Here is a 51,453-nt window from a genome sequence, read left to right as displayed (position 1 = left end):
CATGTCGGTTGCTTGCATGAATCCGAGTTGAGGGTGGTGCAGAAAATTTCAAGTGCGCAAGGGCCGGATCAATAGCGAGATGGCATAGAGGTCATCCCGCTCCATTCCGATCAGAAGTACCTTGTTCGTGTAGATCCAATCGGACGGAGCGAGCATGCCAACCGGGTACTTTGTGTTCTTTGAGTAGCCGATGAAATTTCCGCGCTGCCGTATGCGCCGCATCAGGTCGGCGCGGTGGTTCCAGAACTGCCACCAACGGTCGATCAAACCTTTGTAACTCTTGAGAGCGGCGACCGTGCGAGTCGGTTGCACTTCTTCGACGATGAAGCGATGGGCGATCGGCCATCGTCTGGCGATCTCGTCCAAACTGCGATCACCGATATCCAGCGCCCATCGACCGATGCGATTGAGCGCCGAGCTCGTGATGTCGTCACCTGTGATGTAAGGACGGAGCAGGCTGTCCGGTTCATTCTGGAGTCGCTCAAACCAGGGGCTGTCCGGCGTGATGACGAATGCCAGACCTTTGCTGTTGTTTACACCTTCGAAAGCAAAGAGTGCATCCGGCAGGGTTTGTGGGGCCCAGACATCCGAGGCTTCTGGCTCCAGCCTCGGTCCGATGCGAGCACACTTCCGGCCATCGGCATCGCATTCGGCCGGCCATTCGCCCTTGATGAAACCAACGATGGCAACCACCACGGCTGCCGTGCCGGGCCAAGGCATGCCTTTCTTGGCGAAATAGATCATGCCGTTCTGAACCACTACACCGAGGCCGACATCGATGGCACTACCCTCGGCGATGTTGCTGGTCGCGAGCAGCCCATAACAGCCATCGGTTCGCAGCAGGTCGACGGCGCGACGATGGAAGACCACGCACAAGTCGATCTTGCCCGGAGATGCACCCAAGACCATCTGGCACTGCCATTGCAGCTTGTCACCCATTGCGCTTTTCCAGAGGCGGTTGCCCAGGAACGGCGGGTTGCCGACGAGAGCATCGAATCCGGAGAGCGATCTCGCAAAGACCTCTGGAAATTCCAGTGGCCAATGGAACGGCAAACGTCTTGTCTTTTCAGGAGGGAGATCGGCGCTCAATGCGTTGTGCGCTCGCCGAATCATGGTTTCTATCGCGTCGCGCTTACCATCGACGGCCTGCCCGGCGTGAATCGCGAGCGTGCCGACGGTACTGGACAGGACGTTGGCATTCCCTCCCGAAGAAAGCACTTCGGCGATGAACGCATCGGCGATGCGCTCCGGCACGTCGAGCTTCTGGCGTGCATCGGCATCCAGTCGCGCCATAGCCTCGACGTCACGGATGTCCCGGATGGGCATCTGGCGCAGCGCTTGCCGCAATTCGATCGCCTCGCGCACGGCTTGTTCGATGTTCTGCCCGAACAGGCGTTGCTGACCTTTCCCGGTCGGCGTCATGGTGAGTTCGGTGAGCTGATCCAGCCGATGAATACCGAGCAGGCTGTCGCCACAACGTAGGTTGTGGTCCAGAAAGCCGAACGGCCTCCCCTTGGCCAGCGTCACCAACCAGATGGAGAGTTTGGCGAGTTCAACGGCCAAGGGGTTCAGGTCCACACCGTAGAGGCAGCGCTCGGCGATGAGACGGCGAGCGATCACGGTGCGTGCCTCGGTGTCGCGGGGCAGAGGCTCCTTGGTGTGCGGCACATCCAGGACTTCGCCATCCACGCTCACCGGATTTCCACTGCATTCAGCCAGCGACCAAGCCTCGACCAAGCGGTCCGCCAGCCAGCGGCAGGCCTGCACCAGGAACGCGCCTGAGCCCATGGCCGGGTCGCAGATCTTCAGGTCCAGCAGTTCGGCGGGGGATTTGAGCTGCCACTGCTCACGCGGGGTGCCTTCGGCTGGCCCCACATAGGCGATCGGCGTCAGGGTCTCGGTGACGATGGCCTCGGTGAGCGATTTCGGCGTGTAGTGAGTGCCAGTCTCGCGACGGTCGGAGCCGGTAGTGACGATGAAGGCACCGGCGGGGTAGACCAGCGGATAGCCCCAGGGGTCGGTGCGCACCAGGTGGGCAAACGGCTTGATGCGATTACGGAGATTGGTGTCCCCATGGCAGGCGGCGAGCAGACGATCGGCAAGGGTATCGTCGACCGGCTTGGCCAGATCGTTGCGCACACGGCTGGCGGAACTGCCGGAGCGCTCCTGGAGCAATTCGGCAAGACGTTCAGCGCCGTCGAGGCGGGCAGATTCCAATTCGGCCAACTTGACCCAGGGCGCCTTGGCGCTCTTGGTGCCATTCAGTTCCAGCGTGACCTCGGCGGTTCGCTTGACGGTACGCTCCAGCAAGCCCTCATAGACATAGCCGATCTGTTCGACGTCCAGTGCGCGGTAGGACAGTGTTCGGCCCTGGAACTGCTGGATGGCCTCGAGCAACAGCAGCACGGTGCGGTTGTCGATCGGCAGCGGCTTGGCGATGTCAGTGCGCCAGTCGGAGCCCTTGGCGCGGCCCTCGAGGAAAGGAAAGCGATCCGGGTCGAACAGCGAGCCACCCAGTGCGGGCAGACGCAGATTCTCATGCTCGATACCACCAAATACGGCGCGGAAGATGGCCAGCAGGCGCGACCAGGCATCCCAGCGGCGTTCGAGGATCTCCTCGGATTCCTTGCGCAATTGCATGCGCAAGGTCGAGAGTGCGTAGTTAGCCTCGTAGCGTTCATCGCCGAGCAACAGCAAGCCACGCTCCTCGGCGGAGAGCAGGAACACCAGCCGCATCATCACCGTCAGCGCGGCCTCGTAGAGCACGGGCTCCTTCACGTCGCGCAGCAACTCGCGATCGCGGTCCTGGTCGGCCTTGTCGAGCGCCTGGATCAGCACTTCCACGGCGCGCCGCACCTGCTCGCCGAGGGCGTCGGTGACTTCATCCTGATACTTCAGTGAGCGGTCGAACAGTGCCGGCAGTTGCTCGGCTTCATCGACGAAGAAGCGACGAATGCCCAGCAGGTGCACGAAGGCTTGCAGGGTGATGGGCTCCTGACTCCAGATGCGGGCGTACCAGCTGGCGAAGGTGGTGACGGCGCCTACTGGGGCGTCGACCAGCATCCAGCGCTCGCCATTGGTCACTAGCCCGAGGCGGCAGCCTGTGGCGCGGCACAACTGAACCATGCGGTCAGCTGGAGTGGCGGCCCATCCGTCCAACTTCAGGGTGGCGTCGAGGTCGACATCCTGGCCGTAGGTGTGGATGTGCATCAGCGGCTTATTGCCACGCTGCTCATCGATCACAGCGAGATCCGGAGCCAGCATGACGCCATGCTCTGGCAGGGCGGCACTCAGGTTGGCCGCACACCAGTCGGCGCGCTTCAGGACGTCGGCTTTGCCATCCTCATCGAGTTCCAGGCCACGCGCCAATACCTCATCGATCCAGGCGGCGTGCAGCTCGGGAAATTGTGGATCATCCGTCTCGAGCGCCTCACGCCATTCCTCGTAGGCCTGTCGCAGCCGTTTGCGCTTGATTCCGTCGAGCTCTTCCAGGCCTTGGGGAAAGGCCTCCTTGAGAACGGGAACGGCGAGGAACGGACCGGAGATCTCGATCAGCGCCAGCCAGTCGTGGTGCAGGTCGTGATTGCTCATACCGCACCCCCTTTCATGGCTGATTCTGGAACCAGGAAAACGACTGCAACCGGGAAGGTGCGATCATCGAGCTTGGCATATCGGGTCTCGATGGCCTGGACCTCCTGGATGCGCTCGGCCGGAATGCGCGCGAGGCGCGCCTCCAGCGCGGCGGTATCGCGCCTGAGCTGGGTGCGCTCGTCCTCGGTGAACAGCGACATCTGCTCGGGCTGCTGGTCCTTTTTCAGTTCACTCTGGATCGCCTTCTCGAGCTCGTCCAGCACGGCACCGATGTCGTCCAACTCTCGTTGCTTGCGGGTCTGCAGTGTGTTGGCCAGGAACTTGAGTCGATCCTTCGAGCGGGCGTCGACTGCCTGCAGGATGGCGGGTCGAGTGCGATCGAAGCGCACCCGAAGGGCATCGAACAGCGAATCGTTCGCTGTGATGGGCTGCGCCTCGTCCAGCCACTGCTGGACACGCGTGACGCCCTCTTCGCGGCGGAACGACTGATCGCGCAGATAGCCGCCCGAGACGGTCAGTTCCTCGTGAAGGCGATGGTGGTTGCCACCGGTGATGACCAGCCGCGAGATGACGACCACAGCCGGACCATCGATGCTGCCATCCGGCAATGTGCGCACGGTGACGCGATGGAGTTTCTTCACGTCATCCTGCGCCCAGACCTCGGCGCGCAACAGGCGCAGACACATCTGCACCAGGCGATGGTTCAGGTGGACCAGCACGACGTCGTCTCGCCCCTTGGCCACGGCGTGGTCGAAGGTGATGGGGCGTATCTGCTGGGTATGCGGGTGACGCAGGCCCTCCAGACAGCGCGCCCATGATCCCGAGAGGGGTGGCATCCTGAATGCGCTGCCTTGGGGTGCATCTGCGAGGGCGACGGGTTCCAATGGGGGGCGGCCCGCTAGCGCGAGACCAGTCTTCACCGCCATCTGGATGTGATCGGGCGTGAGGTGAAAATCCTGCTGGGTGGCGAGTAGTCGTTCATGGAGCTTGGCGACGCGCTCTTTCAGCTCGCGTTCGGCGCGCACGAAGCGCCTGGCCTTGGCAATCTTGGCCTCCGCGAGGCGGGTGTCCAGATCCTTCAGCGAGCCTTCGATGAGCCCGGACATCTGGGGCGCGATGACCGGATTGACGCTGCCCATGTCGGCGCGCATCGACTCCAGTTTGCGCAAGGCACGCAGGATGTCTTCGCCGTGGCCACCGACCGATGCATGGCCTTTGTCCCCGCCGTCGACCGGGTGCCAGATCAGCACCTCTTTCTCGCGTTGTCCGTGACGGTCGATACGCCCGTTGCGCTGCTCCATCACGTTGGGGTTGTAGGGGATCTCCAGGTGGATGAGGCAATTGCAGTGGTTCTGCAGGTCGATACCTTCGGAGGCCGCATCCGTGGCGAGCAGGATGCGGACGGGGGAATCCTTGGGAGATGCCTGGAAGGCTGCCTTGATGGGCTCACGCTCATCCTGAGTGAGTCCTCCGTGGAGCAGACCGAGTCGTTCGCCACCGAAACCATGGCTGGCGAGGATCTCGTGCATCCACTGGTGGGTGGTGCGGTATTCGGTAAACAGGATCACCCGGCGATCGTTCCACTGACCTCCCGGTTTCAGATTGGCTGAGAGCCAATCGAGGATGGCTCTGGCCTTGGAATCGGTCTGGTTCTTGGCGCGCTGCGCCCATTGCCTCAAGTCGGCCAGCATCCGTTGTTGCTCTTGCGTCAGCGGTTGGGAGCGGCGGGATGCCTCCTCGACGGCCTCCGATTGAGCATTCTCGACTTCCTGGTCGTTGGCGTAATCCTCGTCTGCTTTCAGGATGGCTTTGCGCAGGATGCGCTCGGCCATGGCATCTCGAGCTTTGGGCTTGGCGCCATTCGACAGCGAGGCGACGTGCTTCTCGAGCGTGGAAGCGAACGCGGCGGGCGACGAGAAGATGCGCTTTTTGAGCAGTTGATTGACGAACGAAGTGCCGAATGTGCTGCCGGTCTTCTCCGCGTCTTTTTCGCGGCTGGCACAGTAATCGTTCAGCTTCTGGTGGATCTCCCGTTCCTCATCCGTGTATGGGACCGCCAGCGCCTGGAGCTTGCGCTGGGCATACAGGGGTTTGCCGTCAGCATCGACGAGATCGCTTTTCAGGCGACGGATCATCACCTGACTCAACTGCTTCTCGTCAGGGAGGATGTTCCGGGCGAAGCGCTGGTCGTCCAGCAATTCCAACAGTGAGGTGAACGACTCGGTGTAGCCGTTGTGCGGTGTCGCGGTCAGGAACAGCCGATGTTGGAAGTGTGGACTGATCGCGCGGATGAAGCGCGTGCGCTGGCTCTCCAACGCGTAATGTGCACCTGCGGCGGGTGCGATGTTGTGCGCTTCGTCGACGACCAGTAGATCGAACTTGCGCGGATGGCCGGCATGCGGCGGAAGAACATCGCGCATGGCGCGCAGCCCCTCGCTGCTCTTGACCCAGTCCATCGAGGCAATCAAGCGGGGGTGAGATGTCCACGGGTTGGCGTGGATGCCGCGTTCGCGCCGCAATTGCTTGATGTAGGCGGTGTCGACCACGCGGAATTCGAGGCCGAACTTTTCGAGCATCTCGACACGCCATTTCTCCTGGAGCGAGGCGGGGCAGATGATCAAGACGGTACGAGCGCGATGCCGTAGCAGCATCTCCTGGATGACCAGACCGGCTTCGATGGTCTTGCCCAGACCGACGTCGTCGGCGATGAGCAGATTGACGCGGGCCATGTCGATGGCCCGCACCAGTGGATCGAGCTGGAAGTCCTCGATGCTGACGCCGCTACGGAACGGTGCCTGCAGAAATCCTCGATCGGCATTGGTGGCGGCCCCCCAACGAACGGCGTCGAGGAAGGCTTCGAGGGTGTCCGAGTCGTCCTGCCCGGTGATGGATGGAAGTCCCGCACGCTCGATGACTTGTGCGCCGGGTTCGATCTCCCAGATGACTTCCAGCTCCTCGCCGAGACCGTCCTCGTCGATAGAGGACAGCGTCACGCAATTCTGCGAGGTTGAACCCGATTCCAGTTTCGAAGAGGCGACATCTGCCACGACCCATTGACGCCGACGAACCTCGACCAACTGGCCGGGTTCCGGGCGGGCACGATAGGTCTGGGGTTTCCGTTCATTCGAGATTTCCATGCGGTCTGCCATCTTCCTGTTCAGTTCTTCTCGTTTGCGCCAGAGGATGTACAGCGCCTTGCTTTCGCCATGGTGACCGCCTTTGCCACCCTGTCGCTGGCTTCGATCGGGGATTCGTGTTCCCAGAACCGCAGTACCGTCCAACCGATTCTCTGGAGCCTCGAATTCGTGTCTGCATCCCGGAGCCGATTCGTTTCGATCTTCTGCCGCCAGAATTCCGCATTCCGTTTCGGCCAGGTGGCATGCTCGGGGCACCCGTGCCAGAAACATCCATCGACGAATACGGCGATCTTCAACCCTGGGAATGCCACGTCGGCCACGCGACGAGGCTTCTTCAGGACCTCGTAACCGACTCGGTAGCGCAGGCCTCTGCGGTAGAGCTCACTTCGTAGGGCGATCTCGGCATCAGTCCCTTGCTGCCGAACCTTCGCCATGCGGCGACTGGTCTCGGGGGACGAGGGGTGTATGCGCGACATCGGAAGCCCTCGTCAGCTCGTCATCGGGCCGTGACCGATGCGATATGCGTCTTGATGCTGCGCGCGATGGCACGACCGAGATCGACGGGAACCGCGTTGCCGATGAGCCGCCCGAGAACCTTGAAGCTCACTTCGCCGTCATCCGGCACGAACGCGTAGTCGCGTGGAAAGCTCTGGAGGATCGCTGCCTCCCTCAACGAGATGGCTCGGTCCTGTTCCGGGTGCCCGAAACGGCCATTACCGAACCCGTAGCATTGCGTGGTCATGGTCGGGGCGGGTTTGTCCCACTCCATGCGCCCATAGACGCCCGGGTATGTGCGTCCACTCTCGGCGCGGTGACAGTCGGCAACGAGGTCGTCCGGCCAATCGCGCCAAGTTCCACCGGGCTTCGAGACTTTGATCCGCCGAAGATTCTTTTCGGAAAGCGTCGAGGTGACGTGCAATTTGTCCCTCGGGGCCGCCTCGCCCGCGCTCAATGGGCGCAAGCGGCCGATGGCTTGACGAACCGTCTTTGGTTTCTCGTGGGTCGGTTCGATCATCTTGATGTCGCCATGCTTCGATGCCAGTAGCACCATGCGCCGCCGCATCTGTGGCACGCCATAGTGGGAGCTGTCGACGACATCGAACCAGACGTTGTAGCCGAGCCGCTTCAGCGTATCGACGAAGTCATGAAATACCTCGTGTTTCGCGACGGTGGGGACGTTCTCCATCGTGATGACATCGGGTTTGGCACCTTTGGCGAGACGCGCGAACTCATACAGCAAGCCCCACTTGCCATCCTTCCCGTCCAGTTCGTAGCGCTGTGCGTAAGTCGAGAAGGGTTGGCACGGGGCGCAGCCCGCGAGAATCGTCAGGTCGGCGTCGCCGAATAACTCTTTCAGTTCAGTCGTTGTGACTGTGCTGATATCCCGCTCTACAAATCGGGCTTGATTGTTTGCCTCGTAAGGGAAACGGCATGCAGGGTCCAGATCGATACCGGCGACCACGGGCAGCCCCTCCAAGACGAAACCGTGCGTCAGCCCACCCGCGCCGCAGAACAAATCTACGCAAGAAATCGTTGTCACATCACATCTCCTGCTTCCACTTCGATACTTGAACGAAGTAGGCGAAACCTATGGCAAACCAGTACCTCATCCCTTGCCCTTACTCTCGGCATCCGCGGCCCCTCCAGAACGGACCCATTCATCCACTTCTTCGGTCTTGAATTTCCACAGCCGGCCGATACGGTGGGCCGGCATGTTCCGCTTGCTGATCCATGCGTAGACGGTGTCCTTACTGACGCCGAGATACTCTGCGATCTCCTCGACCGACAACCAGCGATCCGACATGACATGAGCTTCCATCACAGAGTGGGGCGGAGTACGGGCAAGATTGAGATATTACATCAACCAGCCCACTTGAAAAGCCGAATTGGCCTGATTGAACCTGGTTTGAGCGGATTGCATCGGACTTGACGGCATCATCTCACCTGGGCGCAGCATGTGGACGCTGCCAGTCATGACGTGAAGCTTCAGGGCTGACATATGGGGTGAGACCGGGAATCCGGTACGGCCCCGATTCTGATTCTTTGCAGCATGAACATCCGCTCTTCCACACCATCACGCCATTGCCTTAGCAGGAAGGAATGGCACGATGGGACCCAGCAACCGCCGCGTATCCGCATGGTCTTGGCTGGCCATGCTGCTGGTCGTGTCGCTTTCGGCCCCGCAACCCGCCAGTGCCGACGACACCCCGGAGCGTGAGCAACTCGCTGTAATTGCGCGCCAGCTCGACCTGATCGACCGCCTCGCCGAGCACGCCGCCCATACCGCTCCGCAGCAGCGCGCCCGCTACCACTTCGACCATGCCCGCCTGCGCGAGGACCTCCAGCGCGTTCGGACGGGCATCCAGGACTACCTGACGCCGCCGCGAGCCCAGCCGCGCGATCCGGTCGAGCTGTCCGGTGACTATCGCCAGTCCAGCCCGCCCTCCGACCAGGAGGCACCCCAATGAACGCCGCCCAGGTCAGCGCCTTCCAGGCCAATGGCGGCTTCGCCCCCGCCGCTGTGGCCACGGTGGTGCTCGGCCTGGTGTTCGCCGTCCTGCTCCTGTGGGGCGTGTGGGCCATGCGTACCGCGTACACCGGGTGGGCCGAGCAGCGCCTGTCCCAGCGCCAGTTCCTGGGTGTCGTCGTGCGCTTCGTTTCGATGTACCTGGTGCTGACCTATTTCCTCCTGTCCTGACCACCACGAAAGGCCCTGCCGCCATGAAGACCCATCCGATTCCCCATCGCGTTGCCACCACCATCCTCGCGCCATTGATGCTGATGGGCCTGCCGTTGGCGGCCCGGGCGCAGGGCCTGCCGACCATCGAGGACCCCTCGCGCGGGCAGGGCAGCGGCATCATGCAGACGCTGCAGAACTACGGCTACGACATCGTGCTGCTGATCGCGCTCCTCGTGGTCGCCTCGATGTTCGTCGGTGTGTGCTACCACGCCTATACGCGCTACTCGGAAATCCATACCGGTCGCGCCACCTGGGGCCAGTTCGGACTCACCGTGGCCGTGGGTGCGATCCTGCTGGTGGTCGGCATCTGGCTGCTGACCAAGGCCACCGGCGTGCTCTGAGCGGCGATGACGGCCTTGAACGATATCGCGCGTGACGGGCTGGTGACCTTCCTGCCGCACAGGCTGAACCGCCAGCCCGTGGTGGTGAGGGGCCTGACCGCCGACGAACTCTGGATCTGCGCCGGTCTGTCCGCGGTGGCGGGGTTCATCGCCGGCGTGCCGCTGGCCTGGGCCACGCACAGCGTCGCCATGGTGCCGACCCTGATCGTGGCCGGCGTGGCGGCTGGCGTGTTCGGTGGTGGCGGCTTCCTGCGCCGGCAGAAGCGCGGCCGCCCGGACACCTGGCTGTACCGGCAACTGCAGTGGCGCCTGGCGCTGCGCCATCCGCTGGCAGCGTCCTGGCTCGGTGGGCTCCGTATCATCACGCGGTCGGGTTACTGGACCACCCGGCGCTCACGCGGAGCAGCCGCCTCATGAGCCGTTTCAGGAACGAAGTCCATCACCTGCAGGCCCATGTGCGCACGCTGCGCCTGGGCGCTGGTGCGTTGTTCGTGGTGGCGCTGCTGCTCGGTTTCGGCTGGTGGAGTGCGCCGAGGCAACTGACGATCCATGTGCCCCCCGATCTGCGCTCGGGCAGCACCCGCGCCTGGTGGGACGTGCCGCCCGAGAATGTCTATGCATTCGCTTTCTACGTCTGGCAGCAGGTCCAGCGCTGGCCGACGGATGGTGAGCAGGACTACCCGCGCAACCTCCACGCGCTGTCGGCGTATTTCACACCGGCCTGCCAGGCCTTCCTGCGCCAGGACTACGAGCACCGGCGCAGCAGCGGCGAACTGCGGCAGCGGGTGCGCGGCATCTACGAGATTCCGGGGCGCGGCTTTGGCGACAACCCCACGATGCGGGTAAAGACGGTTTCCAGCCGCGACTGGATCGTCACGCTCGATGTCAGCGCGGACGAGTACTACGGCGCCGAGCAGGTCAAGCGGGCCCTGGTGCGCTATCCGCTGAAAGTGGTGCGGCTGGACGTCGATCCCCAGCACAACCCCTTCGGCCTTGCGCTGGACTGCTATGACGGCGCGCCGCAGCGCATCAAGGCACCGTCGCCGGCAGTGCCTCCGTCCGGCACGCCCGGCGGCGGCCTTTCGCAGGGAGGCAACCCATGAAACACCACGTCTTCACCATCGTGGCGAGCCTGACCCTCGGCTTCGGCCTGGTGCCGGACAGCCATGCCATCGAGATCCTGCGCTGGCAGCGGCTGCCGCTGGCCGTCCCGCTGGTCGTCGGCCAGGAGCGCGTGATGTTCATCGACCGCAACGTGCGTGTCGGCCTGCCCCCGAGCCTGGGCGAGCGGCTGCGCGTGCAGAGCGCGGGTGGAGCCATCTACCTCCGCGCCAGCGAGGCCATCGCGCCGACGCGGCTGCAACTGCAGGACGTGGAATCCGGCGCCATCGTGCTGGTCGACATCACAGCCACGGACGCCCGGGAAGGCGAGCAGCCGCTGGAGCCTGTACGCATCGTCCTGCAGGACGCCGCCGAGGATGCCGGCGGTGACACTGCCGCCGGTCCAACCCAGGCAGCGCAACCCGCGAGGCATCGGCAAACGCCGGTAGCCGTTGTCCTGACGCGCTACGCGGCGCAGAACCTCTACGCACCGCTGCGCACCGTCGAGCCCGTGGCCGGCATCGGGCGCGTGCCGCTGCGGCGCCCGCTCGCGCTGGACACACTGCTGCCGACGCTGCCGCTCAAGGCGCGGGCGCTGGCGGCCTGGCGACTCGAAGACCAGTGGGTCACCGCCGTGCGCCTGACCAACACCTCGCCTCACCGTATCGATCTCGATCCAAGGGTGCTGCAAGGCGACTTCGTGGCCGCGACCTTCCAGCATCCCGACCTGGGGCCGGCGGGCGCTTCGACCGACACCACGGTGGTCTACCTGGTCACGCGCGGCCGTGGCCTGGCCGAGTCGCTGATGCCGGTGCTCGGCCCCATTGATGCCGGCACGAACTTGCCGCCGGCCGCCGCTGCGGGGAGGACGTCCGATGAGGAGTAATCCCCTGTTGAAGTGGCTGCTGATTCCGATGGCATTGTTGCTGGTGTTCATCGGTGCCAGGTTGTTCTCAGGCAGTGACGCTGCACCTGGAAAGCAGGATGTCCCGGGGCAGCTCACTCCCGAGGAAATGAAGGCGCTCGGCATCGCGGGAGACACCCCGCGCGACACCGTCGCTACCCTGGTCGCGCAGGTCAAGCAGCTTCGCACCGAATTGCAGACCGCGCTGAGCGACAACCGCCAGCACAAGGCGGAGAACGAGCGCCTGCGTACCCGCGAGGGTGCGATCGACCAGCGCATCCAGAACGCCCTCGACAGCGAACGCCGCCGCCTGGAACAGGAGCGCACCCAGGCCGCCAGCGACCAGCAGCAGACGCAAGGGCTGATGCAGGACTTGCAGCGCCGCCTAGACGGACTGTCCGGCAAGGGCGATGCCGCCGACCTACCGATCGGCCTTGGACTGGACGGGCATGACGGCGGACCGCTCACGGATGGCGGCATGCGCTGGATCGAACCGGCTGACGCCCGGCTCGATCCCAAGGGCGGTTCGAGCAGCCTGCGCTTGCCCGCCTTTCCCTCCAGCTTCGGCCCGGCCTCGCCGGAACTGTCGGCCTCGGCGGAGGCCGTCAGCGACAGCACGGCGCAGGCTGTTGGCGGCACCACCCAGGCGGTCTATACGGTGCCCACCAATGCCACGCTGATGGGCTCGGTCGCCATGACTGCACTGATCGGTCGCATTCCCATCGACGGCGCCGTCAACGACCCGTTTCCCTTCAAGGTGCTGATCGGGGCCGACAACCTGGCGGCCAACGGCATCGAGATTCCCGACGTGGCCGGTGCGGTGGTCAGCGGCACGGCCTCGGGCGACTGGACGCTCTCGTGCGTGCGTGGGCAGGTCCGCTCCATCACCTTCGTGTTCAGCGACGGCACCATCCGCACGGTGCCGGAGGACGACGGCAAGCGCAGTCGAAGCCAGAACAGCACCAGCCTGCTGGATGGCCTGGGCTGGATCAGCGATCCCTACGGCATCCCGTGCATCTCGGGCGAGCGGCGCAGCAATGCCCAGCAGTACCTGGGATCGCAGGCGTTGATCACCGCGGCCGGCGCGGGCGCCGCCTCGCTCATCAAGTCCGACAACGGCAGCGTGGCCGTGGTCGCCAACAACAGCGGTTCGCTGGGCACGGTCGGCATTTCGGGCAACGAGGCCATGGGCCGCATCCTGGCCGGTGGCGTGCGCGACATGGCCAACTGGGTCAACAAGCTCTACGGCCAGGCCTTCGCTGCGGTCTACGTGCAGCCCGGCGCCAGGGTGGCCGTGCACCTGGAGCAGCCGATCGCCATCGACCACGACGCCAAGGGGCGCCGGGTGAATCACCTCATGGGAGAAGCACATGCGTCGGACCTGGATTGACCGCCCCCTTGTTCTGCTCGCCGCCGCCGTTCTCGCGGGTTGTGCCACCAGTTCGGAAAAGCTGCTGCCCCGCGGCGAGCACACCATGCAGGACATCTGGCAGCACGAGACTGGCGGCCATAGCGGCGGCCAGGCCGGCCGCCTGCTGCTCGACGCACGCCAGGACCTGCGTCGTCCGCTGACCGACGCTGACACCCTCACGGCGCCCGCCCGGAACGCGGCCTACACCCGCACGGCAGCGAACGAGATCCAGCGACAGTTCCATCGACTGCCGAACCCCGATCTGGTGATGTATGTCTTTCCGCACCTGGCCGGCACCGACCCGGTACCGGTGCCCGGCTACAGCACCGTCTTCCCGCTCTACCAGCGCGTGCAGTACGCGATGCCCGGCGAGCGGCTGGAGGACTACTGATGGGCTGGCGACTGCCGTGGCCGCGTCGTCCGGCCCCCAGGCCAGTCCAGGCCGACATCGAGCCGGACGCCTGGACGCGGCATGTCGCCCGCCTTGCCGCGCACGGCATCGACGCACCTGGCGCCGCCCTTGGGTCGAATCATCGGCGACCCGCGACGAGGGCCGACCACGCGGCGCTCTACGACGTGGCGCCGTCTTTCGCCGACCTGCTGCCCTGGGTCGAGTACCTGCCGGCCACGAAGAGCATGCTGCTCGAAGATGGCCAATCGGTGGCGGCGTTCTTCGAGTTGCAGCCGATCGGTACCGAAGGGCGCGAGACCGCCTGGCTGTGGCAGGCCCGTGATGCCTTGGAGAATGCGCTGCAGGACTCCTTCGACGAACTGGACGAGAACCCGTGGGTGGTGCAGCTCTACGCGCAGGACGAAGCCGATTGGGACCACTACCTGCGCACGCTGGGGGCATACCTGCATCCACGCGCGCAGGGCAGCGCGTTCAGCGAGTTCTATCTGCGCTTCTTCGGGCACCACCTGCGCGCGATCGCGAAGCCGGGCGGCCTGTTCGAGGACACCACGGTCACGCGCCTGCCGTGGCGCGGCCAGACCCGGCGCGTGCGCATGGTGGTTTATCGGCGCACCCCGGACGCCGCATCGGCCCGGCGGGGGCAATCGCCCGAGCAGGCCCTGGCGACGATTTGCGACCGCCTGGTCGGCGGCCTGGCGAATGCCGGCGTCAAGGCCCGGCGCCTTGGCGCGGCGGACATTCACGACTGGCTGCTGCGCTGGTTCAACCCGAATCCCGGCGCGCTGGGCAGCACGGCCGAAGACCGGCAACGCTTCTACGCGCTCGCCCGCTACCCGGAGGAACGGGAAGAAGGTGAGATCGAACTGGCCAGCGGCGACTTCGCACAACGTCTGTTCTTCGGTCAGCCGCGCTCGGATGTCGCCCGCGGCCTGTGGTTCTTCGACGGCATGCCGCACCGGGCTATCGTCATGGACCGCCTGCGCTCGCCGCCCGCGACCGGACACATGACCGGCGAGACGCGCAAGGGCGGCGATGCGATGAACGCGCTGTTCGACCAGATGCCTGAGGACACGGTGATGTGCCTGACCCTGGTCGCCACGCCGCAGGATGTGCTGGAGGCGCACCTCAACCACCTGGCCCGCAAGGCGGTCGGCGAGACGCTCGCCAGCGAACAGGCGCGCCAGGACGTGCAGCAGGCCCGCGGCCTCATCGGCAGCGCGCACAAGCTGTACCGGGGCACGCTGGCGTTCTACCTGCGCGGCCGCGACATGGCGCAGCTCGACGCCCGCGGCCTGCAACTGGTCAATGTCATGCTCAATGCGGGCTTGCAGCCGGTGCGCGAAGAGGATGAGGTGGCTCCGCTCAACACCTACCTGCGCTGGCTGCCCTGTCTGTTCGACCCGGCGGCGGACAAGCGGCAGTGGTACACGCAACTGATGTTTGCGCAGCACGCGGCCAATCTGGCGCCGGTGTGGGGGCGCAGTCAGGGCACCGGCCATCCGGGCATCACCTTCTTCAACCGGGGCGGCGGCACGATCACCTTCGATCCACTGAACCGGCTCGACCGGCAGATGAACGCCCACCTGTTCCTCTTCGGCCCGACCGGCTCCGGCAAGAGCGCCACGCTGAACAACATCCTCAACCAGGTCACGGCGATCTACCGGCCCAGGTTGTTCATCGTCGAGGCCGGCAACAGCTTTGGCCTTTTCGGTGACTTCGCCGCTCGGCTGGGCCTGAGCGTGCATCGCGTGAAGCTGGCACCCGGCGCGGGCGTGAGCCTGGCGCCATTCGCCGATGCCTGGCGCCTGGTCGATACACCGGGCCAGGTGCAGACGCTGGATGCCGACGCCCTGGACGAGGACGGCGACACCCATCCGGCCGACGACGGGGATGACCAGCGCGACGTGCTCGGCGAACTCGAAATCACCGCCCGGCTGATGATCACCGGCGGCGAGGACAAGGAGGAAGCGCGCATGACGCGCGCCGACCGCAGCCTGATTCGCCAGTGCATCCTGGACGCCGCCCAGCGCTGCGTGGCACAGGCGCGCGCGGTGCTGACCCGCGACGTGCGCGACGCGCTGCGCGAACGCGCCCGCGACGCCAACCTGCCGGATGCCCGGCGCGCGCGGCTGCTGGAGATGGCCGATGCGATGGACATGCTCTGCCAGGGCGCAGACGGCGAGATGTTCGACCGTCCGGGCACGCCCTGGCCCGAGGCGGACATCACCATCGTGGATCTGGCCACCTTCGCGCGCGAGGGCTACAACGCGCAGCTCTCCATTGCCTACATCTCGCTGATCAACACGGTGAACAACATCGCCGAGCGCGACCAGTTCCTGGGCCGGCCGATCATCAACGTCACCGACGAAGGCCACATCATCACCAAGAACCCGCTGCTCGCGCCCTACGTGGTCAAGATCACCAAGATGTGGCGCAAGCTCGGTGCGTGGTACTGGCTGGCGACGCAGAACATCGACGACCTGCCCAAGGCCGCCGAGCCCATGCTCAACATGATCGAGTGGTGGATCTGCCTGTCGATGCCGCCCGACGAGGTGGAGAAGATCGCCCGGTTCCGCGAGCTGTCGCCCGCGCAGAAGGCGCTGATGCTGTCCGCGCGCAAGGAGGCGGGCAAGTTCAGCGAGGGCGTCATCCTGTCCAAGTCGATGGAAGTGCTGTTCCGCGCCGTGCCGCCCAGCCTCTATCTGGCCCTTGCGCAGACCGAACCGGAAGAGAAGGCCGAGCGCTACCAACTCATGCGCCAGTACGGCATCGGCGAACTGGATGCCGCCTTCAAGGTGGCCGAAAAGATCGACCAGGCGCGTGGCATCGCATCGCCGCCGCTGTCCCTGCCGAAATGACCGGAGCGCGTCATGTCCTCGAAGCAAACCACCTTGCCGAGCCGATCCCAGGCCATTCGCAAGCGCGCTGGGCGCCTGCCACGGCTGCCCTGGGTGGTCGCCTGCATCCTTGTAGCCGGCCTGCTGGGCTGGCTCCTGTACCGCACGCCCGGTGCGCCGACACCGCGCACGGGGGCTGAGGTCGGGCAGGCGCATCCGGTCGGCCCACCCTGGCGTCACGGCCCAGCCGATGCGCGCTTCACGCTGACGCTGTACGCCGACCTGGAATGTCCGTTCTGCAAGGCCTACTACCCGACCCTGATGGCCTGGATCGATGCCCATCCCGAAGCCAGCCTGCGGTGGCATCACCTGCCGCTGGCGATGCACGATCCCGAGGCGAGTCGGCTGGCCCGCGTGGCTGAGTGCGCAGGTGAGGCGCAAGGCCACGAGGCCTTCTTCGATGCCATCGCATGGCTCTACCAAAGCACCCGGGGCGATGGCCAGGGGTTGCCGGTTGACCTGACCTGGCCAGGCCTGACGACCGCCATCCAGGCATGCCTGGACAGTGATCGTTCCGCAGCCATCGTTCGCGTGCAGGCCGACGAGGCCCTGCGCAGCGGCATCAACGCCACGCCCACCGTACGGCTGGAAGACAGCCTGACGGGAAGATCACTGCTGCTGCATGGGCCGGTCGACGGTGATGCGCTGCTGTCGGCACTCGATCTGGTCGCCAGCGATGCGTCGCGCGCTCCAGGGCCCACCCAGGCCGCCGACGCGGCACTCAGCGAAGACACCCGCACTCCGCGATGACGACCATCCGGTGATGTCGTCACCCGCACCCGAGTTCGCGGCCTGTCCGGGCCTTGCCATGGGTCCACGCGAGAAGGTCGCTTGGCGAGGGTGTGGCCGATCGCCAACAGCCGATTCGCGCTGCTGACACCTCACTTGACCTCAAGTTAATCTGAGGTTTAACCCTGACGCTGGCAGATCGAGACCTCACAACCGTTGCGGGAGACGGCCGCCCCCAGATCGGCCATCCGGCTTCTGGAAGGCTGCCGCCTTCCAGTGAGGCAATCCCAAGACGTGCCATCATGGCCATCGGGGCCATCGCCACCTACGCACCCGCCGACGGCGGCACGCTGGCGGTGATCGCCAGCGGTCCTCTACGCCGTTGTCAATGCTCCCAGCGTCGCCGTCTGGGCCGCCTTCGGCACGACGCCGCGCCGCTGGCTCACGGACCGACACCACCTGCGCATCTTCAACATCGCAATGGCCGTGCTGCTCGTGATGTCCCTGTATCCGCTGCGGGCGGTACATTCACAGGCTTGGTCAGCGCACCCATCATGGCCTCTATCCATGCTCCGCATTGGGGTTGCCACAACATGAAGACAAACGAACAAGCTTGCCGTCTTGTCCGGGCCCTCGTCCTACTCCCTCGCACCTACCTACGCCTTTTCGGAATCAGGCATCGTGGTTTCTCGCAATCGTTCGACGAAGCTCCGCAACTGCACCGAGTCTTCGGCATCCCGGCGCAACAGGTAGGTCGTCAACGGGGGGACTTCACCGGCCAACGGACGCGAGACGACATCCGGGTGCCGCCACAGGGACAGATGCGTGCGGGTGGTGATCCCGAGGCCGTAGCCTGCCGCCACCAGCGCCATCAGCAGGTCATGGGACGCCACCCTTTCGGCAATCCTGACCTCGCATTCCGCGGCACGCAACAGCCTGTCGAGTTGCCGGCTGCATCCTGCGCACGCGTTCGGGTCACACAGCACCAGTGGATGGGAAAGCAGCTCCATCAGGGAAAGCTCGGGATGGATCAAGGCGGGATGCCGCGCCGGCACCGCGACGACCAGAGGCTCGCTCCACGCCGGCGTGGCCAGCAATCCTTCCCCCGGATGCTCCGCCTTCGCGAACCCCGCGTCGTAGTCCCCCTCTCTCAGGCCTTTCAACTGCTGTGCGAGTGTCACTTCGAAGAGGCTAATCTCGACCTCGGGCGACTCTTCGCGGCAGCGAGCCAGCAGGTTGCTCAAGTGCGATGGCGAGATGCCGTCGGACAGCGCGATTCTCAGGAGCCCGCGGTATCCGGTCGCGGCGGCCCTTGCGCCGGCACGGGCCTGCTCGACCGCTGCCAGCACGCGCCGTGCCTCCTCGAGGAAGACTTGTCCAGCCCAGGTGAGCCGGGTGCCATGGCTGTTACGCTCGAAGAGCCGGACGCCCAGATCATCCTCCAATTGGCGGATGGATCGCGACAGAGGCGACTGTTCGATGTGAAGTCGCTCCGCAGCACGGGTAAAGTTGAGTTCCTCCGCCACGGCGATGAAATACCGGATATGGCGCATCAGCATCGTTGCGCTCCGGAATCTCGCCCCGCGTCCTGCTGGCCCGTGCCGGCAGACAGGTTCGCCACGTCCGGGGACATGAAGGACTCTCCGCTATCGTGCTAGACCGGCTTCACAAATGCCAACACAGCTATGGTTAGCATCGCAATCACGATGCCGAGGTCAGCACCGGGAATTCTTCTTATAGCTGCTCCAGTTCGGATGCAATGACGTATTCGCCCGGAACGGAACCCATGCAAAGCCGAGAGCGCGACGACGAAAACCAGCTTGACCAGCAACCATCGTGATGACAGCCATCCTGCGCTGAGCGCCAGTGATAACCCGAAGATCCAGGTCAACAACAATGCAGGCGTGGTGACAAGGAGATCAAAGCGCTGCAATGCAGCCAGCATCCCAGCTTGTTCTTCCGGTGGGGACTGCGAAATGGCATTTACTATCCTTTCTTGCGCAAGCAAGCCGCCTACCAGAAACACCACCGCTGTCACGTGCGTCGCCACCAAATAGGGATAGAGCGCCGCAATCATCATCAGGCCTGTCCGATATCGTTGAATATTCTCGCCCGTTCACGTAGCCACCGGATATTGAGATAGCCGCCGAATGGCAGGAACGCAACTGCGAACAATCGAAGCATTTCACGTTTATGCCAGCCGCCGCCGGCTACAGTTTGTAAGGCAGTCCATAGGTACGCTAAGAATGCGATCCCATGTATTGGTCCAAGTAGCTTCGAGCCATACGGCCAATCCCCGAAATGCCGGAGAGGTGCCGCAACGAACACTAGCAGGATCAGAGTTGTCGCCTCGACGATCGACGCCTTCTCCAGGCGCCTCAGTTGTTTGGATTCAATACTTCTGATTTGATCGAGTGAGTTCTTTTCTGCCTGTGCGCTTGTGGTCATGACTCATCCGCTGGGTGGCTCAATATGTCAGGGCAATCCAGGCGCCTGATGGATGCAGGCATGCCTCGACCTTGCTCAATGGTTATGTCTTCAGCGACTTTCCTCTCGCCGGAAGCACAAGTATGTCGACATGTCGGAAGTTCGCCAATTGGCTAGAATGCCATCTATCGAAGGATTCTTGCCAATCAAGGGAGCGAGTTCTGTGAAGCAAAGTACAGCACACAGGGTAGCCATCCTGGCGTTTGATGGCGTTGTGCCGTTTGACCTGACGATGGCCTGCGAGATGTTCGGGCGCGTGCCCCTCGCGCCGGGGAAGATCCCATACGAGGTTCTCGTATGCGCCCAGTCGAATCGTATTCGAACAAAGTTGTTCGACATGCGTATCCGCTGGGGCTTGAGCCATGCCGTGAATGCCCAGACTGTCATCATTCCGGGGCTCGACGATGTCCTTTCCCCTATCCCCAACACCCTGCTGGAAGCCATCCGAGCAGCGGAAAAGAATGGTGCGAGGATCGCATCGTTGTGCAGTGGCGCCTTCATCCTGGCACGCACGAGGCTGCTAGATGGCTTGCGTGCCACCACCCACTGGCGTGGTGTACAACTTCTGGCAGATCTCTTCCCACAGGTCACAGTCGACCCCAATGTTCTTTTCGTGGACAACGGTCGGATACTCACCTCGGCAGGCGCGTGCGCCGGAATGGATCTGTGCCTACACATGATTCGACAAGACTGCGGCAATGCCGTTGCAGCAGACACAGCTCGATGTGCCGTCATGCCTCTTGCACGAGATGGCGGGCAGGCGCAGTTCATCGCCTACGATCCCCCTGGCGCACCTTCCAATCTCAGCCCATTGCTGCAATGGATCGAAGAACGGCTAGATCAGGAACTAACCCTGAAAGACATGGCTGGGCAGGCTGCGATGAGCAGCCGCACCTTGAGTCGACGGTTTCAGGAACAACTGAACACTAGCCCTCTCAAGTGGCTTCTAAGAGCGCGTGTCAGGCGTGCGCAGACTTTGCTAGAAACGACAAACCTACCCATTGAGCACATCGCTAGTGCAGTGGGCTTTGGAAGCCCCACCTCCCTGCGGGAACATTTCGGCCGGATCGTGGGAGTCAGCCCAACGGCCTATCGAAGATCCTTTAATCCTGTGCGCTGAACTGCCTGGACGAGTTCTCGACTGAACTCCTCGTTATGACTGCTCCGCTAGGGTCTATCAACAGTCGCAGCAACGGACTTCCACCACGATTTCTTAACCGGAAACGCCCAGACATCAGATGAGCAGCTTGCTGCAGCGTGCTCTTGCTCATGCCAAGCAGATCTGACATACCAACTAGATGCGCCTCCCGTCCACGATGGCGATGGATAATAGATAGGACAGCGGTCAATCAGTTGAGAACGCGATACTGACGGGACCCACCAACCGCTCGCCATGATCCAGTGTGACGATGGCTGCCACATCGGTGCCTAGGTCCGTTATCAATTGCCCAGATAGGCGATGCTAGACGCCCCCCTTCATTTGCCCGCGCAGCCATGGCATTCCGTTACGCCCTACGAGACGATCAATGGGATCGCATCCACGGCCTGCTTCCCAGTCGAGCCGGTCATGTCGGGGTGACCGCCAAGGACAATCGACGGTTTGTCGGAACCGCCCTCTACCGCTACCAGGCGAGCATTCCAGGATGGGGCTGCCTGAACGGTTCGGAGATTTCCAAGTGATCAATGAACAATTGCTCCACGAAGATGGCTGTTCCGCACACTCGAGATTCCTGCCACTGATGTCGGTCGACGATCGAGGATGGGGGTACTTCAGCAGCCTGCTAGGCCTTTTCTACCAGCATCTGGCGCAGCCGTGCGCGTCGCTGTTCAAGGTCCGCGATCTGCCGCTCTATGGAAGCGAGCCGTCGGCGTTGCACTTCACTCGTTTCAGGACACGCTGCAGCGCCTTCGATCATGCGCATGCAATCGGGAAATCCGCGGATTTCCGCCAAGCTGAAGCCTGTGGCGATCAACCTCTGGATCTGACGGACCTGAGTGACGGCGACGGGGAGAAACATCCGATAGCCGTTTTCCGCGCGTACGGAAGCTAGCAGTCCGTTGTCGTCGTAATGCCGGATCGAGCGCCGGCTTGCTCCTGTCTTGTGGGCGAGATCGCCAATGGTCATGGGGCTTTGAGGCTTGGACATGGGCCCACTGTACCATTTCCCCGCTTGACACTCACATCAATGTGAGGCTTGAGACTAGGCGTGTTCTAGGAACCTAGGAGTACGTGTCTATGTCTTTGTCGAAACTTCGTGGTGCACTCGGCGCACTGATAGCGACATTCGCGCTACTAGCCGCCGCGCCGGCTACGTTCGCCGCAACCCGGGATTACACCGTCACTGCCCCCGATGGAGTGGTGCTGGCCGTCCAGGAAGCTGGTGATCCCGAGGGTTCTCCCATCATTTTCATTCATGGCCTGCTGGGCAGCCGGCTGAACTGGAGTAAGCAATTGCAGGACCCTCGACTCCAGCATTACCGATTGATCACTTACGACCTGCGCGGGCACGGCCTGTCGGGCAAGCCGGCCGAGGCCAGCTCCTACACCGACGGACGCCGCTGGGCCGATGACCTGGCCGCGATCATCGAATCGACACACGCGCGCAAGCCGGTGCTCGTGGGATGGTCGCTGGGCGGTGCCGTGATATCGAACTACCTGGCGGCCTATGGCGACAAAGGTATCGCCGGCGCCGTCTATGTCGACGGAGTGATCGAGCTGAAGCCCGACCAGATCGTGGCGCACCCAGACGTCTATCGCGACATGATTGCTTCGGACTTGCAAACCCACTTGGACGGCGAGCGCGCTTTCCTGCGGCTGTGCTTCCACCGCCAGCCCGACGCGACCACGTTCTCCTTGCTGCTGGCCAACGCCGCGCTGGCATCGTGGGACATGCAACGTGCCGTGCAGTCGATGACGGTCGAGGCAGCCAAAGGATTGAGCAAGGCCGAGGTTCCGCTCCTGCTGATCTACGGCGCCCAGGACGCGCTCGTGAAGGCCAAGCCCAGTATCGTCAAGGCCACGAGCCTCAACCCACGGATCCGCAGCGAGCTGTATTCCGATTCGGGACACGCGCCATTCCTCGAAGAACCGGAGCGCTTTAACCGGGACCTGTCGGATTTCGTTCGCATGGCTCTTTCACGCTAGCGATCCATACCGTACGGAGTTGATGATGTCGGGTATCGACGGCATTGCATCGTGGAACTCATTTGCTGGATTCTCAGAGTTGCACATCGAGGCGGGCGGCGTGGCGTTCCGCGGCGTCACTGGCGGCTCCGGAGGACCGCCCGTGCTGCTGCTACACGGCTACCCACAAACCCATCTTGCATGGCGTCATGTCGCGCCACGGCTGGCACAGTCGTTTACGGTCGTGGCGCCGGACCTGCCCGGCTACGGTAGCAGTCGGGCTGACTCGGATCGGCCGCGCTGGACCAAGCGCCGCGTGGCCAACGCCTTGATTGCCTTGATGGCCAAACTTGGACACCGCCGGTTTGCCGTTGTGGGACACGACCGGGGGGCACGCGCCGGATACCGCCTTGCGCTCGATTACCCGGGGCATGTGACGCACTTCGCCTCGCTGGCCGTGATTCCGACCCTGGATGCATGGGATCTGGTGGACGAACGATTTGGACGCACCAATTTCCATTGGTTCTTCCTGGCCCAGCCATTCGGGCTCCCGGAAAAGCTACTGTCCGCCGACCCGCAGGCATTCATCGATGCTGCGCTGGCCCGTATGGCGGGCGGGCTGGGCAATGTCGAGCCGTTCGCTCTCGATGCCTATCGGCGTGCGTTCCAAGATCCCGATGTTCGGCACGCCATCTGCGAGGACTATCGGGCAGCAGCGCAGGAGGACCGCGCCTGCGATGCGGCCGACCGTGCCGTAGGCAGGAAGCTGTCCTGCCCCGTGCTTGTGCTTTGGCCACAAGGGTGGGAAGGCCCGTCCCCCATCGACATCTGGTGCCGATGGGCCAACAACGTCCAAGGCGTACCCATCCGGGGCGGCCACCTTCAACCGGAGGAGTCGCCAGAAGATGTATTGGCAGCGCTGCTTCCGTTTCTTATGGGCACAGGGGCTTGCGGCATACCGATCGCAGACTCGTCAGCCTAAAAGGCCGTTGAAAAAGTCCTGAGTGATGAACCCTTGCCAAAACTCGGCCTCTCAGAATGGCCTACAAGCGATTTTTCTTGAGTGGGCAAGGGGTAAGGCACCCTCAAAATTACCATTTCTTGACCCTGTCTCGACTTATTCAACGGCCTGCTAAGAATTCGACTAACTTGCACGCGACTGCCTCCGGCTGTTATTCCGGCAAGAATTGACTGCGGTGGACGTAGTTGCGCCCATGAGCAGCATCCGCTCCAGCCAATGGGACGACGCCCTGCATGGCACTCAACAGCCCTCCGTTGGAACGGCTCGATCACACTCACCAGCAGCTTCCCCGGCACAATTTCCTGCACACGCCCCAGAAACGCTTCCCTTCGGGTCACGCGTTTCCTGCCTGCAAACTCGGCCGATGCGAAACTCAACTACCCGTGGGCTTCGAGAGCCCCTTGAGTACCCGTCATTTCATGCGTCAGAAGGGCCTCGCCGCAATCAGCTGTTCACGCAGCCACTGATGCCCTAAATCTTCGTCAAAGCGCGGATGCCAACCGACCTGCAGCTGGAACGGATCAAATGCGAATGGGAGGTCGAAGCGGTCGATCATGTGATCAAAGCGGTGTAGGAAGCGCTCAGGCAGTGTCGCCAGGCAGTTCGTGCGCTCAAGTATCGGTGGCACCGCTGTGTAGTACTGCACGGATACCGTGGTGTGTCGATAATGCCCCAGCTCTGCAAGAAAATCATCGATCCCACTGTGATAACTGCCATTGGTAGACACCAGCACATGCTCATAAGCGCAGTATTGCTCCAGCGTCATTGCAGCCGTGCCGCGAGGATGCCCTTTGCGTTGGGCCACCTGAAACCTGTCGTCGACCAGATCATGGGTGCGCAAACCAGGGGGCATGAAGGCTCGGGTGCCGATCACCAGGTCGATGCGGCCGCGAGTTGCAAGATCCAGGACCTCATCCCGGGGTATCTGGAGCATGGCCAATCTAATGCCTGCATACGACTGCTTCCGAATGCACTCGATGAGATCCAGTCCAATCGTCATCGCGGCATTGTCATTGAGGGCGATCGTGAAATCGCGCTTGGCCGTGCTGGGATCGAAAGCGTAGGGCGCCTCGACAAGATCCTCAAGCCGTGTCAGCAACTCATGCAGGGGTGATTTCAGCTGCGCTGCACGTGGCGTCAACCGCATACCTCGGCCGCGCTCGGCCGGCACCAGCAAAGGATCATCAAGCACCTGCCGCAAGCGGGCCAGTTGGGCTGAGAGTGCAGGCTGGCTGATGGCTAAGCGTCGTGCTGCACGAGTGACGTTGGCCTCTTCAAGCAGAACATCCAACGACACCAGTAGACCCATGTCGTGCTTCTTCATAACTTTAATCTATTGCTAGCTACTATCAAATATCAATTTTACAGATCCATTCCTGGCGCTGTCTAATCTCGCTGTACACCCTGCTACAGGAGAATAGTCATGCATACCTACGAAACAAAGCTTGCTTTGGCCAAGCAGTTTCATGCCGCACTGACCCGCCGCGACTGGCAGGCGATCCGTAAGCTTCTTACCGACGATGCCACCTGGGTTCTGCCCGGAGACAATCAGATCTCTGGTCCAGCGGTCGGTGCGGAAGCAGTCGTTGCCAGAGCTGAGCTAATTGCCAGCTTCGGCCTGAATTTCGAGCTCAAGCACATCCTGGTAAGCCGGGATAATGTCGCGCTCTCGCTGCATAACACCGCACGCCGGAATGACCTCGTGCTGGACGAACACCTGGCCACGGTCTGCACCCTGCGCGATGGCAAGATCGCTGCTATCGAGACCTATCTGTCCGACCTGCCGGGCATGAATGCCTTTTTTGCCAGGAACTGAAGGTTCAAGGTCAAGGCGACGCCCTCGGCCGAGGGTGATGGAGCTTGGCTGAGCTTGCCGATGCCCATGCCGTCATGGCCCGATCGGTGAACTCGGCACGTCATTGCTATCGCGCCGAATCAGGCCTGCGCTACCGGTTCCAAGGAATCCATCATGGCGTCGACTTGATCACGTCAGCGCAGTTCACTTGCGCTACGGCCAAGATGACATATATGATTCATATATGTTTCATACACAACTAGACACATGGGTATTGTGAACATCGATGACGATCTGCATGACCAACTGCGCAAGGCCAGCGCAGTATCGTGCCGGTCGATCAACGCACAGGCAGCCTTCTGGATCAGAATCGGCATGCTGTGCGAAATGAATCCAACGCAAAGCTTCAACGATATCGTTGTTCGTGAACTGCGGGCCGCGGGCGTTGTGGCACAACCCATCAAGATGGGGGCGGCATGACCAAGCGGCCAGAAGAAATCGCGCTGATGGCAGAGTCAGGCCAGCTTTTGGCGCAGGTGTTCAGCCATCTTGATCGGCTGAACCTGATCGGCATGTCCACGATGCAGGTCAACGATCTGGTCGATGACCTCATCGTCCATGAACTCAACGCACGTCCGGCCAGCAAAGGGCAATACGGTTACGCCTACGCGCTAAACGCTTCCCGCAACCATGTGGTCTGCCACGGCGTTCCTTCCGCCGAGGACATCCTGCAAAACGGAGACATCGTCAATTTTGACATCACGCTGGAAAAGAACGGCTACATCGCCGATTCCAGCAAGACCTATCTGGTGGGCGAGGTGTCGCAGCCGGCGCGGCGGCTCGTGCAAGTAGCTTATGAAACGATGTGGAAAGGCATCCAGGCCGTCCGCCCTGGTGCCACGCTCGGCGACGTGGGCCACGCCATCGAGCGGCATGCCCGCAGGAATGGCTATTCGATCGTCCGGGAATACTGTGGGCACGGTATCGGTCGTGAAATGCACGAGGACCCCCAGGTTTTGCACTGGGGCAAGCCGCGAACGGGGCTAGTACTGCGCGAAGGCATGGTTTTCACCATAGAGCCGATGGTGAACCAAGGACGACGTGCCATTCGAACTGAGGACGACGGCTGGACGGTGGTTACGCGCGATGGGCAATTGTCGGCTCAGTTCGAGCATACCGTTGCTGTCACCGGGAACGGTGTGCGTGTCTTGACGCTGCGCCCGGGCGAAAAGGCGTTGCACTGATCCAGTGTGGTAGCGATACGGACTTTCGCTCAGGACCTGACTTTGCCTTCGGATAAGAACACGCCGTTGCCGGCGTGCTCTCGGTGCGTGTCAAGGTAGTTGTCGCCTGATCTCATGCAGCTAATCGGTTACTTTCATGCTGTCGGCTTTGCCTCGGCGCGCCCGCATCGCGGTCGGGATTGAGGGTGACGGCGCCAACGCGGCTCCAGTTGCGGGTCGGTCCGGTCCAGCGCTGCGGATGGCGCTGGCGGGCAAGCTCGTATACCCATCTGCGTGCCTGCAACTGGACCTCATCCTGACCGGCATGGCGAACGGCCGGGGCCACGAAGCGCAGCCCGCTGTGCAGGTGCTCGTGGTTGTACCAGTGCACGAACTGCGCCGCCCACGTCCGTGCAACGCCCTTCGGGGGGCGAGCTTTTCGCCGCGTATTAGCTGCGAGGCGCTTCAATTGCGCACCGCCGCGATGTCCGCTTCACCCCTTCCCTGGCAGTGAACGGCAGAAATTCTCAATCAATGGAGTCAATGCATCCGGTGTTTCTAACATAGGCAAATGCCCTGCACCTGGTACTACGGTCATGACGGCTTGCGATACGCGGGGAAGTAATTCTTTCCTCAGTACCTCGGGCGAATCCACGCGATCCCGCTCGCCTGCAATAACAAGCGTAGGTACGTCGATGGCACCTACCTGTCCGGTGATGTCTTCCAAGCTGGTCGCTCTGGGCCAAGCTAGCTTGGCCGCTGGCGCGCCACGCAAGCTGTCCGCGATCACTTGTTCGCGATCCTCCGCTGACAGTGGGAGGGCCGTCAGCACGTTGTCGATAGTCGCCTCCACTGTTTCGCGATTTGCGTAGGCTCCTGCCATCATTTCGCGTGCCTCTTTCGGCAAGATCATTGGCGATGGCGGTGAAGGAGCGACGAGAACCAGCCCGACCAGTCCGACAGGCCGCCGCGACGCCATAAGCTGAGCAACCTTGCCTCCCATAGAGTGACCGATCAGAACGTAGCGCTTCGGGTGCAGCGCTGCGATCACGCCCTCCGCATCGGCTGCAAGGTCTGCCAGCCCGTAGCCCATCGAAGGCGCGTCGGATCGACCCCAGCCGCGATGATCGAGAGCAAGCGTATGGAAGTTCGGCGCCAGCCTGGAGCAGACATGCTTCCAAGTGCGAGACGAGCCGCCCCAGTAATGCAGAAAAACGAGTGACGGATCACCTTGCCCTTGTTCCTCGACATGGATCTCTATGCCGTTCGATTCGACCTTCATTGGAACATCCTTTTGCTAAAGCCCACCGGGGATCGGCTGGCTACAGTGCTAGGCTAGACCCATTCCGTTCGGCCGATAATTGGCCTAGATTTATTACCACCTGATAATCAGGATATCGAATGAGGTGGTATGGATAGATTGCTCAGCATGGCGGTGTTCGTCTCCGCAGTCGAAGAAGGCAGCTTGGTAAGCGCCGCTCGACGGTTTGGCCTGTCACCCTCGATGGCGGGCAAGCACGTTTCCGCGATCGAGGGACAGTTGAAAGTTCGGTTGCTTCAACGAAGTACGCGCAAGTTGACGCTAACAGATGTAGGGCGGTCCTACTACACGCGATGCAAGCGCTTACTGGAAGAGTACGAGGACGCGAATCGCGAAGCCCAGGACGCGCAACAGAGTGTGCGTGGAATGTTGCGCGTGGCTGCGCCGACAACCTTTGGGGCACTGCATCTTGGTCGCGTTGTATCGAATTATCTGGCTGAATACCCCGATGTCTCGATCGAGACCACGCTGAGCGATCGCTATGTCGATCTACTGGCAGATGGCATCGACATTGCTATCCGCATCGGCCGTCTGCAAGACTCCGATCTCGTTGCTCGGCGGCTCGCCTCGTGTCGCATGATGTTCTGCGCAGCGCCATCCTTTTTGGCACGACATGGCGAGCCGAGAACCGTCGAACAGCTCCGCCAGGCACCTCGGCTCGCTTTCTCCCAGGCGGTTTCAGCCGGAGACTGGAGCGTCACGGATGCTAACGGCCAGACCCATCACATTGATGGTGCGATCCGGCTCGCTGCAAACAACATGCAGATGCTGCTAGCGGCAGCGCTGACAGGGGCGGGGGTGGTCTACGGCCCCAGCTTCGTGTTCGAGCAGTCCATCGCCAGCGGTGCGCTTCGTGTCCTGCTGCCCGACCACAAAACAACTGATTTGGCGATTCATGCCATCTATCCGAGCAAGCGGCATGTGTCGTTGAAAGTTCGCCGCTTCATCGAGCATCTGAGCATGAGCTTCGGCGACACGCAGCCATGGGATCTCATGCATAGGAGCACTACGGCTTGAGGTTGCCCCTGAGCCCTGGAATGCATAGCCCCAGCCCTGAGAATGCCGGGCGTTGGACGCGCCCCAAACTTAGCGTGGCGGTTGCCTTGCTCAAACAGCAGTCGAGCGCTTGTCTTCGTGGTGCGTCCGCTGGCCTCGCCTCTATGCCGGCAGAAGCCCGGTTGCCCTGTAGCTCGTGATCAACGTATCGAAAAGACTTAAGTCGGAACGCCCACGTGCCATCAGCTGCGCTCCTGTGATTGCAGCATAGATGGCCTGCGCGCGTTCTTTCGCGATGTTCGGATTGACAATCCCGGCGCTCGCCAAAACCTTAGCCAGCCATGTGATATGCACATCAGAGAATGTTCGAACTTCTTGCCTCACATTCTCGGGAAGGTCATCGTATTCAGCCGTCATGAAACTGCACAGGCAGATGCGGTTGTCGTTCTCCAGCGCCTTCCTGAACATATCGGGATATTTGCGCAAGCAATCTGTGGGGTCCGGAAGCCGATTCAACAGTTCTTCCAATTGCGTCGACGAATTTTCCCAGTATCGCCTGGCAACTGCAGCAGCGAGAGCCGCCTTGCTCGGGAAATGATGGTAAAGACTTGCAGGTTTGACACCGACTTCTTCGGCCAAGCGGCGAACGCTCAAGCCACCGTAACCGTGCGCCTGGGCGATTCGTGTTGCAATGGACAAGATCTTGTCACTGGAGTTCGTGTTTCTCTGACTCTCCACGGCTGTCGCCCTCGACTTGTGTAATGACGCTCCACTGCGGTATCTTGTCTTGCGACCGTCTGGTTACGAGTACGTCGAACGGCCTACCTGCGAGCAAATGCGGGTTGGCTCTTTACGCTGGGGCGCATTTTCATCCTTTCGTACCATGCCAAGAGCGCCGTGCATTCGGCGGGTACCGCCAAGTCGACGATATCAGCGAATATCAGTCCGGCGATGACCGTAATGTCGGCCATGGAGAACGCGTCGCCGGCAACATAAGCTCGCTTGCGAAGCACATCGTCGAAATAATGCATGCCACGCAAGGCCTTGTCGCGCTGCCTGAGTCCCCATTCCCTGTTCTGGTATTGCTCCACCAGTGGCCCCAAACCCGGCGTTCCATGGTGGAAGTAAACACTGATGGCGTCAAGCAGCTCCAGTTCGGCGCGCTTGCTCATCATGTGAATCATTCCCCTCTCGAACGCTGTGGAGCCCGTCAAAACCGGACCGCCGACAAGCGCATCGAGATACTCCGTGATGGCGGTGCACTCGGCAATGCACGCTCCATCCGCAAGCTCAAGCACCGGAACCGTTCCGGAGTAGTTTTTATCCGAGATGAACCTGGGATCCTTGTGCTCCCCCTTGCGGAGATCAACCATCACGAACTCCACGCGTGACTGGAGGTTTTTTTCTGCTAGGGCGATCCGGACACGCGTCGGGTAAGGGCCCCGAGGGAAATCGTAGATCTTCAGCGGAAATCCCGCCTCACCATCGACTGGTCCTGCAACCGCACTCATTCGAGACTCTCCATGTGGTGAATTCGTATCGGTCAACAACCGATAACGATCCGAGAATACCTAACGACCGTTAGTTAGAATGCTATTCCGTAGCAATGGCGATGTCAACTGCATCGCCGTCGCACCTGCCGGTCAAGCCATGCAATCGTTTGCGCTCCCCAACGACACCTCATTCGCCTCCGACCGCTGGGTTGCATTCATGCGTGACCAAGCGCGCCGGGATGAGGTTCGTCAACGAGATTGTGCGCATCACAAATGAAGCACTGAAGTCCGCTGCCGCGGCTGTTGCTGGACTCTGGCGGCGCAACCTCGGCGAGGGCTCAAGCGCGATCTCGCCCAGCGCAGTCTGCTGCCGGGGATGGTGGAATCGGCGTTGTTGATGGGGCATTGCAACAGTGCCGATGTGTGATCCGCCTGGCATCGGCCTCTCGAGTGCGTGATCGCCTTTGGCGTCACGATGACTCCTCCCCTGGAAATGCTTATTGCTGCCTTTTGATGGCGTTTCAACTCGTCGCCAAGTATTTTGCCGTGAAGTCAAGAAACGCGCGCACTTTGGCGGACGACACCTCGCTGCGTTCCAGGTAGGTCGCGTAGATGTCGGCGTTGGGTAGCTTCCAATCCCTCAGCAATGGAATCAGTTCGCCCCGGGCCAGGTAGGGTGCGATTTCCCACGCTGAGCGGATGGCGATGCCATGGCCGTCCAGCGTCCAGCGCAGCACGGCGTTGCCATCGTTGCTCGATAGCACATTGTCGACTTTGACCGTCTCGGTGGACTTTCCGCGGCGGAAATGCCAAGCGCCGTAGGCCGCATCGTTTTCCCGAACGACCAAGCAGGCGTGACGCACCAAGTCGTGCGGAACGTTCGGCTTACCGTTCCGGGCAACATAGGCCGGCGAAGCGCATACAAGACGGTGATTGCGCAGCAACAACCTTGCATTGATCCGGGCGCTGGGAGGATCGCCGAAGCGGATGCCGATGTCATAACCGTGTTCGCGCAGGTTCAAGGGCTGGTCGGTCAATTGCAGTTGCACCCGTATGGCGGGATAGCGGGCAACGAACGCCGAAATGGCCGGTGCCACCCGCGCACGACCGAAACCGTATGAGGCATTGACACGGAGCAGTCCGGCCGGTTCGGCATGGCCGCGGATCAGCACTTGCTCAAGTTCCTGCAATTCCCCGAGCAGGCGTGATCCCTCGGCCAGGTAGCGTTCGCCCTCCGGCGTGAGTGTCAGGCGTCGTGTCGTGCGATGGGTCAGGCGCACGCCGAGCCGCTTTTCCAAATGCGCCAGGCGCTTGCTGACCGCTGGCGGGGTGACGCCAAGTTCGCGCGCGGCCGCAGCCAAGCTGCGATGGCGCGCCACCAGGGTGAAAAGGCGGATGTCGGAGAACTCGGACATGATGCTCCAATTCGTTCTTATAAGTTATTAATTGGATAAATATAATTCAATAACGCCGTTCTGATGCAGGAATAGAATGGCCGTCGGAACATGGAGGCAAGGGATGTTCGAAGGCTTTTCCGACGTATCCGCCACGGTCGATGGCATCAAGATTCATGCGTTGATGGCCGGCACCGGGCCGGCGCTGCTTCTGCTGCATGGACACCCTCAGACACACGCGATCTGGCACAAGGTGGCTCCGACGCTGGCGCGGCAATTCACGGTTGTCGTTGCGGACCTGCGCGGCTATGGCGACAGCGGGAAGCCGCCAGGCGAGCCAGACCACGCCAACTATGCCAAGCGTCGGATGGCCTTGGACCAAGTGCGATTAATGCAGGCGCTGGGCCTGCCGACGTTCGCGGTGATCGGTCATGACCGGGGTGGTCGGGTCGCGGCGCGGATGGCGCTGGATCATCCAGATGTGGTATCCCGCCTGGTCACGCTGGATGTGGCACCCACGCTGGCGATGTACCAGCAGACCTCATTCGAATTCGCGCACGCCTACTGGCACTGGTTCTTCCTCGTGCGACCGTCGCCTTTCCCAGAGACGTTGATCCGGGCCGACCCGGATCTCTACCTGAAGCAGACCATGGGAGCCCGCAGTGCCGGCCTGAAGCCTTTCGCGCCGGAGGCCTATGCTGCCTATCTGCGTTGCCTGTCCGATCCGGCAACCGCACATGGCATCTGCGAGGACTACCGTGCCTCGGTAGGTATCGACCTCGAACACGATCAGGCCGATCTTGCCGCGGGCAAGCAGATCCAATGTCCCTTCCTGGCATTGTGGGGACGCGATGGCGTGATCGAACGGTGCTTCGACCCTCTGGCCGAGTGGCGCCGCTGGAATCCCGGCGTAAAGGGTATGGCGCTGCCCTGCGGCCACTACATCCCGGAGGAAGCACCCGAGGTGTTGCTCGATCACGTCCTCGCCTTCCTGCCTTCATGAATGTCCTCGAGCCTGCCCATGCCAGCGACGACGCTTTACCGAAAACTGGTCGATTCGCACACCGTCGAACGCCTGGATGTCGACAACGTGCTGCTATATGTCGACCTGCACATCATGAACGAATACACCAGCCCACAAGCTTTTGCAGGACTGGCGCAACGTGGATTGCGGGTGCGGCGCCCACACCAGCAAATGGGCGTGGTCGATCACGTCATCCCCACGCGCCCGGTGCCGATCGCGGCGCGTACGATCGACATCGCCCCCGCCGCACGGCAAGCGGCGAACTTTGCCGCCAACTGTGCTGAGCAGGGGATCGAGCTGTTCGACGTGCGTGATCCGATGCAAGGAATCGAGCATGTCGTCGCGCCGGAACTTGGCCTGATCCGTCCCGGCATGGTCGTATTATGCGGCGACAGCCATACCACGACCTACGGTGCCCTCGGGGCACTCGGGTTCGGGATCGGCACGTCGGAAGTGGAGCATGTGCTTGCCACGCAGACTCTGGTGTACCGCGTGGCCAAGGACATGCGAATCCAAGTCGATGGTCGACTGCCTCTGGGGACGACGTCCAAGGACCTGATCTTGCACATCATCGCCAAGATCGGAGCACAAGGCGCGCGTGGCTATGCGGTCGAGTATGTCGGCGAAGCTATCGCCGCACTGTCCGCCGAGGCGCGCATGACCTTGTGCAACATGACCGTGGAAGCCGGTGCCCGCGCGGCGCTGATCGCGCCTGACGCGATCACATCCGACTACGTGTCCGAGCGGATCTGCGATATGGACGACGCTGCGCTGGCGGCCGCGCACACGGCATGGAAGCAACTCCGCACGGACGCATCGGCGCGTTTCGATGCCGAGCATCGCTTCGATGCTTCCGAGGTCGCCCCCTATGTCACCTGGGGGACCAGTCCCGACCAGGCGCTGCCGGTGAATGGCACCGTGCCGCCATTGAGCGACGCCTCGGGTGATATCGAGAAGGCAACTTGGCACAAGGCGCTGGATTACATCGGCTTGGCGCCTGGCACGCCGATCGAAGGTATTCCGATCGACCGCGTGTTCATCGGTTCGTGTACGAATGCCCGCATCGAGGACCTGCGCGAGGTGGCGCGGGTGGTGCAGGGGCGCAAGGTTGCACCAAGCGTGCGGGCGATGGTGGTGCCTGGCTCCGGGCTGGTCCGTGACCAGGCCGAACGCGAAGGGATCGCGCAGGTGCTGGTCGAGGCAGGGTTCGAATGGCGACAGCCGGGCTGTTCGATGTGCCTGGCGATGAACGACGACGTACTCGCGCCGGGCGAGCGTTGCGCCTCTACGACCAACCGCAACTTCGAGGGTCGGCAGGGCCGGGGCAGCCGCACGCATCTGATGAGTCCGGCCATGGCTGCCGCTGCCGCAATCGCCGGACGCATCGTCGACATTCGCAAGGAGTTCCGTGCATGAGCGAAACGCACCGTATCACAGGCGTGGCGGCGCCATTGCCAATCGGCAACCTGGACACCGACCAGATCATGCCCAAGCAGTTCCTGCTGGGGATCGACAAGAGCGGATTGGCAGACGGACTGCTGCATGACCTGCGTTTCGACACCGAAGGGCGGCTTCGCCCGGACTTCGTGCTCAACCGTCCGGAATATCGCGGCGCGCGCATTCTGTTGGGCGGGGCGAACTTCGGCTGCGGATCGAGCCGGGAGCACGCGGTATGGGGATTGCAGCAGGCCGGGTTCGATGCTGTCGTCGCGCCGAGTTACGGAGAGATCTTCTATTTCAATGCGATGAACAATCGCCTGCTGCTTGTCACCTTGCCGCCGGAGCAGGTCCAGGCGTTGATGGACAGCGTGGCGCATGGCCAGGAAAAGCGCCTGACCATCGACGTGGAGAAGCAAATCGTTTCCACGCCGCAGGGCGATGAATATCCCTTCGATTTGCAACCCAGGCAGAAGCGGATGCTGGTCGATGGCTTGGACATGATCGGCATGACCTTGCGCGATGCAGCAGCCATCGACCGGTTCGAAGCTGAGCATTGGCAGGTACGTCCCTGGTGCCGTGTCGATATCGCCAGGACGCGGGCAAGAAAACGCGGTGCGGGCTTGAATTCCGTACGCAGCCAAGGACAGGCCTTGTCCTCCGAAAAGGAAAGGTAGCGATGAACATGGCGATCATGGGGAACGGATGGTTAACGTTCAGCCACTGCCTGCTTGCGGCGGCTGGGCGATGTGTATTTCACGACAGGGACACGGAACCCCCTACCGAGATGCGGCCGTGTCGGATTCGCTGATGAAGTTCATCGGCGTCTTGCCGAGCCGCCGTTTGAACATGGTGGAAAACGCGCTGGGGCTGTCGTAGCCCAGATCCAGCGCCACCTGCGTGACGGACTGCCCAGCCGATAGCCGGGGCAGCGCCGCCAGCAGGCAGGCTTGCTGCCGCCATGCCCCGAAACTCATGCCCGTCTGCTGGTGAAAGAACCGGGTGAAAGTGCGCAGGCCCTTGTGCAGCCGTTGCGCCCACATCTGCGGCGTGGCCTGGATGCTGGGCGACTTCAGGAACGCCTTGCACAGCCGTGCAAGCTGGCGGTCTTGGGGGATCGGCGCGAACAGGGGCATCGTCTGCGTCTGGCGCACTTCGTGCAGCAGCAACTGCGCCAGCGCACCGTCGCGCCCGTCCTCGTCGTACAGCGCGGGCATGTCCGCCGAGGCCAGCAGCAACTGGTGCAGCAGAGGGGAGATGACCAGCGCCTCGCAGTGATCTGCCGGGCGCGGCGCGGCAGCCGGCTCGATGTAGAGGCTGCGCGTACTCACACCCTGCATCCGCACGCGGTGGGGTTTGCCGGCGGGAATCCACACGCCGCTGTACGGTGGAATGGCCCATGCGCCATCGTCCGTTTCCACTTCCATCACCCCGCTCATGCCGTACAGCACCTGGGCGCGCCGGTGCGTATGGGTGTCGAGCAAGGTGCCCGGCGGGTAATCGGTGCCGATGGCCAGCACGGGGCGCGCCACGGCATCCACGGAGTCCAGCGGTATGTTGCGCATGGCAATGGATGGCCTAAACAAAAGAATTATTGACCAATCAGCGAGAGACAGCCAATTCGGCGCACCCTATCGTGAAGTTTCGTCCTCTCACGATGCGGTTTCCGCCATGTACTTCCTGCTTTTGTTCTTTGGTTTCCTCGCCGGGATAACGACCGTGCTGTTCGGCTTCGGCGGTGGCTTCGTCGTCGTGCCCGTGCTGTATTCCGTGCTCCTGGCTACGCATGGCGGCAGCGCCGTGGGCGACGCCGCCATGCACGTGGCCGTTGCCACGTCCACCTGCGTGATGATCTTCGGTGCGGGGCTGGCGACGATGCGCCATCACAAAGCTGGCACGGTGCCGTGGGATCAGGTGCGCCCGCTACTGGGCTACATCGCCGTGGGCGCAATACCGGGCGCGGCTGCCGCATTGGCATTGAGCGGGGACTGGGTACGCTGGGCCTTCATCTTCTACCTGGGGTTGACGATCCTCGACAGCATCCTGCGGCCGGGCTTCACCCAGGAAACGGCTGCGCGGATTCGTCCATGGGGACGGTGGATGACCGCTGCCGCAGGCACGGCGATTGGTGCGATCGCCGCCTTCCTGGGCGTGGGCGGCAGCGTGATGACCGTGCCGCTGATGCGCCGCCGCGGCGCCAGCATGACCGCTGCGACAGCAGCGGCCAACCCACTGTCGCTGCCAATGGCCGTGGTCGGCTCGGCGACTTATGCGCTGCTGGCGTGGAACGATGCACCGCTGGGTGCATGGCACGCGGGTTACATCGACTTGCGCGCTTGCGCGGTCTTGGCGGTTGGTTCATGGCTGGGTATCCGGGCCACATCGAGGTGGATTGGCCGGATTCCCGATACCATTCACGCCAAGGCATACATCACGCTGCTGTGCGTCGTTCTGCTGGTGATGCTGGTGGCTTAGTCTTCTCTGCCTCTAGCTGTGATCTCTCAGTAGGTTGTTCATCCGGGGCTCCTGGGGGCTGGTTTGGCTTCGTAACCCCCATCTTCCAGAGATGCCCCGGATGAACAACCTACTGAGAGATCACAACTAGTCCACAATGCAGGTCAACGATCTGATCGTTGGCCTCATCGCCCACGAGCTCAAAGCGTTCCCGGCCAGCAAAGGGCAGTACGGGTACGTCTATGCGCTCAACGCCTCCCGCGACCATGTGGTCTGCCGCGGCATTCCTTCCGCCGAGGACATCCAGTAGGACTGGGGACATCGTCTAGGCTCAAGTCGCAACAACCAGATACGTGGCCGTTGTCATCGCCGATATCAATCTCGGCCAGCAATCAAGCCACATCGGCGTCCGATGTGAACAGCTTGGGCCACGGGGCCGGATCGGCCCATACCCATCCACTGCACACAGTCAGCTCATGGCACGCGCGTAGGTCCGGATCAGCGAGTCGGGGCAGACAAGGATGGTGAAAACGGGGCGAGGTGGTCTCCGCTTTGTTTGTCGCGTCGAGGACTGGTTTCGGTTCGACTGCCACCGGATTGGCTTCCCTCCGGTGTTGTCCCATGGACTCTTGCGCTGTTCCTCATGCCGCTCGCGCTCGCCCAGCATGGATTGCTACGGCCATCGCCATTCTGGCGTTGGCCACTCGCGCCGCCGCTTCGGAAGTCTGGGTCGTTACCGACTCGCATCATCCGGTCCTTGGCCAGGCTGACCGACACCTCATCCTGGACGCGGCCGCGGTGCTCGAAGCGGAGCTGGCCGACAACCTGCCCACCGATCCTGAGCGCGCCAGCGCCATCGTCCAGCAACGCCTGAAATTGGGCGGTACAGACCTGCAGCGAAGGATCGGCACCGCCTACCAGGGTATTGCCGATGCCTGGAGCCTTGGCGTCACCAAGATTCCCGCCATCGTGGTGGATCGCCGATACGTGGTCTATGGCGAGACGGACGTGGCCCGTGCGGTAGCCCGCATCGACCAATACCGGAGAACGCAGCCATGACGAGGCGTCCGTTCGCGCCATCCCGGCGCCAGCGGTTGGCCATCGCAGCGCTGCTGCTGGGGTGTTCCGCATCGTCCTTTGCACTGAACACCGCCACCATCGTGGCCTCCACCCTGTCGCCGGATTGCCTGGAATACCGCGTCACCGGCATCTGCTATTGGCTCTATTGCACCTGGACGGGATGCACCGTACGCACCTCGGTCAAGGTGCGCCACTACATCCCGGATGCAGTGGTGTCGAGCTACTCGAACACCGGCGAGAACCCTTGGGTCGAGGTGCGGGCGATGAGCCTGCCGAACCCGACCGCGAAGGCCGGCGGCGACGGCACCACCAACGAGGATCACGAGAACAACCTGGCGAAGTTCAAGAACGCCGACGTCATCGGCCATCCGGGTGGCTATGTGTTCAGCCAGTTCGCCAGCGCCTCCGGCTACACCTGCGAGGGCGCCGGCACCGCCTTCATGCCCTATCTGCTGAGCACGCTCGACACGCTGGCATGGCGCTACAACATCCCCGAGGCGCTGTATCCGGAAGCACTGATTCCCGGCCGGCGCGAGATCGGCACGCGCACGGCCATGAATCTCTGGGGCAACGTCTATCCGCGTGGCGGCTTCCTGCACCAGGTGGATGACCACAAGGCCGCAGCCGTGGTCGCCCAGCGCGCGGGTGACATCGTGACGCGCCGCAACCAGATCCACGTCTACCAACCGCTGCTCGCCAGTTCGCGCGATGGCTACTGGCCGGCCGGCGCCCTGATGGAAACCGATGCCGCCACGGGCAAGTGGCAGGAGCTGACCCCCACGCTGTCCAGCAGTTGCGCGGTATTCCCCCACGGCAATGCCAAGGTGCAGGCCCGGCAAGGCGACTACGCCTGGGCATTGTGGCGTCCCTATAGCTGCTGCCAGCGCCGCGGCCAGGTGTTCCTCGGCAGCGTCGATTTCCTGTGAGGCCCGATGCCATGACGACTCCACCGCCGAGCGCCCGTCGATTTCTTTGCGTCGCATTGGCCGTTGCAGCAATGTGCTGCTCCGGCGCCGGGGCGCAGACCAGCGTCAACGAGTACGGCGTCCAGCATCAGGGCAGCGTGATCGGCGACGACGTGCTCTACAGCATTGGGGGCGGCCGCGCGGTATCCATGAGCGGTGCGGCCAACATGCACTCCATCGGTGTTGGCGTCGGCTGGAACAGCAACCTGATCTGTGGCGACATGAGCATCACCACCACGCTGCAGAACCAGTTGAACGGCATCACCAACGGCTTCCAGGCCATCATGTCCTCGGTGATCCAGAACGCCACCGCTGCCGTGGCGTCGCTGCCCGCGCTGATCATCCAGCGCGCCGATCCAGGGCTGTATAACCTGCTGACCAATGGGGTGCTGCAAGCCAGGCTGGATTTCGATCGCAGCAAGCTGACCTGCCGTGCCATCGCCAACCGCATGGCCGACATGGCGGGTGGGCAGCTCGGCTGGGGCCAACTCGCCGAAGGCATGGCGCTGAAGCAGGCCGTCGCGAGCACCGATGCGGTCTCGGCCATCGACGACGCCGAGGCGAACCGTGGCAACAATGGCGTACCGTGGGTCGGCGGAGACAACGCCGGCGGCGCGGGCCAACGTCCGGTGCGCGTGGTCGGCGACGTGACCCGCGCCGGCTACAACCTGCTCAATGGCCGTGGCGTCGGCGATGCCAGTTCGATTCCGCAAGCCAGTTGCGGCGGCAACATGGCCTGCCAGACCTGGAGTTCGCCCGATGCCGCCGCGGCCTGGGCCGTTCGCGTGCTGGGCGAGCAGGAACAGCGCACCTGCGATGCATGCACCAAGACCGTCACCACGCCGGGCGTTGGCCTGACCCCGCTGATCCAGGAGGAATACGAGGACAAGCTGCAGGCCCTGCAGGAGTTGGTCGCCGGCAGCCGTCCAACCACGGCGCAGAACCTGCAGGCTGCGGGCAGCGCGTCGCTGCCCATCACCCGTGGCGTGATCGAGGCGCTGCGCGACGAGACGGACCAGGACATCCTGGCTCGGCGCCTGGCCTCGGAGGTTGCGCTGGCCAGCGTGCTGGAGAAGGCGCTGCTGCTGCAACGCACGCTGCTGACCGGGCGCAAGGAGCCCAACGTGGCCGCCAACGAACTGGCCCAGAAGGCCGTCACCCACGAAAGCGACATCCTCGATCGCGAGATTCACAACCTGAAGGCAGAGCTGGAGCTGCGCCGCGAACTGGCCAGCAACTCGCCGATGGCGATCATCCAGCGCCACAGCACCCGCGCCGCCGGTGCGCGTGGCATCTACGAGGGCGACCCGGTACGCAATCGGGTCGATGAATTGCAGCGGCCGCCGTCCGGCGGAAGCCATCCATGAGTGCCGCAGGGCGGTGCCCGCGCTGGCTGTCCAGCCGGCGTGCCATCCGGGTACTGGTGTGGGCGGTGTCGCTGCTGATCGCCGCGATCGCCGTCAATGTGGTCGGCATCCGCATCGCGGGCAGCATCGAGGGCTGGCAGCGCTGGATGGCGGCGCAATCCGGGGCCTTCCTGGTCTGGCGGTTGTTGCTCTACGCCATCACTGCCTGGGGTTGGCTCTGGATGCGCCGTCGCCTGCGCACGCGGGAACCGGAGCGCGCTGCCGGGCAGCGACTGCTGCGCGCGGAGGTTGCGGCCATCGTCGCCGTGATCGCGCTGGAAGCCAGCCTGCTGATGCAGGCACGGTAGCGCGAGGTTCGCCATGACGCTGTTCACCACCGACTACCTGGAGTACTACCTGACACTGGTGTCCTGGGTAGTCCACAACGGCATCTGGTCGGTGCTGGTCGCCAGCGGCATGTTCGCCGTCCCGTTCCTGGCGATCGTCATCCAGGAATGGTTGAAGGCCCGCGCGGAAGGCGCGGACGAAGGCAACAAGGGCGTGCTGTCCTCGGCTCGCATCGAGAACCGCGTCTTCGTCGCCATCGTGGTGATCATGTTCGCGGGCATCCCCTTCATCGATGTCGATTTCAACACCATCAAGTACGACCGTTCGCGTTCGACCCAATGCCAAGTAAATGTCCCAGAGCCGACCGATACGGGCTGGTCGCAATCGTTCAGCACGATCAACAACCAGTCGGCCAAGGTGCCGGTGTGGTGGTTCGCCATGCACGCGATCTCGCGTGCGATCACCGGTGCTTCGGTCGCGGCCATTCCCTGCGGCACCGACCTGCGGCAGATCCGCATGGACATCGACGCGACCCGCATCGACGACCCGATGCTGGCCCAGGAGATCAGCGACTTCACCCGCGACTGCTATGGCCCCGCCCGCGCCAAGCTGTTCATGACCCGGCCCAGCCTGAGCGAGGAGCAGATGCACGACGTCACCTGGATCGGCTCCAACTACTTCGTCGGCACCGCCGGCTTCTACGACAGCTACCGCTCCAGGACTCCGCGCGATGCCTGGCCGTTCGACGCCACGCGCGACGCCGGCCTGGCCCAGGTGCCCGGCGGGGGCGGCTACCCGACCTGCCGGCAGTGGTGGTCCGACGGCGGCCACGGCCTGCGGGTAAGACTGCTGGCTCAGGTCGATCCCAGCCTGCTGACGCGACTGGCCGGCTGGGCGGGCTTCCTGAGCCAGGCCGAGGTCAACGACTCGGTGATCCGCGCCGTCGCCAGCCCTCGCCAGCAGAAACTCAACCAGGGGGCGGTCTACACGGACTACGGTGGCCAGATCGACATGACGCTGCCCAACATCGTCACCCGCGCCGCCAGTGACGTGGGGCTGACCGTCGGATCACTGGGCTATTTCCCGGCGATGGACGTGGTGCGGCAGGCGCTGCCGATGGTGCTGTCCCTGCTCAAGATGGCGCTGGTCATCTGCATCCCGCTGGTGATGCTGACCGGCACCTATGACCTCAAGACCGTGGTCACGGTGAGCGTGGTGCAGTTCGCGCTGTTCTTCACCGAATTCTGGTTTCAGCTCGCCCGCTGGATCGACTCGACGATCCTCGATGCACTCTACGGCTGGGGGTGGGGCTGGAACCGGCCGCACACGAACTTCGATCCGCTGGTGGGCCTCAACAACACCTTCGGAGACATGCTGCTGAACTTCGTGATGGCCACGATGTTTTTGATCTTGCCCACGTTCTGGGTGGCGGCATTGGCCTGGGCTGGTATCCGTGCAGGCAACGTGCTTCAAGGATTGAGTACTGGCACGCGGGATGCCGGACAAGCCGGTGGCAGGGGCGGCGGCTTGATGATCGGTGCGGCCAAGCAGAAATAGCTCCAACCGCCGGTTCAATCGTCTTCGAATCGTGGATCTGGGTCATCGCTGTAGTTGATGGGGTCGTAGGCAAGGCTTTCGCGATGATCCAGCTCTTCGGCCTTGCGTCCGAGGAAATCATCGTCGCCTTGCGGCGCTTGCTCCGCCATCCTGGCTGCCACGACGAGAGCGACCGGCAACAGCGCCGCCCAGACCGCGATGTACAGCAACACCCCAAGGGTCGCCAGCTTGACCCCCCAGATCAGCACCGCTACACCGCCCGCCGGCAGTCCTTGCGCCATCAGCCATCGATGCACCCGACGCTCCGCGCGCAGCCAACCGCGCCATACGCCGCCCAGCCAGCGGCCGAGTCGCGCTGCGATGGTCATGCCTGCGGTGTGCTTCATGGTTGGCTACCTCATGGTCGTTCCACGGTCGTTGGGCATGGCGGTGCCGGTCTCCTTCATGCCTGCCGCGCCGCGAATGCTTCGGCGCTCATGATCAAGCCGGGAAAGTCCTCTCGCATGGCGAGAATGTCCGCATCGCCGGTGATCAACGCATCCGCCTTGCCGACATGCGCGAGCACCAGGAACACCTGGTCCTTGTCGTCGCGGCAGGCCGGCAGGTCGGGCCATGGCATCGGCAGTTCCACCACATCGGCGTAGGGCAGGAAGTCCGCCAGCAGTTCCTGCTGTTCCAACGTCGACAACTTGAACTTGGGATAGGCCAGGACGCGCAGGAGTTCACTGGCCGTCTCCCGGCAGACCAGCGGCTGCAACTGCTGGTGCTGCCAGGCGTGGCGTATCCAGGCCAGGCGTCCAGCATTGAAGATCAGCGCCGACAGCACGATGTTGGTGTCGAGGACGACCCTGCGCATCAGCGCCGCGCCCAGGCCACGGCATCCTCGACGTCCTGCTCGGTGATCCCGAGTTGCTCCAGCTTCTCGCGCACGGCCTGGGCCTTCTGGACCCGCACGGGGGTCAGGACGATCCGACCGCCCTCGACGGTCACGTCGAAGTACTCCGCCGCATCCACGCCGGACACGGCCGCCTTGGGCAGCGTGATCTGATTTTTCGAAGTGAGCTTGGCAAGCATGGGAGGCCTCCGTAAGTTTCAAAGGAAATCTTACTTCCTTACTTCATTCTCGACAAGCATGCCTTCGGGTGCAGGGGTTTCAGGGCCTGCCGTGCTTCCAGCGCCGGTTGAAACTGCCTGATCCAGTGAAAACACAGTGCCTGTTCCGATCCCGATCCTGGAGCGCACCGGCTCCGCATTGATTGCGGCACACGAAGCCGACTGCCCCTATATCAAAGGGCTTGTCGAAGGCCAAAGGGCTGGGGATGGAGCAAGGGAATGGCCTCAAGGGGAAAGGCCCTACCCGAAAAGGCCAAAAGGCTCCTCCGGCCAGCCCGTCACCAGGATGTCGCCATGCTTTCGCTGTTCCAGCGCAAACGGGTGCCGCCGGCCACCGCCGCCGCGCCGCCTCCCGCCGAGCCTGCCAAAGGGTTGACCCGGCCGCAGTCGGCCGCAGCGCTGCTGGCAGAGCCGCGCCGGCAGCGGCTGCTGGAACACATCTGGCAGCGCACCTCGCTGTCGCGTCGGCAGTTCCGCTCGCTGTACCTGGCGCCGCTGGAACGCTACGCCGAGCTGGTCCAGCAGTTCCCGGCCTCGGAGGCGCATCACCATGCCTGGCCGGGCGGCATGCTGGACCACGGCCTGGAGATCGTGGCCTACGCGCTCAAGCTGAGGCAGTCCCACTTGCTCCCGGCCGGCGCCTCGCCCGAGGCCCAGGCCGCGCAAGCCGAGGCCTGGACCGCCGGGACCGCCTACGCCGCGTTGCTGCACGACATTGGCAAGATCGCGGTCGATCTGCACGTCGAGCAGGCCGATGGCCTGGTCTGGCACCCCTGGCACGGGCCGCTGCGCCAGCCGTACCGCTTTCGTTACCGGACGGATCGCGAGTACCGGCTGCATGGCGCCGCCACGGGGCTGCTCTACACCCGTGTGCTCGATGCCGGCATCCTCGACTGGCTGAGCGACTACCAGGACCTGTGGTCGGCGCTGCTGTACGTGCTGGCGGGCCAATACGAGCATGCCGGCACGCTGGGCGAACTGGTCATCAAGGCCGACCAGGCATCGGTGGCCCTGGCGCTCGGCGGTGATCCGGCCAGGGCCATGGCGGCGCCGAAGCATGCGCTGCAGCGCAAGCTGCTCGATGGCCTGCGCTACCTGCTGCGCGAGGAATTCAAGCTGAACCAGCCCGGCGGCCCGTCGGATGGATGGCTGACCCAGGACGCACTCTGGCTCGTCAGCAAGACGGTCAGCGACAAGCTGCGCGCGCACCTCCTGTCGCAGGGCATCGAAGGCATTCCATCGAACAACACTGCCGTCTTCACGGTGCTCCAGGACCATGGCATCGTGCAGCCCGCCCCGGATGGGAAGGCGATCTGGCGGGCGACCGTCACGAGCGGCACAGGCTGGTCGCACAGCTTTACCTTCCTGCGCCTGTCGCCGGCCTTGATCTGGGAGTCGGGAGAGCGTCCCACATCGTTCGCTGGCACGGTCACGACGGAAGAGCCCCTCCCTGGCGAAGATGACGCGTCGACCCCCTCCGGTATCCCGGCCACCTCACCGTCCCCTGGGGTAGCGGATTGCCCGGCAGGGATCGCGGACCCGGTCTCCGATCTGCTGTCGATGCTCGATGCGTCCGACGCAGCCACCACCAGTGCATCGTCCGCCAGCGCGGAACCGCCATCACCATCCACCGCCGCACCTGCGACAGTGACCCATTTGGCGCCGACCAGTCCTGCCACCATGCCGGCTCCCGCGAAGGCCACGCCGTTCGGGGAAGCCTTCATCGCCTGGCTCAGGCAAGGCATCGAGTCGCGCAAGCTCATCATCAACGACGCGAAGGCACTGGTGCATACCGTCGATGGCACGGCGTACCTGGTCAGCCCCGGTGTTTTCCAGCGCTACGCGCAGGAACATCCGGAGATCCAGGTGCTGGCCCGGCAGGACAATCTGCACGACTGGCAATGGGTGCAGAAGCGCTTCGAGAAGCTGGGACTGCACCGCAAACAGGACAGCGGCCTGAACATCTGGACCTGCGAAGTCACCGGGCCGCGCAAGTCGCGGCGGTTGCACGGCTATCTGTTGATGGCGCCTTCGGCATTGTTCGCGGAAGTCCCGCCGGACAACCCCTACCTATCCTTGGCGCACGGCTAGGAGCCTCCTCGCCACACACGGGCAGCGCACCAGCCGACCCTATGTCTTGCATCGTCGATACCCCTTCATGCTCGATGGGCGACCCAACCCTTGAAGGTGAACGCGCAATAGAAAAGGTCGATGTCCGTGAATCCAGCCTCGCGGAGCAGATCGACATCCTGCGCGGGCGAAAGCACGGGCAGCCGTTCCTTGATCGCCGCGATGCTGCCTTCGGCTTGACGCACTGGTACGCCGGAAGCAGCCGCAAACGCCGCATTGCGCGAGAGCCATCTGTCCCTGACGGGATCGTCGCCGGGAAAACTGTGATGCGTGACGACAAGGGACGCACCGGGCTTGAGTCGCAGGTGTATTTGCTGCAGCGTCTTCAGCCGCTCGGCTGGCGGCAGGAAATGCAGTGTCAGCAGGCAGGTCGCGCCATCGAAGGGCCCCTTGGGGGCGCTGTCGATATAGATGCGCGCGTCGGCCGGCGCGCGTTCGGCCAGCAGCACGCCCGCCATCCGGTGCAGGTCGCGCAGGCCCGGCACGATCCTCGCGGTTCTTTCCGCATAACCCGATACCGCCGTCGGGTCGGAGAACGACGTCATCGAGCGCGGCCTTCCGCTTGCGCTGGCTCGATCGTCTCGGGCCAAAGCAGTGATCGGTGAATCTGGGCGCCGGTCATGGCACCGTTGCCCACGGCCAGCGACACCGAATGCGGTGCCCGCGCGACATCGCCGCAGGCAAAGATCCCAGGCACCGAGGTCTTGCTCTCGGCATCCGTGCGGATCTGGATGCCCATGGGCGTTTCTTCCAGTGCACAGCCGATTGTCCTGGCCAAAGGGTCGGAGGGAACGGTTCGCGTTGCAACAAACAGGCCCGCAAAGCTCAGTCGCCTTCCGTCCACCAATGTCACGTCGGCATGCCCCTCGATTTTGTCGATGCGCGCCTCTTCGATGACCACGCCTCGGCGTTCCAAAGTGGACCTGATTTCCTCATTGAGTTCCAATGCACCGTTGACGAACAAGGTGACATCCCCCCAATCCGTGAGCAGTTCAGCCTGATGGATGGACATCGGGCTGGCACCGACGATGCCGATGCGGCCTTGTCCAAGTTCATAGCCATGGCAGTACGGGCAGTGAAAAACCGTCTTCCCCCAGCGTTGCGCGAGCCCGTCGATGGCTGGAAGCTGGTCGGTCACCCCCGTCGCCAACAGAATGCGTCGCCCCAGGTGCGACTCGCCATCAGCCGTCGTGACGGTGAATTCATCCGCCTGCCCGGCGACAGCTTCCACCCGACCTTCAAGCCAGGTCAGCGTTGGATAGGCTTGAAGCTGGCGGCGTGCGTTTGCAGCGATTTCACCTGGCGGCACACCATCCTGACCGAGAAATCCGTGTGAATGGCTGGCGAAGCGGTTGCGCCGCTGGCCCGCATCGATCACCAGCACTGACCTGCGTGCGCGCACCAGTTGCAGGGTCGCGGCCATTCCTGAGTAGCTTCCGCCGACGACGATCACATCGTGATTCATGATTGATTCCTTGAATGTCGTAAAGCCGCATGCCGGCGTGCGAAGTCAGAGGCCAGATCGGCAAGGGTGATTTCCGAGAACCGCTTCAGCAGCAGCGCCTCGGCTTCGGCAAACGTGCCTTCGAGTGCCGCATTGACCGTCTGCTCGACCAGACACTCCGGTGTCTCGTTGCGGTTGCCGATGGCAAACGTCGCCGGCTCGCCCAGGGCTTCGTGCAACTGACGCAGGGTGACGCTGCCAAGGTCGGCGTGGATACGCCATCCTCCTGAGTGACCTCGTTCGGAGGTGACGATCCCCGCTTGCCGCAGGTATCCCATCGTGCGCCGAACGACGACCGGGTTGGTTCCCAGGCATAGCGCCAAGGTTTCTGAGGTAACGGGTCCATCCTGCTCGGCCATGTGCAGCAGCGCATGCAGGACAGACGAGAGGCGGCTGTCTCTTTTCATGAAACAAATGATGTTACGAAAAAGGTCGCGTGTCAAATGCGAGGTGGCAATGAACGCCTGGCAAGTCACAACCTTGACGTACAAGAACGTTGTTGACGCCTCACCGCCATGACGGCATGGCTATTCGGCGTCGTTCTCTTCCTCGGACAGTTGCGCCTCGGTCGCGGCCATCAGTGCCGCGGCCGAGCACCCCAGCCCCTTCGCGATCCGCAGGATCAACACCAGCGTGGGCATGTGCTCGCCGCGCTCGATCTTGCCCATGTGCGACCGGGCGATGCCCGCCTGTTCCGCGAGCACCTCCTGGGCCAGCCCCTGCGCGGTCCGTGCCTCGCGCACGGCAACGCCGAAAGCGCGCGCTGGCTCGCTTTCATAGGTTCTTGTCCCTGCGGGTCTGCCGCGTTGCACCGATCGCTTCTGCATCAACAGAAGCGTCACGCGCAAAGCGAATCTAAACCACGTTAAACTTATCTCATCGACCGGTCGCGCCCGGTTTTTCCCAGTGTCGGCGTTGTGCAGGTGACACGATGATCGCTCCCGATCCCTTGAACATTGCCCTGTCGGACTGCCTGGCCTATCCCCGGTTGTCGGTGCCGATGGCGGAACATCGCCGGCGCCATCCGGACCACCCCATTCGCCTTCATAAAGAACGCCTGGAGGACCTGCATCGAGGACTGCTCGCGGGGGCTTTCGAGGCGGGCCTCTGCCAGTCGCCCGCAGCCCCTGAAGGCATCGATGTCCGCCCCGTCTGGCGCGATGCGCTGGCACTGGCCGTGTCTGCCCATCACCCCTTGCTGGCCTTCGCGTCAGTGTCCCTGGAGCAGGCCGCCGACCACCCTTGGATCGCCCTGGATGCCCGCGACTGTGTGGGCTACTGCGGGCAGATCGACACGCTGCTGACGGCGGCCGGCGTCTTCCCCTCGGACGTCACGACGGCCACATCGTTCGGGTTGATGATGACCCTGGTGGCCGCCGGCTACGGCGTCTGCCTGGCACCCGCCGCCCGCATCGAGGGCCATCGTTCCCTTGGCGTTGTCCAGCGTCCCTTGCAAGAGGGCGCGCTGACGCTCACCACCTACTTCCTGAGCCGTCGAAATACGGACAGCACCCACCTGGAGCGGTTCTTCCAATCGCTCCAGGCAAGCGCCTGACCGAACTTCGGCGCGACCCTGGCTTGATCAGTCTCCGGGCGTCGCTTCGGCGACATCGGCAGCGACTGCTTCGCGCACCAGCCGCTGCACGCTTTGCCGGACCTGCTCAGGAAACTCGGTCGTCATGACTGGCTCGCTCGCCTGCATGCACTGTGCGGCCACCAGCCGCGCGGCAAGGTGCAGGTTCGTTGGGTTGACGGCTTCGATGGCCGGCCGTGTCCCGAGGGCCTCATATGAGCGCAGGAGAGCGTGGTAGATGTCCCAGGTGTCGATGCCCCGTGGCAGTTGCTTCAGGACGGACTGGACCAGCCTGCGCTTGAGCGGATCGAGCTGCCAGTCTGGCACTCGCTGCCCGCGATGCCCCATGTGGATCGACAGCAGGTTGCCGGCCTGGATCTCGTAGGTGATCCAGCGGCGCGACTTGCCCGCGAGCCTGGCGTAGTCCGCCACCGAGAGGTTGTGCGGCGCCTCGAAGATCTCCAGCACCTGCAGGCGTTCACGCTGCGCGTCCGACAGGCGCGGCCGTGCGTACTCGGGCATGCGCACGGCCGACAGCCGCTGCACCGATGCCGGCGCTTCGGGTTTGTCGGGCGCCGGCGCGGTCACGATCAGCTGCGGCGCGGTGAGGTCGAGCACCGGCGGCTGCACCGTCGCCTGGCCGGCAATGGTCGGCAGGCCCTGAAGCGTGATGGTCAGATGCCGGCTGGCAACCTCGACCTCATTCTGCTCAAACAGGTCCAGGCGATCGGCCCAGTCCTGCATCATGACGCGGCGCTGCTCGACGTATTCGGCATGGTTGTAGGTCGCGCTGATCCTGTCTGGATCGGCATGCGAAAGCTGGGCGTCCACCCATTTCTTCGGGTAGCCGAGTTCGTTCAACGCCGTCGAGATAGTTGCCCGGATGCCGTGCCCCGTGAGTTGGTCCTCGTAGCCCATGCGCTTGAGCGCGGCGTTGAGCGTGTTCTCGCTGATCGGGTTCTTCAGGCACCAGTCGCCGGGAATGAGATGAACCTGGGCCGGCTTGAAGTTGTCGAGCAGGTGGCGAACGATCTCCTGCGCCTGCACCGACAGCGGCACGATGTAGGGCGGGATGTCGATGATGCGCTTGCGCTTCTTCCTGGTGAGCAGCTTTCGCTGCTTGAGCCTGGCCACGGGGATGATCCACAGGCCCCGGTCGAGGTCGAACTGATCGGGCGTGGCGAAGCGCAGTTCGCCAGTGCGCACACCGGTGAGCATCAACAGCCGCAAGCCCAACTGCGTGTTCAGGCGCCCGCGGTACTTGCGCAGCGTCTGCAGCATGGCCGGCAGCTCGTGCATGCGCAGGAACGGGTTGTGTTCGACCGGCGGCAAAGGCAACGCGACCACTTCCAGGTCCCTGGACGGGTTCTCGCCCATGTTGGGGATCGCCACCGTGGCGTAGGTGAACAACTGGGTGAACCAGGTCCGCAGCTTCTCGGCCACCGACAGCGAGCCGCGCTTTTCCACCTTGCCGATGATGTCCAGCAGGTGCGCACGGGTGATCTCGTAGATGGTCAGGTGCCGCAGCGACGGAAACACGTCCTTCTTGAAGACGCGCCCGATCTGCTCCAGGCTGGTCTGCCGTCCTTCCTCCAGCGAGAGACGGCGATGAGCCAACCATTGCTCGTAGACGGCCATGAAGGTGTGTTCGCCGGCCAGGACGATCGCGTGCCGCTTGCGCTTGCGTTCGCTGTGGGGATTGACGCCCTTGGCGAGCAGCGAGCGGGCTTCATCGCGAAGTGCGCGGGCGTCCTTCAGCGAGAGCGCTGGATACGTGCCGAAGGACATGCGGTCGCGCTTGCCGCCCCACGAGAAGCGGAAGTGCCACGCCTTTGCACCGGTGGCTGAAACAAAGAGCGAAAGGCCGTCTGCGTCGGCCAGGGTGTACGGCTTGCCGGTCGCCTTGGCCTGGCGAACCGTGAGGTCCGAAAGCATGATCCCAACTCCTTGAAAGCGAGTTGAGTGCCATGTTTCCCATTGGGCCCCGGCTCCCCCAGCAACAATGCGGAACTGGGAAGCTCCGCATTGCGATGTACCACCTAATGTACCGGTTTTGACCGGCTGTCAGTGGATTTCGCTGGACGTCACTGGATCGAAGATTCCGAAAAAATCGAACCGTGACAATGACTTGCAACACTCCATGGACGTCCTTGGAACACCATGGAAAGCTGAAGTGGAGCGGGCGATGGGAATCGAACCCACGGCTCTAGCTTGGGAAGCTAGGGTATTACCATTATACGACGCCCGCGAAGAGCGCCATTTTACGCGGGGTCGGGGGCGTTTGGCAATCGACGCGTTTTGTCGGTGGGTGCGATTCTGGGGTGAGAGCCTTGGGATCGATTCCCATCGCAGCCGCTTTTGGGGATTCCCTTTGGTCCGATTTCAGACGGTGTTGAGACTTCGTTGAGGTGCCGTTCCATTCAAGCGGTTATATCGATATCGTTCTGAACTTGAAAAAATCTCTTTGCCCGTGCAAGATAATTCACAAAAATATGAGACACGGGGTGAGCGGTGGCAATCTTCAATGTGAATACGTTGGCGCTTGAGGAGATCCAACATGTCATGGATTACCACAAATATTGGCTGTACGACGAAGATGGTGGGCGAGAAAAAAACCCCCATGCCGATCACGTCACAAAGCACTTCCTTAATCTTAAGAATCCGGCAGAGAAGAGCCACCAGAAGTCGATAGACTTCTTTTCGGAAAGGCTATTGATCCGGCCCCTGTGAACTTGTATCAAGCTGCATAGCGAACAGGGCCGTGCTCGAAATACTTGCGAATTCGTTCGGGCTGGCGTTGCACGC

52 protein-coding genes, 1 tRNA gene and 2 pseudogenes are annotated in these 51,453 nt (G+C 63.0%); 31 read left to right on the top strand and 24 right to left on the bottom strand.

Annotation, left to right across the window (positions count from 1 at the left end; genetic code table 11):
• Positions 1–48 precede the first annotated feature (48 nt).
• From CDN36_RS19955 to mads1, 5 genes are all read right to left on the bottom strand, one after another.
• Positions 49–3,591 carry an Eco57I restriction-modification methylase domain-containing protein gene (locus CDN36_RS19955; protein WP_287497701.1) on the bottom strand — a complete coding sequence of 1,181 codons (3,543 nt, stop codon included), beginning with the start codon at positions 3,589–3,591 and terminating at the stop codon, positions 49–51.
• Entirely contained in the window at positions 3,588–6,728 is a 3,141-nt protein-coding gene (gene drmD, locus CDN36_RS19950) for a DISARM system SNF2-like helicase DrmD (RefSeq protein ID WP_287497700.1), read from the bottom strand. Before drmD ends, CDN36_RS19955 begins: the two co-directional genes overlap by 4 nt.
• A 20-nt stretch (positions 6,729–6,748) precedes the next feature.
• On the bottom strand, positions 6,749–7,162 hold the full coding sequence (locus CDN36_RS19945) for a very short patch repair endonuclease (RefSeq protein WP_256161651.1): 414 nt from the start codon (positions 7,160–7,162) through the stop codon (positions 6,749–6,751).
• A gap of 62 nt (positions 7,163–7,224) precedes the next feature.
• A complete protein-coding gene (locus tag CDN36_RS19940; protein WP_256161620.1) occupies positions 7,225–8,268 on the bottom strand; it encodes a DNA cytosine methyltransferase in 1,044 nt (347 codons plus the stop codon).
• Between the two features lie 66 nt (positions 8,269–8,334).
• Positions 8,335–8,532: a methylation-associated defense system helix-turn-helix domain-containing protein MAD1 gene (mads1, locus tag CDN36_RS19935; RefSeq protein WP_194965732.1), complete on the bottom strand. Its 198-nt coding sequence runs from the start codon at positions 8,530–8,532 to the stop codon at positions 8,335–8,337.
• A 304-nt stretch (positions 8,533–8,836) separates the two neighbouring features.
• On the opposite strand from mads1, the gene CDN36_RS19930 reads away from it, so the two are divergent.
• The 10 genes from CDN36_RS19930 (at position 8,837) to CDN36_RS19885 (ending at position 17,284) form a co-directional block, all read left to right on the top strand.
• Complete coding sequence (locus CDN36_RS19930; RefSeq protein ID WP_287497699.1) at positions 8,837–9,196, top strand: integrative conjugative element protein, RAQPRD family; 360 nt, start codon at positions 8,837–8,839, stop codon at positions 9,194–9,196.
• Positions 9,193–9,426 carry a TIGR03758 family integrating conjugative element protein gene (locus CDN36_RS19925; RefSeq protein WP_034036940.1) on the top strand — a complete coding sequence of 78 codons (234 nt, stop codon included), beginning with the start codon at positions 9,193–9,195 and terminating at the stop codon, positions 9,424–9,426. The genes CDN36_RS19930 and CDN36_RS19925 overlap by 4 nt, the downstream gene beginning before the upstream one ends.
• A gap of 77 nt (positions 9,427–9,503) precedes the next feature.
• On the top strand, positions 9,504–9,809 hold the full coding sequence (locus CDN36_RS19920; protein ID WP_245540490.1) for a TIGR03745 family integrating conjugative element membrane protein: 306 nt from the start codon (positions 9,504–9,506) through the stop codon (positions 9,807–9,809).
• A 6-nt stretch (positions 9,810–9,815) separates the two neighbouring features.
• Positions 9,816–10,226, top strand: coding sequence for a TIGR03750 family conjugal transfer protein (locus tag CDN36_RS19915; protein ID WP_287497698.1), 411 nt, complete (start codon positions 9,816–9,818; stop codon positions 10,224–10,226).
• Positions 10,223–10,912 carry a PFL_4703 family integrating conjugative element protein gene (locus CDN36_RS19910; RefSeq protein ID WP_287497697.1) on the top strand — a complete coding sequence of 230 codons (690 nt, stop codon included), beginning with the start codon at positions 10,223–10,225 and terminating at the stop codon, positions 10,910–10,912. The genes CDN36_RS19915 and CDN36_RS19910 overlap by 4 nt, the downstream gene beginning before the upstream one ends.
• Positions 10,909–11,796, top strand: a complete 888-nt coding sequence (locus tag CDN36_RS19905) for a TIGR03749 family integrating conjugative element protein (protein WP_287497696.1) — start codon at positions 10,909–10,911, stop codon at positions 11,794–11,796. The genes CDN36_RS19910 and CDN36_RS19905 overlap by 4 nt, the downstream gene beginning before the upstream one ends.
• On the top strand, positions 11,786–13,204 hold the full coding sequence (locus tag CDN36_RS19900) for a TIGR03752 family integrating conjugative element protein (protein ID WP_287497695.1): 1,419 nt from the start codon (positions 11,786–11,788) through the stop codon (positions 13,202–13,204). The genes CDN36_RS19905 and CDN36_RS19900 overlap by 11 nt, the downstream gene beginning before the upstream one ends.
• A complete protein-coding gene (locus CDN36_RS19895; RefSeq protein WP_287497694.1) occupies positions 13,185–13,616 on the top strand; it encodes a TIGR03751 family conjugal transfer lipoprotein in 432 nt (143 codons plus the stop codon). Before CDN36_RS19900 ends, CDN36_RS19895 begins: the two co-directional genes overlap by 20 nt.
• The gene (locus CDN36_RS19890; protein ID WP_287497693.1) at positions 13,616–16,495 is read left to right on the top strand and encodes a conjugative transfer ATPase; all 2,880 of its coding nucleotides are present in this window, start codon (positions 13,616–13,618) and stop codon (positions 16,493–16,495) included. Before CDN36_RS19895 ends, CDN36_RS19890 begins: the two co-directional genes overlap by 1 nt.
• Before the next feature lie 12 nt (positions 16,496–16,507).
• Positions 16,508–17,284, top strand: a complete 777-nt coding sequence (locus CDN36_RS19885) for a DsbA family protein (protein ID WP_043223454.1) — start codon at positions 16,508–16,510, stop codon at positions 17,282–17,284.
• Positions 17,285–17,919: 635 nt separating this feature from the next.
• Here CDN36_RS19885 and CDN36_RS19880 read toward each other — a convergent pair.
• The 3 genes from CDN36_RS19880 to CDN36_RS19870 all read right to left on the bottom strand — a co-directional run bounded on the left by CDN36_RS19880 (position 17,920) and on the right by CDN36_RS19870 (position 19,711).
• Entirely contained in the window at positions 17,920–18,822 is a 903-nt protein-coding gene (locus CDN36_RS19880; RefSeq protein ID WP_009618141.1) for a LysR family transcriptional regulator, read from the bottom strand.
• Between the two features lie 95 nt (positions 18,823–18,917).
• Complete coding sequence (locus tag CDN36_RS19875; RefSeq protein WP_201267685.1) at positions 18,918–19,343, bottom strand: CopD family protein; 426 nt, start codon at positions 19,341–19,343, stop codon at positions 18,918–18,920.
• Positions 19,343–19,711, bottom strand: a complete 369-nt coding sequence (locus CDN36_RS19870; protein WP_027350538.1) for a DUF3817 domain-containing protein — start codon at positions 19,709–19,711, stop codon at positions 19,343–19,345. Before CDN36_RS19870 ends, CDN36_RS19875 begins: the two co-directional genes overlap by 1 nt.
• A gap of 202 nt (positions 19,712–19,913) precedes the next feature.
• On the opposite strand from CDN36_RS19870, the gene CDN36_RS19865 reads away from it, so the two are divergent.
• Entirely contained in the window at positions 19,914–20,870 is a 957-nt protein-coding gene (locus CDN36_RS19865) for a GlxA family transcriptional regulator (RefSeq protein WP_287497692.1), read from the top strand.
• Positions 20,871–21,244: 374 nt separating this feature from the next.
• A pseudogene (locus tag CDN36_RS19860) lies at positions 21,245–21,426 on the top strand (IS5/IS1182 family transposase); the annotation flags it as partial.
• Positions 21,427–21,531: 105 nt separating this feature from the next.
• On the opposite strand, the gene CDN36_RS19855 reads toward CDN36_RS19860, so the two are convergent.
• Positions 21,532–21,897, bottom strand: coding sequence for a MerR family transcriptional regulator (locus CDN36_RS19855; RefSeq protein ID WP_032963568.1), 366 nt, complete (start codon positions 21,895–21,897; stop codon positions 21,532–21,534).
• Between the two features lie 89 nt (positions 21,898–21,986).
• On the opposite strand from CDN36_RS19855, the gene CDN36_RS19850 reads away from it, so the two are divergent.
• The gene (locus tag CDN36_RS19850) at positions 21,987–22,895 is read left to right on the top strand and encodes an alpha/beta fold hydrolase (protein WP_241469154.1); all 909 of its coding nucleotides are present in this window, start codon (positions 21,987–21,989) and stop codon (positions 22,893–22,895) included.
• A 22-nt stretch (positions 22,896–22,917) separates the two neighbouring features.
• Positions 22,918–23,856 carry an alpha/beta fold hydrolase gene (locus CDN36_RS19845; RefSeq protein ID WP_287497691.1) on the top strand — a complete coding sequence of 313 codons (939 nt, stop codon included), beginning with the start codon at positions 22,918–22,920 and terminating at the stop codon, positions 23,854–23,856.
• 463 nt (positions 23,857–24,319) lie between these two features.
• On the opposite strand, the gene CDN36_RS19840 is transcribed toward CDN36_RS19845, so the two are convergent.
• Positions 24,320–25,219, bottom strand: a complete 900-nt coding sequence (locus CDN36_RS19840) for a LysR family transcriptional regulator (protein WP_287497690.1) — start codon at positions 25,217–25,219, stop codon at positions 24,320–24,322.
• Positions 25,220–25,318: 99 nt separating this feature from the next.
• Between CDN36_RS19840 and CDN36_RS19835 the strand changes: the two genes are divergently transcribed.
• From CDN36_RS19835 to map, 3 genes are all read left to right on the top strand, one after another.
• On the top strand, positions 25,319–25,711 hold the full coding sequence (locus CDN36_RS19835; protein ID WP_241469152.1) for a nuclear transport factor 2 family protein: 393 nt from the start codon (positions 25,319–25,321) through the stop codon (positions 25,709–25,711).
• Positions 25,712–25,957: 246 nt separating this feature from the next.
• A complete protein-coding gene (locus CDN36_RS19830) occupies positions 25,958–26,170 on the top strand; it encodes a ParD-like family protein (RefSeq protein WP_287497689.1) in 213 nt (70 codons plus the stop codon).
• Positions 26,167–26,934, top strand: coding sequence for a type I methionyl aminopeptidase (map, locus tag CDN36_RS19825; RefSeq protein WP_287497688.1), 768 nt, complete (start codon positions 26,167–26,169; stop codon positions 26,932–26,934). The genes CDN36_RS19830 and map overlap by 4 nt, the downstream gene beginning before the upstream one ends.
• Positions 26,935–27,406: 472 nt before the next feature.
• Here the strand turns inward: map and CDN36_RS19815 are convergent, their stop codons facing one another.
• Complete coding sequence (locus CDN36_RS19815; RefSeq protein ID WP_287497687.1) at positions 27,407–28,195, bottom strand: alpha/beta fold hydrolase; 789 nt, start codon at positions 28,193–28,195, stop codon at positions 27,407–27,409.
• A gap of 129 nt (positions 28,196–28,324) precedes the next feature.
• On the opposite strand from CDN36_RS19815, the gene CDN36_RS19810 reads away from it, so the two are divergent.
• Positions 28,325–29,251, top strand: a complete 927-nt coding sequence (locus tag CDN36_RS19810; protein ID WP_276215766.1) for a LysR family transcriptional regulator — start codon at positions 28,325–28,327, stop codon at positions 29,249–29,251.
• A gap of 141 nt (positions 29,252–29,392) precedes the next feature.
• Here CDN36_RS19810 and CDN36_RS19805 read toward each other — a convergent pair whose 3' ends face one another.
• From CDN36_RS19805 to CDN36_RS19795, 3 genes are all read right to left on the bottom strand, one after another.
• The gene (locus tag CDN36_RS19805; protein ID WP_287497686.1) at positions 29,393–29,968 is read right to left on the bottom strand and encodes a TetR/AcrR family transcriptional regulator; all 576 of its coding nucleotides are present in this window, start codon (positions 29,966–29,968) and stop codon (positions 29,393–29,395) included.
• Between the two features lie 83 nt (positions 29,969–30,051).
• Positions 30,052–30,741, bottom strand: a complete 690-nt coding sequence (locus CDN36_RS19800; RefSeq protein WP_287497685.1) for a glutathione S-transferase — start codon at positions 30,739–30,741, stop codon at positions 30,052–30,054.
• Between the two features lie 503 nt (positions 30,742–31,244).
• Positions 31,245–32,138: a LysR family transcriptional regulator gene (locus CDN36_RS19795; protein WP_287497684.1), complete on the bottom strand. Its 894-nt coding sequence runs from the start codon at positions 32,136–32,138 to the stop codon at positions 31,245–31,247.
• Positions 32,139–32,241: 103 nt separating this feature from the next.
• On the opposite strand from CDN36_RS19795, the gene CDN36_RS19790 reads away from it, so the two are divergent.
• Genes CDN36_RS19790 through leuD form a run of 3 tightly spaced genes read left to right on the top strand, consistent with a single transcriptional unit; the run spans position 32,242 to position 35,255 of the window.
• Complete coding sequence (locus tag CDN36_RS19790; protein WP_062737774.1) at positions 32,242–33,120, top strand: alpha/beta fold hydrolase; 879 nt, start codon at positions 32,242–32,244, stop codon at positions 33,118–33,120.
• Positions 33,121–33,138: 18 nt separating this feature from the next.
• Complete coding sequence (gene leuC / locus CDN36_RS19785) at positions 33,139–34,557, top strand: 3-isopropylmalate dehydratase large subunit (protein ID WP_043223483.1); 1,419 nt, start codon at positions 33,139–33,141, stop codon at positions 34,555–34,557.
• Positions 34,554–35,255 carry a 3-isopropylmalate dehydratase small subunit gene (gene leuD / locus CDN36_RS19780; protein ID WP_223850484.1) on the top strand — a complete coding sequence of 234 codons (702 nt, stop codon included), beginning with the start codon at positions 34,554–34,556 and terminating at the stop codon, positions 35,253–35,255. Before leuC ends, leuD begins: the two co-directional genes overlap by 4 nt.
• A gap of 102 nt (positions 35,256–35,357) precedes the next feature.
• Here leuD and CDN36_RS19775 read toward each other — a convergent pair whose 3' ends face one another.
• The gene (locus tag CDN36_RS19775) at positions 35,358–36,143 is read right to left on the bottom strand and encodes an AraC family transcriptional regulator (RefSeq protein WP_287497683.1); all 786 of its coding nucleotides are present in this window, start codon (positions 36,141–36,143) and stop codon (positions 35,358–35,360) included.
• 106 nt (positions 36,144–36,249) lie between these two features.
• Here CDN36_RS19775 and CDN36_RS19770 point away from each other — a divergent pair, with 106 nt between their 5' ends.
• The 7 genes and pseudogenes from CDN36_RS19770 (at position 36,250) to CDN36_RS19740 (ending at position 42,328) form a co-directional block, all read left to right on the top strand.
• Entirely contained in the window at positions 36,250–37,053 is an 804-nt protein-coding gene (locus tag CDN36_RS19770; RefSeq protein WP_027350552.1) for a sulfite exporter TauE/SafE family protein, read from the top strand.
• Positions 37,054–37,183: 130 nt separating this feature from the next.
• Positions 37,184–37,336: pseudogene (locus tag CDN36_RS19765) on the top strand (type I methionyl aminopeptidase); the annotation flags it as partial.
• A gap of 317 nt (positions 37,337–37,653) precedes the next feature.
• A complete protein-coding gene (locus tag CDN36_RS19760; protein ID WP_032958302.1) occupies positions 37,654–38,091 on the top strand; it encodes a TIGR03757 family integrating conjugative element protein in 438 nt (145 codons plus the stop codon).
• Positions 38,088–39,038 (top strand): TIGR03756 family integrating conjugative element protein, encoded by a 951-nt coding sequence (locus CDN36_RS19755; protein WP_086071293.1) that lies wholly within the window; start codon positions 38,088–38,090, stop codon positions 39,036–39,038. The genes CDN36_RS19760 and CDN36_RS19755 overlap by 4 nt, the downstream gene beginning before the upstream one ends.
• A gap of 11 nt (positions 39,039–39,049) precedes the next feature.
• Positions 39,050–40,444 carry an integrating conjugative element protein gene (locus CDN36_RS19750; RefSeq protein ID WP_043223424.1) on the top strand — a complete coding sequence of 465 codons (1,395 nt, stop codon included), beginning with the start codon at positions 39,050–39,052 and terminating at the stop codon, positions 40,442–40,444.
• On the top strand, positions 40,441–40,791 hold the full coding sequence (locus CDN36_RS19745; protein WP_287497682.1) for a hypothetical protein: 351 nt from the start codon (positions 40,441–40,443) through the stop codon (positions 40,789–40,791). Before CDN36_RS19750 ends, CDN36_RS19745 begins: the two co-directional genes overlap by 4 nt.
• Positions 40,792–40,804: 13 nt before the next feature.
• The gene (locus CDN36_RS19740; RefSeq protein ID WP_287497681.1) at positions 40,805–42,328 is read left to right on the top strand and encodes a conjugal transfer protein TraG N-terminal domain-containing protein; all 1,524 of its coding nucleotides are present in this window, start codon (positions 40,805–40,807) and stop codon (positions 42,326–42,328) included.
• 14 nt (positions 42,329–42,342) lie between these two features.
• Here the strand turns inward: CDN36_RS19740 and CDN36_RS19735 are convergent, their stop codons facing one another.
• From CDN36_RS19735 to CDN36_RS19725, 3 genes are read right to left on the bottom strand one after another with little or no spacing between them, the layout of a single operon-like run.
• Complete coding sequence (locus tag CDN36_RS19735) at positions 42,343–42,714, bottom strand: DUF3742 family protein (protein ID WP_180215338.1); 372 nt, start codon at positions 42,712–42,714, stop codon at positions 42,343–42,345.
• A gap of 56 nt (positions 42,715–42,770) precedes the next feature.
• Positions 42,771–43,184, bottom strand: a complete 414-nt coding sequence (locus CDN36_RS19730) for a putative toxin-antitoxin system toxin component, PIN family (protein WP_043223416.1) — start codon at positions 43,182–43,184, stop codon at positions 42,771–42,773.
• On the bottom strand, positions 43,184–43,402 hold the full coding sequence (locus tag CDN36_RS19725; RefSeq protein ID WP_006489017.1) for an AbrB/MazE/SpoVT family DNA-binding domain-containing protein: 219 nt from the start codon (positions 43,400–43,402) through the stop codon (positions 43,184–43,186). The genes CDN36_RS19730 and CDN36_RS19725 overlap by 1 nt, the downstream gene beginning before the upstream one ends.
• 333 nt (positions 43,403–43,735) lie before the next feature.
• On the opposite strand from CDN36_RS19725, the gene mobH reads away from it, so the two are divergent.
• Positions 43,736–45,532, top strand: coding sequence for a MobH family relaxase (mobH, locus tag CDN36_RS19720; protein WP_043223415.1), 1,797 nt, complete (start codon positions 43,736–43,738; stop codon positions 45,530–45,532).
• 65 nt (positions 45,533–45,597) lie between these two features.
• On the opposite strand, the gene CDN36_RS19715 is transcribed toward mobH, so the two are convergent.
• From CDN36_RS19715 to CDN36_RS19700, 4 genes are all read right to left on the bottom strand, one after another.
• A complete protein-coding gene (locus CDN36_RS19715) occupies positions 45,598–46,116 on the bottom strand; it encodes a class I SAM-dependent methyltransferase (RefSeq protein ID WP_006489022.1) in 519 nt (172 codons plus the stop codon).
• A complete protein-coding gene (locus tag CDN36_RS19710; protein WP_006489015.1) occupies positions 46,113–47,036 on the bottom strand; it encodes an NAD(P)/FAD-dependent oxidoreductase in 924 nt (307 codons plus the stop codon). The genes CDN36_RS19715 and CDN36_RS19710 overlap by 4 nt, the downstream gene beginning before the upstream one ends.
• Positions 47,033–47,482: an Rrf2 family transcriptional regulator gene (locus CDN36_RS19705; RefSeq protein ID WP_009618094.1), complete on the bottom strand. Its 450-nt coding sequence runs from the start codon at positions 47,480–47,482 to the stop codon at positions 47,033–47,035. The genes CDN36_RS19710 and CDN36_RS19705 overlap by 4 nt, the downstream gene beginning before the upstream one ends.
• Positions 47,483–47,602: 120 nt before the next feature.
• Positions 47,603–47,902 carry a helix-turn-helix domain-containing protein gene (locus CDN36_RS19700; RefSeq protein WP_009618091.1) on the bottom strand — a complete coding sequence of 100 codons (300 nt, stop codon included), beginning with the start codon at positions 47,900–47,902 and terminating at the stop codon, positions 47,603–47,605.
• A gap of 104 nt (positions 47,903–48,006) precedes the next feature.
• On the opposite strand from CDN36_RS19700, the gene CDN36_RS19695 reads away from it, so the two are divergent.
• On the top strand, positions 48,007–48,630 hold the full coding sequence (locus CDN36_RS19695) for a LysR family substrate-binding domain-containing protein (RefSeq protein ID WP_287497680.1): 624 nt from the start codon (positions 48,007–48,009) through the stop codon (positions 48,628–48,630).
• 27 nt (positions 48,631–48,657) lie between these two features.
• On the opposite strand, the gene CDN36_RS19690 is transcribed toward CDN36_RS19695, so the two are convergent.
• Both CDN36_RS19690 and CDN36_RS19685 read right to left on the bottom strand, forming a co-directional pair.
• On the bottom strand, positions 48,658–50,583 hold the full coding sequence (locus CDN36_RS19690; RefSeq protein ID WP_043223412.1) for a tyrosine-type recombinase/integrase: 1,926 nt from the start codon (positions 50,581–50,583) through the stop codon (positions 48,658–48,660).
• A 239-nt stretch (positions 50,584–50,822) separates the two neighbouring features.
• A tRNA-Gly gene (locus tag CDN36_RS19685) sits at positions 50,823–50,896 on the bottom strand.
• 314 nt (positions 50,897–51,210) lie between these two features.
• Here CDN36_RS19685 and CDN36_RS19680 point away from each other — a divergent pair.
• Positions 51,211–51,378: a hypothetical protein gene (locus CDN36_RS19680; protein ID WP_287497679.1), complete on the top strand. Its 168-nt coding sequence runs from the start codon at positions 51,211–51,213 to the stop codon at positions 51,376–51,378.
• The last annotated feature ends 75 nt before the right edge of the window (positions 51,379–51,453 follow it).

The sequence above is a fragment of the Pandoraea sp. CB10b_02 genome, from assembly GCF_002216225.1.
Taxonomy (GTDB): Bacteria; Pseudomonadota; Gammaproteobacteria; order Burkholderiales; family Burkholderiaceae; genus Pandoraea; species Pandoraea nosoerga.
This window is presented reverse-complemented; position numbering and strand designations above follow the sequence as displayed.

Bases quoted from the DNA above. Each gene is read 5' to 3' on its own strand.
- CDN36_RS19955 (WP_287497701.1), bottom strand. From the start codon at position 3,591: ATGAGCAATCACGACCTGCACCACGACTGGCTGGCGCTGATCGAGATC.
- drmD (WP_287497700.1), bottom strand. From the start codon at position 6,728: ATGGAAATCTCGAATGAACGGAAACCCCAGACCTATCGTGCCCGCCCG.
- CDN36_RS19945 (WP_256161651.1), bottom strand. From the start codon at position 7,162: ATGGCGAAGGTTCGGCAGCAAGGGACTGATGCCGAGATCGCCCTACGA.
- mads1 (WP_194965732.1), bottom strand. From the start codon at position 8,532: ATGTCGGATCGCTGGTTGTCGGTCGAGGAGATCGCAGAGTATCTCGGC.
- CDN36_RS19930 (WP_287497699.1), top strand. From the start codon at position 8,837: ATGGGACCCAGCAACCGCCGCGTATCCGCATGGTCTTGGCTGGCCATG.
- CDN36_RS19925 (WP_034036940.1), top strand. From the start codon at position 9,193: ATGAACGCCGCCCAGGTCAGCGCCTTCCAGGCCAATGGCGGCTTCGCC.
- CDN36_RS19920 (WP_245540490.1), top strand. From the start codon at position 9,504: ATGCTGATGGGCCTGCCGTTGGCGGCCCGGGCGCAGGGCCTGCCGACC.
- CDN36_RS19915 (WP_287497698.1), top strand. From the start codon at position 9,816: ATGACGGCCTTGAACGATATCGCGCGTGACGGGCTGGTGACCTTCCTG.
- CDN36_RS19910 (WP_287497697.1), top strand. From the start codon at position 10,223: ATGAGCCGTTTCAGGAACGAAGTCCATCACCTGCAGGCCCATGTGCGC.
- CDN36_RS19905 (WP_287497696.1), top strand. From the start codon at position 10,909: ATGAAACACCACGTCTTCACCATCGTGGCGAGCCTGACCCTCGGCTTC.
- CDN36_RS19900 (WP_287497695.1), top strand. From the start codon at position 11,786: ATGAGGAGTAATCCCCTGTTGAAGTGGCTGCTGATTCCGATGGCATTG.
- CDN36_RS19895 (WP_287497694.1), top strand. From the start codon at position 13,185: ATGCGTCGGACCTGGATTGACCGCCCCCTTGTTCTGCTCGCCGCCGCC.
- CDN36_RS19890 (WP_287497693.1), top strand. From the start codon at position 13,616: ATGGGCTGGCGACTGCCGTGGCCGCGTCGTCCGGCCCCCAGGCCAGTC.
- CDN36_RS19885 (WP_043223454.1), top strand. From the start codon at position 16,508: ATGTCCTCGAAGCAAACCACCTTGCCGAGCCGATCCCAGGCCATTCGC.
- CDN36_RS19880 (WP_009618141.1), bottom strand. From the start codon at position 18,822: ATGCTGATGCGCCATATCCGGTATTTCATCGCCGTGGCGGAGGAACTC.
- CDN36_RS19875 (WP_201267685.1), bottom strand. From the start codon at position 19,343: ATGATGATTGCGGCGCTCTATCCCTATTTGGTGGCGACGCACGTGACA.
- CDN36_RS19870 (WP_027350538.1), bottom strand. From the start codon at position 19,711: ATGACCACAAGCGCACAGGCAGAAAAGAACTCACTCGATCAAATCAGA.
- CDN36_RS19855 (WP_032963568.1), bottom strand. From the start codon at position 21,897: ATGTCCAAGCCTCAAAGCCCCATGACCATTGGCGATCTCGCCCACAAG.
- CDN36_RS19850 (WP_241469154.1), top strand. From the start codon at position 21,987: ATGTCTTTGTCGAAACTTCGTGGTGCACTCGGCGCACTGATAGCGACA.
- CDN36_RS19845 (WP_287497691.1), top strand. From the start codon at position 22,918: ATGATGTCGGGTATCGACGGCATTGCATCGTGGAACTCATTTGCTGGA.
- CDN36_RS19840 (WP_287497690.1), bottom strand. From the start codon at position 25,219: ATGAAGAAGCACGACATGGGTCTACTGGTGTCGTTGGATGTTCTGCTT.
- CDN36_RS19835 (WP_241469152.1), top strand. From the start codon at position 25,319: ATGCATACCTACGAAACAAAGCTTGCTTTGGCCAAGCAGTTTCATGCC.
- CDN36_RS19830 (WP_287497689.1), top strand. From the start codon at position 25,958: ATGGGTATTGTGAACATCGATGACGATCTGCATGACCAACTGCGCAAG.
- map (WP_287497688.1), top strand. From the start codon at position 26,167: ATGACCAAGCGGCCAGAAGAAATCGCGCTGATGGCAGAGTCAGGCCAG.
- CDN36_RS19815 (WP_287497687.1), bottom strand. From the start codon at position 28,195: ATGAAGGTCGAATCGAACGGCATAGAGATCCATGTCGAGGAACAAGGG.
- CDN36_RS19810 (WP_276215766.1), top strand. From the start codon at position 28,325: ATGGATAGATTGCTCAGCATGGCGGTGTTCGTCTCCGCAGTCGAAGAA.
- CDN36_RS19800 (WP_287497685.1), bottom strand. From the start codon at position 30,741: ATGAGTGCGGTTGCAGGACCAGTCGATGGTGAGGCGGGATTTCCGCTG.
- CDN36_RS19795 (WP_287497684.1), bottom strand. From the start codon at position 32,138: ATGTCCGAGTTCTCCGACATCCGCCTTTTCACCCTGGTGGCGCGCCAT.
- CDN36_RS19790 (WP_062737774.1), top strand. From the start codon at position 32,242: ATGTTCGAAGGCTTTTCCGACGTATCCGCCACGGTCGATGGCATCAAG.
- leuC (WP_043223483.1), top strand. From the start codon at position 33,139: ATGCCAGCGACGACGCTTTACCGAAAACTGGTCGATTCGCACACCGTC.
- leuD (WP_223850484.1), top strand. From the start codon at position 34,554: ATGAGCGAAACGCACCGTATCACAGGCGTGGCGGCGCCATTGCCAATC.
- CDN36_RS19775 (WP_287497683.1), bottom strand. From the start codon at position 36,143: ATGCGCAACATACCGCTGGACTCCGTGGATGCCGTGGCGCGCCCCGTG.
- CDN36_RS19770 (WP_027350552.1), top strand. From the start codon at position 36,250: ATGTACTTCCTGCTTTTGTTCTTTGGTTTCCTCGCCGGGATAACGACC.
- CDN36_RS19760 (WP_032958302.1), top strand. From the start codon at position 37,654: ATGGACTCTTGCGCTGTTCCTCATGCCGCTCGCGCTCGCCCAGCATGG.
- CDN36_RS19755 (WP_086071293.1), top strand. From the start codon at position 38,088: ATGACGAGGCGTCCGTTCGCGCCATCCCGGCGCCAGCGGTTGGCCATC.
- CDN36_RS19750 (WP_043223424.1), top strand. From the start codon at position 39,050: ATGACGACTCCACCGCCGAGCGCCCGTCGATTTCTTTGCGTCGCATTG.
- CDN36_RS19745 (WP_287497682.1), top strand. From the start codon at position 40,441: ATGAGTGCCGCAGGGCGGTGCCCGCGCTGGCTGTCCAGCCGGCGTGCC.
- CDN36_RS19740 (WP_287497681.1), top strand. From the start codon at position 40,805: ATGACGCTGTTCACCACCGACTACCTGGAGTACTACCTGACACTGGTG.
- CDN36_RS19735 (WP_180215338.1), bottom strand. From the start codon at position 42,714: ATGAAGCACACCGCAGGCATGACCATCGCAGCGCGACTCGGCCGCTGG.
- CDN36_RS19730 (WP_043223416.1), bottom strand. From the start codon at position 43,184: ATGCGCAGGGTCGTCCTCGACACCAACATCGTGCTGTCGGCGCTGATC.
- CDN36_RS19725 (WP_006489017.1), bottom strand. From the start codon at position 43,402: ATGCTTGCCAAGCTCACTTCGAAAAATCAGATCACGCTGCCCAAGGCG.
- mobH (WP_043223415.1), top strand. From the start codon at position 43,736: ATGCTTTCGCTGTTCCAGCGCAAACGGGTGCCGCCGGCCACCGCCGCC.
- CDN36_RS19715 (WP_006489022.1), bottom strand. From the start codon at position 46,116: ATGACGTCGTTCTCCGACCCGACGGCGGTATCGGGTTATGCGGAAAGA.
- CDN36_RS19710 (WP_006489015.1), bottom strand. From the start codon at position 47,036: ATGAATCACGATGTGATCGTCGTCGGCGGAAGCTACTCAGGAATGGCC.
- CDN36_RS19705 (WP_009618094.1), bottom strand. From the start codon at position 47,482: ATGAAAAGAGACAGCCGCCTCTCGTCTGTCCTGCATGCGCTGCTGCAC.
- CDN36_RS19700 (WP_009618091.1), bottom strand. From the start codon at position 47,902: ATGCAGAAGCGATCGGTGCAACGCGGCAGACCCGCAGGGACAAGAACC.
- CDN36_RS19695 (WP_287497680.1), top strand. From the start codon at position 48,007: ATGATCGCTCCCGATCCCTTGAACATTGCCCTGTCGGACTGCCTGGCC.
- CDN36_RS19690 (WP_043223412.1), bottom strand. From the start codon at position 50,583: ATGCTTTCGGACCTCACGGTTCGCCAGGCCAAGGCGACCGGCAAGCCG.
- CDN36_RS19680 (WP_287497679.1), top strand. From the start codon at position 51,211: ATGGATTACCACAAATATTGGCTGTACGACGAAGATGGTGGGCGAGAA.